The 57,671-nt window shown below is 68.9% G+C and carries 48 protein-coding genes and 1 tRNA gene (1 of these 49 running past the window's edge); 37 read left to right on the forward strand and 12 right to left on the reverse strand.

The features are described 5' to 3' along the window. The first annotated feature begins 531 nt into the window (after nt 1–531). On the forward strand, nt 532–1,899 hold the full coding sequence (locus ACWGSK_RS24205; RefSeq protein WP_452456835.1) for a DUF222 domain-containing protein: 1,368 nt from the start codon (nt 532–534) through the stop codon (nt 1,897–1,899). Nucleotides 1,900–2,773: 874 nt separating this feature from the next. On the opposite strand, the gene ACWGSK_RS24210 is transcribed toward ACWGSK_RS24205, so the two are convergent. Next, nucleotides 2,774–3,964 carry an endonuclease/exonuclease/phosphatase family protein gene (locus ACWGSK_RS24210; protein WP_358510838.1) on the reverse strand — a complete coding sequence of 397 codons (1,191 nt, stop codon included), beginning with the start codon at nt 3,962–3,964 and terminating at the stop codon, nt 2,774–2,776. A 205-nt stretch (nt 3,965–4,169) separates the two neighbouring features. On the opposite strand from ACWGSK_RS24210, the gene ACWGSK_RS24215 reads away from it, so the two are divergent. Then, nucleotides 4,170–5,045: a hypothetical protein gene (locus ACWGSK_RS24215; RefSeq protein WP_452456836.1), complete on the forward strand. Its 876-nt coding sequence runs from the start codon at nt 4,170–4,172 to the stop codon at nt 5,043–5,045. A gap of 262 nt (nt 5,046–5,307) precedes the next feature. Beyond that, entirely contained in the window at nt 5,308–8,871 is a 3,564-nt protein-coding gene (gene dnaE / locus ACWGSK_RS24220) for a DNA polymerase III subunit alpha (RefSeq protein ID WP_452456837.1), read from the forward strand. 63 nt (nt 8,872–8,934) lie between these two features. On the opposite strand, the gene ACWGSK_RS24225 is transcribed toward dnaE, so the two are convergent. Beyond that, nucleotides 8,935–9,471, reverse strand: coding sequence for a DinB family protein (locus ACWGSK_RS24225; RefSeq protein WP_358510819.1), 537 nt, complete (start codon nt 9,469–9,471; stop codon nt 8,935–8,937). 77 nt (nt 9,472–9,548) lie between these two features. On the opposite strand from ACWGSK_RS24225, the gene ACWGSK_RS24230 reads away from it, so the two are divergent. Further along, on the forward strand, nt 9,549–10,169 hold the full coding sequence (locus tag ACWGSK_RS24230; RefSeq protein WP_358510816.1) for a hypothetical protein: 621 nt from the start codon (nt 9,549–9,551) through the stop codon (nt 10,167–10,169). 6 nt (nt 10,170–10,175) lie between these two features. Here the strand turns inward: ACWGSK_RS24230 and ACWGSK_RS24235 are convergent, their stop codons facing one another. From ACWGSK_RS24235 to ACWGSK_RS24250, 4 genes are all read right to left on the reverse strand, one after another. Continuing rightward, nucleotides 10,176–12,044 carry an AMP-dependent synthetase/ligase gene (locus tag ACWGSK_RS24235; RefSeq protein WP_452456838.1) on the reverse strand — a complete coding sequence of 623 codons (1,869 nt, stop codon included), beginning with the start codon at nt 12,042–12,044 and terminating at the stop codon, nt 10,176–10,178. A gap of 110 nt (nt 12,045–12,154) precedes the next feature. Further along, nucleotides 12,155–12,640: a Cys-tRNA(Pro) deacylase gene (gene ybaK / locus ACWGSK_RS24240; RefSeq protein ID WP_358510810.1), complete on the reverse strand. Its 486-nt coding sequence runs from the start codon at nt 12,638–12,640 to the stop codon at nt 12,155–12,157. A gap of 76 nt (nt 12,641–12,716) precedes the next feature. Then, nucleotides 12,717–13,499 (reverse strand): LON peptidase substrate-binding domain-containing protein, encoded by a 783-nt coding sequence (locus ACWGSK_RS24245; RefSeq protein WP_358510807.1) that lies wholly within the window; start codon nt 13,497–13,499, stop codon nt 12,717–12,719. An 85-nt stretch (nt 13,500–13,584) separates the two neighbouring features. Then, a complete protein-coding gene (locus tag ACWGSK_RS24250; RefSeq protein WP_452456839.1) occupies nt 13,585–14,145 on the reverse strand; it encodes a ferritin in 561 nt (186 codons plus the stop codon). A gap of 260 nt (nt 14,146–14,405) precedes the next feature. Between ACWGSK_RS24250 and hisD the strand changes: the two genes are divergently transcribed. From hisD to ACWGSK_RS24305, 11 genes are all read left to right on the forward strand, one after another. Continuing rightward, the gene (hisD, locus tag ACWGSK_RS24255) at nt 14,406–15,713 is read left to right on the forward strand and encodes a histidinol dehydrogenase (protein ID WP_452456840.1); all 1,308 of its coding nucleotides are present in this window, start codon (nt 14,406–14,408) and stop codon (nt 15,711–15,713) included. A 90-nt stretch (nt 15,714–15,803) separates the two neighbouring features. Continuing rightward, on the forward strand, nt 15,804–16,886 hold the full coding sequence (locus ACWGSK_RS24260; RefSeq protein ID WP_452456841.1) for a histidinol-phosphate transaminase: 1,083 nt from the start codon (nt 15,804–15,806) through the stop codon (nt 16,884–16,886). A 41-nt stretch (nt 16,887–16,927) separates the two neighbouring features. Beyond that, a complete protein-coding gene (gene hisB, locus ACWGSK_RS24265) occupies nt 16,928–17,521 on the forward strand; it encodes an imidazoleglycerol-phosphate dehydratase HisB (protein ID WP_358510799.1) in 594 nt (197 codons plus the stop codon). Beyond that, a complete protein-coding gene (locus ACWGSK_RS24270; protein ID WP_358510796.1) occupies nt 17,522–17,683 on the forward strand; it encodes a hypothetical protein in 162 nt (53 codons plus the stop codon). It abuts the gene before it with no gap. Nucleotides 17,684–17,699: 16 nt separating this feature from the next. Continuing rightward, nucleotides 17,700–18,353, forward strand: coding sequence for an imidazole glycerol phosphate synthase subunit HisH (gene hisH, locus ACWGSK_RS24275; protein ID WP_358510793.1), 654 nt, complete (start codon nt 17,700–17,702; stop codon nt 18,351–18,353). 43 nt (nt 18,354–18,396) lie between these two features. After that, nucleotides 18,397–19,155 (forward strand): bifunctional 1-(5-phosphoribosyl)-5-((5-phosphoribosylamino)methylideneamino)imidazole-4-carboxamide isomerase/phosphoribosylanthranilate isomerase PriA, encoded by a 759-nt coding sequence (priA, locus tag ACWGSK_RS24280; RefSeq protein WP_358510832.1) that lies wholly within the window; start codon nt 18,397–18,399, stop codon nt 19,153–19,155. Next, nucleotides 19,152–19,925 (forward strand): imidazole glycerol phosphate synthase subunit HisF, encoded by a 774-nt coding sequence (hisF, locus tag ACWGSK_RS24285; RefSeq protein WP_358510790.1) that lies wholly within the window; start codon nt 19,152–19,154, stop codon nt 19,923–19,925. The genes priA and hisF overlap by 4 nt, the downstream gene beginning before the upstream one ends. Nucleotides 19,926–20,077: 152 nt before the next feature. Beyond that, entirely contained in the window at nt 20,078–20,812 is a 735-nt protein-coding gene (locus ACWGSK_RS24290) for a peptidoglycan-binding protein (RefSeq protein WP_452456842.1), read from the forward strand. Nucleotides 20,813–21,015: 203 nt separating this feature from the next. Further along, nucleotides 21,016–21,765 carry a peptidoglycan-binding protein gene (locus ACWGSK_RS24295; RefSeq protein ID WP_452456843.1) on the forward strand — a complete coding sequence of 250 codons (750 nt, stop codon included), beginning with the start codon at nt 21,016–21,018 and terminating at the stop codon, nt 21,763–21,765. Between the two features lie 269 nt (nt 21,766–22,034). Further along, nucleotides 22,035–24,050: an ABC transporter ATP-binding protein gene (locus tag ACWGSK_RS24300; protein ID WP_358510781.1), complete on the forward strand. Its 2,016-nt coding sequence runs from the start codon at nt 22,035–22,037 to the stop codon at nt 24,048–24,050. Continuing rightward, the gene (locus ACWGSK_RS24305; RefSeq protein ID WP_452456844.1) at nt 24,047–25,897 is read left to right on the forward strand and encodes an ABC transporter ATP-binding protein; all 1,851 of its coding nucleotides are present in this window, start codon (nt 24,047–24,049) and stop codon (nt 25,895–25,897) included. The genes ACWGSK_RS24300 and ACWGSK_RS24305 overlap by 4 nt, the downstream gene beginning before the upstream one ends. Here ACWGSK_RS24305 and ACWGSK_RS24310 read toward each other — a convergent pair. Next, complete coding sequence (locus ACWGSK_RS24310) at nt 25,881–26,882, reverse strand: sugar isomerase (protein ID WP_452456845.1); 1,002 nt, start codon at nt 26,880–26,882, stop codon at nt 25,881–25,883. The genes ACWGSK_RS24305 and ACWGSK_RS24310 overlap by 17 nt on opposite strands. Nucleotides 26,883–27,012: 130 nt before the next feature. Here ACWGSK_RS24310 and hisI point away from each other — a divergent pair, with 130 nt between their 5' ends. From hisI to ACWGSK_RS24375, 13 genes are all read left to right on the forward strand, one after another. Further along, nucleotides 27,013–27,357, forward strand: a complete 345-nt coding sequence (gene hisI, locus ACWGSK_RS24315) for a phosphoribosyl-AMP cyclohydrolase (RefSeq protein WP_452456846.1) — start codon at nt 27,013–27,015, stop codon at nt 27,355–27,357. Nucleotides 27,358–27,416: 59 nt separating this feature from the next. Beyond that, on the forward strand, nt 27,417–28,076 hold the full coding sequence (locus ACWGSK_RS24320) for a Trp biosynthesis-associated membrane protein (RefSeq protein WP_452456925.1): 660 nt from the start codon (nt 27,417–27,419) through the stop codon (nt 28,074–28,076). Next, a complete protein-coding gene (locus ACWGSK_RS24325) occupies nt 28,076–28,363 on the forward strand; it encodes an HGxxPAAW family protein (protein WP_452456847.1) in 288 nt (95 codons plus the stop codon). The genes ACWGSK_RS24320 and ACWGSK_RS24325 overlap by 1 nt, the downstream gene beginning before the upstream one ends. A gap of 276 nt (nt 28,364–28,639) precedes the next feature. Further along, nucleotides 28,640–29,044, forward strand: a complete 405-nt coding sequence (locus tag ACWGSK_RS24330) for a CD225/dispanin family protein (RefSeq protein ID WP_452456848.1) — start codon at nt 28,640–28,642, stop codon at nt 29,042–29,044. Between the two features lie 91 nt (nt 29,045–29,135). Further along, nucleotides 29,136–29,639 carry a DUF2752 domain-containing protein gene (locus ACWGSK_RS24335; RefSeq protein WP_452456849.1) on the forward strand — a complete coding sequence of 168 codons (504 nt, stop codon included), beginning with the start codon at nt 29,136–29,138 and terminating at the stop codon, nt 29,637–29,639. 172 nt (nt 29,640–29,811) lie between these two features. Then, a complete protein-coding gene (trpC, locus tag ACWGSK_RS24340; RefSeq protein ID WP_358510761.1) occupies nt 29,812–30,618 on the forward strand; it encodes an indole-3-glycerol phosphate synthase TrpC in 807 nt (268 codons plus the stop codon). A 248-nt stretch (nt 30,619–30,866) separates the two neighbouring features. After that, nucleotides 30,867–32,084: a tryptophan synthase subunit beta gene (gene trpB / locus ACWGSK_RS24345; RefSeq protein WP_452456850.1), complete on the forward strand. Its 1,218-nt coding sequence runs from the start codon at nt 30,867–30,869 to the stop codon at nt 32,082–32,084. Beyond that, on the forward strand, nt 32,084–32,896 hold the full coding sequence (gene trpA, locus ACWGSK_RS24350; RefSeq protein ID WP_452456851.1) for a tryptophan synthase subunit alpha: 813 nt from the start codon (nt 32,084–32,086) through the stop codon (nt 32,894–32,896). The genes trpB and trpA overlap by 1 nt, the downstream gene beginning before the upstream one ends. Nucleotides 32,897–33,243: 347 nt before the next feature. Then, on the forward strand, nt 33,244–33,747 hold the full coding sequence (locus ACWGSK_RS24355) for a MauE/DoxX family redox-associated membrane protein (RefSeq protein ID WP_452456852.1): 504 nt from the start codon (nt 33,244–33,246) through the stop codon (nt 33,745–33,747). 57 nt (nt 33,748–33,804) lie between these two features. Then, entirely contained in the window at nt 33,805–34,782 is a 978-nt protein-coding gene (locus tag ACWGSK_RS24360) for a DsbA family protein (protein ID WP_452456853.1), read from the forward strand. Nucleotides 34,783–34,837: 55 nt separating this feature from the next. Further along, nucleotides 34,838–35,947, forward strand: coding sequence for a prolipoprotein diacylglyceryl transferase (gene lgt / locus ACWGSK_RS24365; protein WP_452456854.1), 1,110 nt, complete (start codon nt 34,838–34,840; stop codon nt 35,945–35,947). Nucleotides 35,948–36,049: 102 nt separating this feature from the next. Further along, complete coding sequence (locus ACWGSK_RS24370) at nt 36,050–37,222, forward strand: hypothetical protein (protein WP_452456855.1); 1,173 nt, start codon at nt 36,050–36,052, stop codon at nt 37,220–37,222. 176 nt (nt 37,223–37,398) lie between these two features. Then, nucleotides 37,399–38,433: a hypothetical protein gene (locus ACWGSK_RS24375; protein ID WP_452456856.1), complete on the forward strand. Its 1,035-nt coding sequence runs from the start codon at nt 37,399–37,401 to the stop codon at nt 38,431–38,433. 103 nt (nt 38,434–38,536) lie between these two features. Here ACWGSK_RS24375 and ACWGSK_RS24380 read toward each other — a convergent pair whose 3' ends face one another. Beyond that, complete coding sequence (locus tag ACWGSK_RS24380; protein WP_452456857.1) at nt 38,537–40,306, reverse strand: bis-aminopropyl spermidine synthase family protein; 1,770 nt, start codon at nt 40,304–40,306, stop codon at nt 38,537–38,539. Nucleotides 40,307–40,836: 530 nt separating this feature from the next. Between ACWGSK_RS24380 and gltB the strand changes: the two genes are divergently transcribed. From gltB to pyk, 5 genes are all read left to right on the forward strand, one after another. Then, nucleotides 40,837–45,393, forward strand: coding sequence for a glutamate synthase large subunit (gene gltB / locus ACWGSK_RS24385; protein ID WP_452456858.1), 4,557 nt, complete (start codon nt 40,837–40,839; stop codon nt 45,391–45,393). A 29-nt stretch (nt 45,394–45,422) separates the two neighbouring features. Further along, complete coding sequence (locus tag ACWGSK_RS24390; protein ID WP_358510732.1) at nt 45,423–46,877, forward strand: glutamate synthase subunit beta; 1,455 nt, start codon at nt 45,423–45,425, stop codon at nt 46,875–46,877. Between the two features lie 72 nt (nt 46,878–46,949). Continuing rightward, a complete protein-coding gene (locus ACWGSK_RS24395; protein WP_358510729.1) occupies nt 46,950–47,333 on the forward strand; it encodes a DUF2784 domain-containing protein in 384 nt (127 codons plus the stop codon). A gap of 72 nt (nt 47,334–47,405) precedes the next feature. After that, nucleotides 47,406–48,299: a prenyltransferase gene (locus ACWGSK_RS24400; protein ID WP_358510830.1), complete on the forward strand. Its 894-nt coding sequence runs from the start codon at nt 47,406–47,408 to the stop codon at nt 48,297–48,299. 599 nt (nt 48,300–48,898) lie between these two features. Next, on the forward strand, nt 48,899–50,332 hold the full coding sequence (pyk, locus tag ACWGSK_RS24405) for a pyruvate kinase (protein ID WP_358510726.1): 1,434 nt from the start codon (nt 48,899–48,901) through the stop codon (nt 50,330–50,332). 128 nt (nt 50,333–50,460) lie between these two features. Here pyk and ACWGSK_RS24410 read toward each other — a convergent pair whose 3' ends face one another. Both ACWGSK_RS24410 and bla read right to left on the reverse strand, forming a co-directional pair. Continuing rightward, nucleotides 50,461–51,408: a DUF1266 domain-containing protein gene (locus ACWGSK_RS24410; RefSeq protein WP_358510723.1), complete on the reverse strand. Its 948-nt coding sequence runs from the start codon at nt 51,406–51,408 to the stop codon at nt 50,461–50,463. 259 nt (nt 51,409–51,667) lie between these two features. Further along, complete coding sequence (gene bla / locus ACWGSK_RS24415; RefSeq protein ID WP_358510720.1) at nt 51,668–52,600, reverse strand: class A beta-lactamase; 933 nt, start codon at nt 52,598–52,600, stop codon at nt 51,668–51,670. A 139-nt stretch (nt 52,601–52,739) separates the two neighbouring features. Here bla and ACWGSK_RS24420 point away from each other — a divergent pair, with 139 nt between their 5' ends. Then, nucleotides 52,740–53,606, forward strand: coding sequence for a LysR family transcriptional regulator (locus tag ACWGSK_RS24420; protein WP_358510717.1), 867 nt, complete (start codon nt 52,740–52,742; stop codon nt 53,604–53,606). Further along, nucleotides 53,603–54,505 carry a serine hydrolase gene (locus tag ACWGSK_RS24425; RefSeq protein ID WP_358510714.1) on the forward strand — a complete coding sequence of 301 codons (903 nt, stop codon included), beginning with the start codon at nt 53,603–53,605 and terminating at the stop codon, nt 54,503–54,505. The genes ACWGSK_RS24420 and ACWGSK_RS24425 overlap by 4 nt, the downstream gene beginning before the upstream one ends. A 544-nt stretch (nt 54,506–55,049) precedes the next feature. Here the strand turns inward: ACWGSK_RS24425 and ACWGSK_RS24430 are convergent. Both ACWGSK_RS24430 and ACWGSK_RS24435 read right to left on the reverse strand, forming a co-directional pair. After that, a complete protein-coding gene (locus ACWGSK_RS24430; protein WP_358510712.1) occupies nt 55,050–55,859 on the reverse strand; it encodes a transcriptional regulator in 810 nt (269 codons plus the stop codon). 84 nt (nt 55,860–55,943) lie between these two features. Next, nucleotides 55,944–56,019, reverse strand: a tRNA-Leu gene (locus ACWGSK_RS24435). A gap of 159 nt (nt 56,020–56,178) precedes the next feature. On the opposite strand from ACWGSK_RS24435, the gene ACWGSK_RS24440 reads away from it, so the two are divergent. Next, the gene (locus ACWGSK_RS24440; RefSeq protein WP_358510827.1) at nt 56,179–56,748 is read left to right on the forward strand and encodes an ANTAR domain-containing response regulator; all 570 of its coding nucleotides are present in this window, start codon (nt 56,179–56,181) and stop codon (nt 56,746–56,748) included. Between the two features lie 363 nt (nt 56,749–57,111). After that, on the forward strand, nt 57,112–57,671 hold the 5' end (the start) of the coding sequence (locus ACWGSK_RS24445; RefSeq protein WP_358510709.1) for a branched-chain amino acid ABC transporter permease. 1,009 nt of this gene lie beyond the right edge of the window; the window shows 560 of its 1,569 coding nt (coding positions 1–560); its start codon is at nt 57,112–57,114; its stop codon lies beyond the right edge, outside the window.

The raw sequence follows: 57,671 nt of genomic DNA on the forward strand, positions 1-57,671 counted from the left end.
CCTCCTTCCCCGCCGCGTGATTGTTGCCGCCCGCACCGCACGCGTCAAGGCAATGTCGGGTGCTCTGGCAGCGGTGTTGGTGGCCTTGACCCGTGCGGTGCGGGCGGCGGTTTGGCGGCTATCGGGGAAGGGGGGAGAGTGGTTGAGGTTCCAAGGGCCCTGTGGGCCTTCGGCCCACTCCGGCCGCAGCCGGCCGGATGCCTTCCCCTCCCTCTGGTGTCCTCGTGGGGCGCGTCGCCACTACGTGACGGGTCCGGTCACGAAGGGCCCGCTACAGGCCAGGCACGGGGCCGGGCGCGTCCCCGCGGTAGCCGGCTCTGGTCTTCACAGCGATGATCTTGCTCCTAGCGCCCATTTGGGCGCCCAACATGGCGTTACGGACAAGATCAAAAACAGGATCCCATTCGATTCCGGATTATGGATAACCCACAACAGGGACCAATTCATGGTAGGCATGTCGGCTCCAGAATTCGGTTAATAAACTGGAGGGTGGGCCTGTCATTTCCTGGGGTGTTCGCATATAATCAGAGTATGAGCTTTCCTCCCCACACACCGCGCCCGACTGGGAACACCCCGGTCGATAAGGCGATGGCGGGTGCGCGGGAGATGGCGGTGGAGTTCTCCGGCCGGGATATCCCGTTCGGGTGTGAAGCCGATGTGCTCGCACAGTTCGGCCGGCTCAATGGGGAAGTCGACCGGATCCGCTATGGGATGCTGCCCGCCCTGGCCCGCATGGAGGCCACCGGCGCCCTGTTGGAAGAGGGCGGCCAGCGCAGTATCCAGGCGTGGATCACCCACCAGTGGGGGACCTCTCCGGCCGAGGCCAAGAGCCTTGCCACCCTCGCCCGAGCGTTGTACCAGCAGCAGTTGCCCCTGGTGGAAGAAGCCTTCCAGAACGAGGCCCTGTCGCTGGGTGAGGCGTGCGCGATCGCGACCTCCACCGAAAAGGCCACCACCGAGTGGGCGAAGGTCCTGGAAACGGCGGATGAGGAATTCCGTGCCCAGCGTCCTTCGGTGGAGGGGTTTCGGTCCCGGTTGGAATTCGGGCTGATCGGTTTCAAGGCCGAGTGCCCGCAGGCTTCGGTGCGCCAGTTGCGGGACGCGGCGAAATGGTTCGTGGCCCGCCTGGACCCCGATAAGGCCGACCGGGACTATGACGAAACGTTCGAGAACCGGGGCGCCCAATTCTCGCCCACGTTCGAGTCCGGGTTTTTGTTGCGGATGTGGGGGCCGGGGGCCGATAACGAGCTGATCCAGGCCGCTCTGCAGGCTTACACGCAGCCGTATGGGCCGGAGAACGCGGCGATGCCGAAGCATCAGCGCACCTATGACGCGATGATGCGCATCTTCGAGACCGCTCTGACGCATCGGGGTTGCTCCAGTCTGAGCCGCCAACCTCTGGCGACCCTCAACATCACCGTCCCCCTCACACGCTTCCTGGGCGATGAGACGGCTGAACCCGCCGTCACCGAGGACGGTGTGGTCATCCCCGACCAGATGGTGGCCCGTCTGACCCCCGACAGTTGGTTGCGCCGGTTCGTGACCGACGAACAGGGCCGCACCTTGTTGGATGTGGGGCGTAAGCAGCGGTGCGCTCCGGATCCGGTGCGCCAGGCGGCGGGGTTCAAGAAGCCCTACTGCGAGTGGCACGAGGGTTGTGATGTGCCGCGTAGTTGGTCGCAGTACGACCACATCGTCCCCTTCTCCCACGGCGGGGTCACCAGCGCCGAGAACATGCAGGTGTTGTGCTCGACCCATAACCGGCTTAAGCACCGGTTGCAGGCCAAGGTGAATCGGCAGATCTGGGAGCACCACCACGCCCAGAACCGCCAGGAAGCGGGAAAGGAAGCCGGGTCGGGGGATGGGGAGGGGGAGCCGGCCCCAGCCACTGTCCTCTAACCACCACCATCCGCTTCCACGACCATGCGTTTCCGCCAGGTGGAACACCACCCCGCCGCGACCACCCCGAGATCACCCCCGGTTGGGTGTCAGAACCCAAGGGCCCTGTGTCCTGTGGGGATATCGGTATGTCCCCGCCGCGAACCCCCTACCCGGAGTCATATCCCGGGGCCGGAGCGGCTCCCGTTGGGGGTCTCGGCGCCACTGCCACCCCTGGTACCGGCCCACCGGCACCATCAACCCCGTGTTGTCTCTCCATCATGATGATCTTGTCCGTAGCGCCATGTTGGGCGCCGAACATGGCGCTACGAGCAAGATCATCGCCAAAGGGGCGCCGGTGCCGGCCACCGCGGGGACGCGGCTCGCCACCCGTCCCACCTGTAGCGGGCCCTTCGTGACCGGGCCCGTCACGTAGTGGCGACGCGGCCCACGAGGACACCAGAGAGAGGGGAAGGCATCCGGCCGGCCACGGCCGGACCGGGCGAAGCCCGGGGCCGTTGGGACCTCAACCACTCTCCCCCCTTCCCCGATAGCCGCCAAACCGCCGCCCGTGCCGTACGGGTCAAGGCCACCCACCACGCTGATGCGCAACTCAACATCGCCTTGACGCGTGCGGTGCGGGCGGCAACAATCACGCGGCGGGGAAGGAGGGAGAACCCACCCCCACCCCGCCCAACCACCCCAAAGAGCCAGAAAACCGAGGCGCCCCACCAACACACCCCACACCCGCCCCGTGAACCGGAGGACCCACCGCCGGCGCCCCGCGTTTTGTTCCCCGCGCCCCGCGTCTTGCTCCCCGCGCTCCGCTCCGCTCCCGCTTCCCGCGCCCTACCCTCACCTCCCCCCCGCCCACGTACCGACCCGGGCCGGAGAGTCAGCGGACCACGTCCACCCAGACCATGCGGTGGTCCGAGCTCGGGAACGGGTAGTCGCCGGTAAGCCGGAACAGAGGGTCGTCCACGGTCGGCCAGAACACCCCCGACGCGCGGGCCGGCAGCGAACGCGAGGGCAGCACGTAGTCGACCCGCAGGTTGCCCGGACCCGGCTCGTCCACGAAGTCCGCGCTGTCCAGCTCCGGGTCGCCCATCTGGTCGTCGTTCGCGGCGCCCTGCCGCTCGGCCGCGCCGCGTCCGCCCTGGCTGGAGGGGCGCACGTCCACGATGTCCCGGTGCTCCAACAGCTGAGTCATGGCCTCGGGATGCCCGTCGCCGTCGTTGGGGTCGGCGTTGAGGTCTCCGGCGATCACGAACCGGGCCCCCGGCGCCAACCCGCCTCGCACCCCAGCGTCGTCGTAGACGTAGTCGGCGGCGCGGGGACGCACGTAGTCGGCCCAGAATCGGATCTCGTCGTGGTTGCGGGCCACGTTGCGCTTCTCGGGGCCGTCGAAGGTCGGCGGCGTGGGGTGACTGGCCAACAGGTGCACGGGTCGTCCCCGCCCGGTGTCGATGGGGAGATCCCAGTGGCTCTTGGAGGACAGTCGCAGCACTTCCAGGGCCTCCTCCGAGTAGTAGGACTCGCCCGTCTCGGGGTCGGTGGGAAGCAGCGCGTTCGGCATGTCCGCCCAGCGGAAGGTCTGGAAGGTGCGCACCTCCTCGGTGACGATCGGGTACTTGGACAGCACCGCCATGCCGTACTGGCCGGGGAAGACGCCGTACCCGAAGGCGTCCTCGGCGTACTCGGGGGTTCCCGGCTCGGTCACGGCCTCACCGTCGCCGTTGAGGTCCACTCCTGAGGCCACACCGGTGTTCACCGGGGCGTTGTACACGTACGGGTAGTCGATGGGGTCGGCGCCGTTCTGTCCCACGGACAGGTAGTTGTCCTGGAACCGCCGCAGCCCCACGCCCTCCTCGTCGTGGTCGAACTCGTTGACCAACAGCACGTCGGGCCGCGCGTGCTGGATGATCTCGGCGACGTTGCGGGCCTGGTCGCTGTCGGGTGAGGCCAGTTCCTCGGCGAGCATCCCCTCCTCGGGGCGCTCCAGAGCGGTGTTGAAGGTCGCGAAGCGAACCTCGTGCTCACCGGGCGGGGCGGGGATCGACGGCGACTCCGCTCCGGCGGCGGGCATCGCCACCAGGGCGGAGGCCGCCAGAACGAGAGTGGCGGTGGAAGCGATGCGACGGGGCGTCTTGGTCACGGAGATGGTCCTCTCAGCGGGGGTTCGCGCGCCGGAGCGTAACAGGGGATCGTGTCCGAACGGTGTACCACCGTCGTCCGAACGACACCGAAATCCCCTTGGCTAACCCTCCCCACCCTGTTCGAATGGAGTCCCCATGGCACACAAGGAACCCAACCTCCCCTTCCGCTGGAACATCCCCGGGGGAGACCGCACCGGCTCCCTCACCGAAGGCATCGACTACGACCCCACCCACGTCGACGAACTCGCCGAGTGCGCGGCCAAGGTCCTGGCACGCAGCGCGGACGGTGACCTCTACTTCGTCGGACGCTCCCCGGACAGCGTGTACGACCTGCTCACCGGGGTGCTCGCCGATACCTCCCACCACACACGGCTGCACCGCCTGCCGTTGTCCCTCTACGGTCTCGACGGCGAGGACCTGACCCCCGACGAACGCGCCCAGTTGCGCGTCAACCTCGACGCGACCGGGATCAGCCCGCAGACCCTGGCCGCCCGCGACCGCCCCGTGGTCTTCACCGACCTGGTCGCGCGCGGTTCCACCTTCGGCAACCTGCACCACCATCTACGCGACTGGATCGACGACGAACGGGCCGCCTGGAACGTGATCCGCCACAGGGTCCGCTACCTCGGCATCACCTCCCGCGAGAAGACCAGCCCCAATACCTGGCGCTGGCAGCAGCACGCCGAGTGGACGAACGACCTGCCGCCCAGTTCCGTACGCAACGTGTCCATCGGTGGATTTCTCTGGAGTCACCTGGGCAACTCCCAACCCAAGACCGAGGACTCCTTCCGGCGCACCCGCTGGTCCGACCCCGCCGTCACCCGACCCCGCCACGACGAGAGGGCCCGGCAGGGGCTGGCCGACGCGCTGAGCTGCCACGAACACGGACGCACCCGCCGGGTCCGCTCCCTCGTCCACCGCGTCCTGACCGGCGAACCGGCCTTCCGCGACCCCTGGCTACGCACCCTCGCCCACGACCTCCGAGCCTCCAAGGGGACCTCACGACCCTGACCCGCGGCGGGACTCGGGAAGCGGTTCCGGATCGACCCGGGAGACGTGCGCGGAGACCTCTCCAGGGCGGCGCCCCCGAAGGGCCGTCCCCACGCGCACCTGGCGGCCCCGACCCCCGACGCATCGCGAGCTTCCCCGGGCCGGGCCCGGCGCACCGATACGGGCCCGGTTCGTTGTCCACAGGTGTCCCCGAGAGTCACAGGGAAGTCGTAGTCTCAGGAGTCACCACCCGTCCGTCTACCCGCCTGGGGGCACACGCGTCATGGCCGACTCCTTCGCACATCTGCACGTCCACACCGAGTACTCGATGCTCGACGGGGCGGCGAAGTTGAAGCCGTTGTTCAAGGAGGCGGCGCGGCTGGAGATGCCGGCCGTGGCCATGACCGACCACGGCAACATGTTCGGCGCCTACGAGTTCTACCAGCAGTCCAAGGGCACCGGGGTCACCCCCATCATCGGTATCGAGGCCTACGTGGCACCCGAGTCGCGCTTCCACAAGAAGCGGGTGTTCTGGGGGCGCTCCAACAGCTCCGACGACGCCTCGGCCGAGGGCGGCAAGGACATCTCCGGTGGTGGCCGCTACCTGCACATGACGATGCTCGCCGAGAACGAGCAGGGCCTGCGCAACCTGTTCCGGATGTCCTCGCTGGCGTCCATGGAGGGCTACTACATGAAGCCCCGCATGGACCTGGAGCTCATGCAGGAGTACAGCGAGGGCGTCATCGTCTCCACCGGCTGCCCGTCGGGTGGTGTGCAGACCCGGTTGCGGCTGGGCCAGGAGAAGGAGGCCATCGCCTACGCGGCGGGGCTGCAGGACATCTTCGGCAAGGACAACGTGTTCCTGGAGCTGATGGATCACGGGGTGCCGATCGAAAAGGAGGTCCGTGACGGTCTGCTCAGGGTCGGCCGGGAACTGAACATCCCGCCGCTGGTGACCAACGACTCCCACTACGTGTACGAGTCCCAGGCCTCGGCGCACGACGCCCTGCTGGCGGTGGGTGTGGGCAAGAACCTGGACGACCCCACCCGGTTCCGGTTCAACGGCTCGGGTTACTACCTCAAGTCCGGTGACGAGATGCGCGGACTGCTCAACTTCGACGAGTGGGCCCAGGGGTGCAAGAATACCCTGCTCATCGCGGAGCGGGTCGACCCGAGCGCCTACGACAACGTCTTCGCCCACCGTGACCTGATGCCGGTCTACCCCGTCCCCGAAGGCGAGACCCAGGCCTCCTGGCTGGCCAAGGAGGTGGAGCGCCGCATCCCGGTGCGCTACCCGAACGGGGCCACGGACGAGGCGCGTTCCCGCATCCAGTACGAACTGGGCATCATCAACGAGATGGGCTTCCCCGCCTACTTCCTCGTGGTCGCCGACATCTGCGACTACGCCCGGGAGAACGGCATCGCGCTGGGCCCGGGCCGTGGCTCGGCCGCCGGTTCGATGATCGCCTACATGTTGGGCATCACCGACCTGGACCCCTTGGACCACGGTCTGCTGTTCGAGCGGTTCCTCAACCCCGAACGTGTGTCCATGCCCGATGTCGACCTGGACTTCGACGAACGTCGGCGCGGGGAGATGATCGAGTACGTCACCCGCCTGTACGGCGAGGAGCGGGTGGCGCAGATCCTGACCTTCGGCACCATCAAGGCCAAGGCCGCGATCAAGGACTCCACCCGCATCCTGGGCATGCCCTACTCCACGGGCGACCAGATCACCAAGGCGTTCCCGGCTCCGGTGGGCGGCAACGAGATTCCGCTGGACGCGGTGTACAACACCGACCACGAGCGTTACGGCGAGACGACCGAGCTGCGCAACCTGGTCGACAACGACCCGCAGGTCAACAAGGTGATGGAGACCGCTCGGGGTATCGAGGGTCTGACACGTGGCACGGGTGTGCACGCGGCGGGCGTCATCCTGTCCAAGGAACCGTTGCTGGACGTCATCCCGCTGCACAAGCGTGACGCCGACGGCGCCATCATCACGGGCTTTCCCTACCCTCAGTGCGAGGACATGGGTCTGCTCAAGATGGACTTCCTCGGCCTGCGCAACCTGACGATCATGGACGACGCGGTCAAGAGCATCAAGGAGGCCGACGGCGTCGACATCGACCTCGGAAAGCTTCCGCTGGACGACCCGAAGACCTACAAGCTCCTGGCCAGGGGGGACACGCTCGGTGTGTTCCAGCTGGACGGCGGCGCGATGCGCAACCTGCTCAAGCGGATGGAGCCGAAGGCGTTCGGTGACATCACCGCCGTGCTCTCGCTGTACCGACCCGGTCCGATGGCGGCCAACGCCCACAACGACTACGCGGACCGTTCCAACGGCCGGCAGGAAGTCACGGCGATCCACCCCGAGCTCAAGGACGCCCTGGAGGGCATCCTCGGTGAGACGTATCACCTGATCGTCTACCAGGAGCAGATCATGGCGATCGCCCAGCAGTTGGCCGGGTACAGCCTGGGCGGCGCCGACCTGATGCGTCGGGCGATGGGAAAGAAGAAGAAGGAGGCCCTGGAGAAGGAGTTCGAGAAGTTCTCCGCGGGCATGATCGAGAAGGGCTTCTCCCGGGAGTCCATGCAGGCGATCTGGGACGTCATGCTCCCGTTCGCCGGTTACGCGTTCAACAAGTCGCACGCCGCCGGATACGCCCTCGTCGCGTACTGGACCGCCTACCTCAAGGCCAACTACCCCGCCGCGTACATGGCCGCGCTGCTGACCTCGGTCAGCGACGACAAGGACAAGATGGCGGTGTACCTGGCCGAGTGTCGGGCCCAGGGAATCAAGGTGCTGCCGCCCGACGTCAACGAGTCGGGTCTGCGCTTCACCCCGGTGGGCTCCGACATCCGCTTCGGTATGGGCGCGGTCCGCAACGTGGGCGCCAACGTGGTCAACTCCGTGGTCAAGACCCGGACCGAGAAGGGCAAGTACACCTCCTTCACGGATTTCCTGTCCAAGATCGAGCTGGCCGCCTGTAACAAGCGGGTGATCGAGTCGCTGGTCAAGGCCGGTGGGTTCGACTCCCTGGGGCAGCCGCGTAGGGAGCTGTACCGCCACCACGAGATGGCGGTGGACGGCATGATCAGCTCCAAGAAGCAGGAGGCGAACGGCCAGTTCGACCTGTTCGGTGGCGGGGACGACGACGGTGACTCCACCCCCATCGGGTTGAACATCCAGTGGGGCGACGAGGAGTGGGACCGCAAGACCAAGCTGGCCTTCGAGCGGGAGATGTTGGGTCTGTACGTGTCCAGCCACCCGTTGGCCGGGGCCGAGCGGGTGCTGGCCCGCTCTCGGGACACCTCCATCGCGCAGATCGTCGCCGGCGACCTGGGACGGGAACGCGGTGAGGTGCGCATCTCCGGGTTGATCTCCAAGGTGGACAAGCGCACCAACAAGGCCGGTAACCAGTGGGCGATCGCCACGGTGGAGGACCTGGACTCCTCGATGGAGGTGTTGTTCTTCCCCAAGACGTATCCGCTGTACGTGGAGGCGTTGCTGGAGGACACCGCGGTCACGGTCAAGGGCCGGCTCAACGACCGTGACGGTACCTGGTCGATGTTCGCCTCGGAGATGTCGATCCTGGACATCTCGCACATCACCGAGGGGGAGCCCCCGGTCCTGCTCACCTTGGACGAGAAGCGACTCTCCCCGGACCTGGTGGGCGACCTGCGCCAGATCCTGAGCACTCACAAGGGCGAGACCCCGGTGCGGGTCCGCGTGGACAACCCGGTGCGTTCGCGGATCTACGCGCTGGAGAACTACTCGGTGCGGATCTCCCCGGAGTTCAACGGTGAGGTGAAGAGCCTGCTGGGGGCGTACTCGGTCGACTACTGACCAGGCGGAACCCGCCACGCTCCGTGGAGCACCGGCCCTCGTGTGTCACGGCACACGGGGGCCTTATCGGCCGACGGAGCCGTCGGCCAACTCCCGGAGCAGGTCCAGGTGTCCGTTGTGGCGGGCCGTCTCCTCGACCATGTGGTTGAGCACCCAGCGCAGGGTGGTCCGTCCCGGGCCGCCCTGGAGGACGTGGCGGGAGGAGTTGCCCAGCTCCAGATGGGAGGTGATCTCTCGGGAGCGTTCGCACTGGCGTTCGTAGTCGGCCAGTAGTTCGTCCAAGGGAAGCCGGGCGCCGACCCGGAACTCACCGTCGGGGTCCAGGGTCGAGTACGGCGCCACGTCGGGTTGATCGAGCATCACCACCTCGAACCAGAACGCTTCCATCCAGCGCAGATGCGACACGATCCCACCGATCGTGGTCATCGGCGAGGACGGGATCGGAGCGGCCGAGGACAGGGCCGGGTCCAGGCCCGCGCACTTGAGGTGCACGGTGGAGCGGTGCCACTCCAGCCAGGACGACAGCATCGTCCGCTCGTCCGCCGCCATGGGAGGATCGACACGTTTGGGCAGGGCCACGGGACCGCTCTTGTCGTACATGCGGGTATTGTCCTTCGGGTCGTGACCGGGTATCCACTGGTTTTCGGCAGGTCCGGGACACGAAGGGGGCAGACAGGGTGAAGACGGAGGGCGGCCGTTCCGGCGCGTCGAGGGTGGGGCGCGGATTGGCCGTGGCCGCGGCGGTGTTCGGCGCGACGGCGCTGCTCGGGGCGCTCCTGGGCCCGTTGTGGTGGTGGCTCGCCCCCCGCCCGGAGGTGACCGCGCTGGGCGAGGGCGAGGTCTTCGCCGGCGCCACCGAGGAGGTCTTCGCGGGTGAGGGCTACTTCGTCCTCATCACCGCGCTGGCCGGTATCGTCACCGGTTACGCCTGCTACATGATCCAGTTCGGACTGTCCGAGCGGCGTGAGCAGGACCTTCGGCTCCCGCTGCTGTTGGTGGGCTTCCTGGGCGCCGTCGTGGGCAGTGCCCTGGTCTGGCGGATCGGTGTCGCGTTGGACGCCCCGGCCCGGGAGGTGCTCCTGGCGGCCGAACCCGGTGACACCGTCACCGGCGCGCTCCAGCTCCAGGCCCTGGCCTTCCTCATCGTGTGGCCCTTCGTGCACGTGCTGCAGTACGGGCTGCTGGACGGAATCAGCCTGCTGCGCTCCGATCAACCCGGCGTTCCCGAACCGCTCCGTGAGCCCGAACCCGAACCTGACCGCGAACCCGGGCCCGACCGCGAGGGCCGGCTTCCCTGATCGTGCTCACAGGCGCTGGACGGAGCCCTCGTACATCGCGTCGAGCAGTTCGGCGTACTTCTCCTCCACCGCCCGGCGGCGCATCTTCAGACTCGGCGTGATCTCACCGGCCTCCACCGTCAGCGGGCTCGGCAGGATCGTGAACTCCTTGACGGACTCGTGCCGGGGCAGGTTCTCGTTCAACTCGTCGATGGCCTCCCCGACCATGGTCCGAACCTTGGGCTCCCTGGTCAGACCGTCGTAGTCGAGCGCGCCCAGCCCGTTGGCCTCGGCCCACGCGTCGATCGACTCCGGGTCCAGGGCCACCAGGGCCACGCAGTAGGGTCGCCGGTCGCCGTGCACGACCAGGTTGCTCACGTACGGGCACAGTGACTTGAATCGGCTCTCGATGCCCTGCGGCGCCACGAACTTGCCGCCGGAGGTCTTGATCAGTTCCTTCTTGCGGTCGGTGATCCGCAGACGCCCGTTCTCCAGCGCGCCGATGTCACCGGTGGCGAACCAGCCGTCCTCGGTGAGCACGGCCTCGGTGGAACCGGACAGGTTGTGGTATCCGCGCATGACGCCCTGGCCGCGCAGCAGCACCTCGCCGTCCTCGGCGATCCTGACCTCGGTTCCGGGCAACGGCAGCCCCACCGTTCCGAAGCGCACCTCACCGGGCCGGTTGAGGAAGGCGCCCGCGGAGGTCTCGGTCAGCCCATAGCCCTCCAGGATGGTGATCCCCGCGCCGTAGAAGAACCGGCCGATCTCCGGGGCCAACGGCGCGCTGCCGGAGACGAAGAAACGCAGTCGGCCACCGAAACGGGCCCGCAGTCTGGCGAACACCAGACGGTCGGCCACCTTGTGCTGGGCCGCCAGCACCCCGGTGGGTTCCTTGCCCGTTTCACGGAGCCGGGCCACCCGATCGCCCACGCCCACCGCCCACTTGAAGACCCGGTACTTGGCGGCGCCGCCCTCCTTGGCCTGTAGGACGACCTTGTTGTAGACCTTCTCGAAGATGCGGGGGGCCGCCGCCATGAAGGTCGGCCGCACCACGGCGAGGTTGTCGACGATCTTGTCCACGCGTCCGTCCACGGCGGTGCGAAACCCCAGCCGCAACTGGGCGACCTGCATGACCTTGCCGAAGGCGTGGGCCAGGGGCAGCCACAAATACTGCACGTCGTCGATGGTCAGCATCTGCCGACCCCGGGCGCTCATCTCCTGGTCCAGGATCTCCAACGCCTGTGCCTCGTACAGCCAGTTGGAATGGTCCAGGCGCACGCCCTTGGCGCGGCCGGTCGTACCCGAGGTGTAGATCAGGGTGGCGAGGTCCTCGGGTTCGACGGCGGCGACGAGTTCGTCGAAGAGTTCGGGCCGCTCCGCGTGGAGTTGGGCGCCGTGCTCGGCCAACTCGGCCAGGCCCATGACCCAGTCGTCGTCGCCTCCCGCGTCACCCTCGAACGCGATCACCTTGGACAGCCCGGGCATGGCGGCGCGCTGCTCCCGGAGCTTGGCGACCTGTTCGTCGTCCTCGGCGAAGGCCACCAGGCTGCCGGAGTCGGAGACGATGTAGGCGCAGTCCGGCGGGGTGGAGCCGGGATAGATGGTGGTGGAGGCGCCGCCGGCGCACAGGATCGCCAGGTCGGCCAGGATCCACTCGATCCGGGTGCTGGAGACGATCGCGCAGCGCGCCTGTGAGGTCAGGCCGAGGGAGTGCAGGCCCAGGGCCAGGTCGCGCACACGGTCGCGGGTCTGGTTCCAGGTGAGGCTCTTCCAGGTTTCGGGACCACCACCGGGGGAGGGGACGGGGTGGCTGAACGCCTCCCGGTCGCCGGATCGGGCGACGCGGGAGGCGAACATGTCGGGGACGGACCTGTAGGGGGATGAGAGGTTGCCCATTTCACAAAGCTACCGCCGGGTAGGGGGGTGGGCAACAGCCTGTGGCCGAATGTGCCGGGGTCCATGGACCTCTGTGTCACAGCGGAATCCGCTGTGTGCGGCACCTCACCTCAGTCCGATGAGATGGGTGCGGTGATCGCCTCGGTCAATCGGATCAGATCGGCCGGGGCCAACTCCATTTGCAGGCCACGCCGCCCCGCCGACACGTACACCGCGGCCAGGGCGGTGATCGAGGAGTCGATCACCGTGCGCAGCCGTTTGCGCTGCCCCAGCGGGCTGATGCCGCCTCGCACGTACCCGGTGATCTTCTCGGCTCTGGCCGGTTCGGCCATGGTCGCCCTCTTACCGCCGACCGCCATGGCCAACGCCTTGAGGTCCAGCGAACCGCTCACCGGGACCACCCCGACGGTGAACACCCCGTCCACCTCGGCCACCAGGGTCTTGAACACCTGATGGTGCGGCACCCCGATCGCGTCCGCCGCGTAGGCCCCGTAGGAGTGGCCGTCGCCATCTCCGTCGACCTCGTAGGGGTGCAGGGTGTAGGTGGTCTTGGTCCGTCCCGCCGCCACGGTCGCGGGCGTGGCTTTTCCACTCATCGGCTACCTGGGCTTTCCACTGGTCTATGGCTTGCGGGCAGGCTAGCGCAACACGTGCCCGGATTCGACGGGCACACTAATTGAAGGAGACCCCGTTGTTGAGGAAGGGGCCCGCCGGCAGGTTCGGCAGGGTGGGGGCGGCCACGATCCGGTTCTCCCGACGCAGGAAACGCGCGGCCACGGCCAACCGGGTCGCGCCGTCCTCGGCCTCCAACAGGCGCTGCTTCTCCGCCGGGTCCAGCACGATCGAGGCGGCCACCGCGTGGGACAGCGCGATGGGGTCGCGTGGCAGGTCGCGGGAGGTCTCCGGGGCCATGCCGATCTCGGACAACCGCCCCCGGTAGACCTCGTACAGGTCCAGCACCCGATCGGCGTGTTCCTTGGCGTCCGGCCCCAGGGCCTCGGGGAGCAACGACACCGATGCGGTGGAGTAGTCGTCGGTCCCGAAGGTGTCGACCTCCGACAGGTCGATGACGCGGAACCGGGTGCCGCCCTCGACCACCAGGTCGTAGCGGCCGTCCTCGTAGGTGCGTACGTCGCGCACCACCGCGGTGCATCCCACGGCGCTCACCACCGGAAGCGAGGGCGAACGCGTGTGCTCGACGGTGTGCGGCACCCCGGTGTCGGCACCGCCGGCGCCCTGACCGGACTCGCTCGCCACCTCGTGGCCCAGCTCGATCCACACGACACCGAAACGGGCCGGTCCGCGTTCACGGCCACCGGCCTCACCCCCGGCCATCGTGGGTCCGAGCAGTTCCGAGACCAGCTTCCGGTACCGCTTCTCGAAGACGTGCAGGGGGATCGTCATCCCCGGGAACAGCACGGTGTTCAGTGGGAAGATCGGCAGAGCCTCAGGCATGTCCCCAGTATGCCCCCGACGGGCCACATGGCGACGCCCCGCCCGGGGCCCGGGCGGGGCGTGTGTTCACGCCGGGCGTCGTGGGTCAGGACACCGTGGGGCCGGCGGTACCGGGCGCGCCCTGGCTGCCGTTGTCCTCACTGGGCATGTCGCGGGCCACGAAGGTCTCCACGTCGAACAGGTTGCCGTTGGAACGGTCCACGACGTTGAGGAGGGTCGACATCTTGGCGACCTCCTCGACCTGCTCCTGGATGAACCACTGCAGGAACTGTTCGCCCGTGTAGTCCTCTTCGTCACGGGCCACCTTGGCCAGGTATTGGAACTGGTCGCTCACCTCTCGCTCCTGACGCAGGGCCAAGGCGACAAGGTCGCGGGAGACGGCGAAATCCGTCTCGATCGCGTCGACACCCGGTAGGGCGAACGTCACGTCGTTGTCGAGTAGGTACCGCACGAGCATCATCGCGTGGTCGCGTTCCTCAAGGGACTGCTCGTAGAAGACCCGGGCCAACTGGGGCAGGTCCTGGTCGTCGAACCAGGCGGCGATCGCCACGTACTGGTGCGAGGCGGTGAACTCGTGCCGGACCTGGTCGACCAGGAGTCGGTGGAACTTGGAAAGGCCGCTATCGCCGGAAGAGTTGGAATTCATGGTTCTACGATAACGCATTAGAATGCATTTTGTGAAACACGAGAAACGGTTCGGGTGTTTGTTAGGCAAGCCTTTCAAAAGATTAATCAGGTAAGGTTGTCCAAAGTTAGGTGACGCTTATCAGGGGATTGTTCGGCGGTTTTATGCGGCCTTGGGTCGTGAAGTCCGCCCGGCCGGGTTCATGCCGGTCGGGCGGGTGTGGTGTCCATCATTCGGACACCACCGCCCACCGGTCGGGTCGGGCCCCCTAGACTGGAGTGGTGATCAGTCGAATCGACCTCCGAGGTTCCACAGGCGACCCGCGCGACGCACTTCCGCGCGCCGAAATGGATGTGGCCGACGCCACCGAACGCGTCCGCCCCATCGTCGAAGACGTACGCCATCGTGGAACCGAAGCGCTGATCGAACTCACCGAACGCTTCGACGGCGTCCGGCTCACCGATGTCCGCGTCCCCAAGGACGTCATCGAGAGCGCCCTGGTCGACCTCGACCCCGCCGTGCGCGCCGCGCTGGAGGAGTCCATCCGTCGCGCACGCAAGGTCCACGCCGCCCAGCGCCGCACCGACCACACCACCCAGGTCGTCCCCGGCGGCACCGTCACCGAGAAGTGGATGCCCGTCGAGCGGGTCGGCCTCTACGTCCCGGGCGGCCGCGCCGTCTACCCCTCCAGCGTCATCATGAACGTGGTCCCCGCCCAGGAGGCGGGGGTGTCCTCCCTCGCGGTCACCTCACCGCCCCAGAAGGACTTCGGCGGGCTGCCCCACCCGACCATCCTCGCCGCCTGCGCCCTGCTCGGCGTCGACGAGGTCTACGCGGTCGGCGGCGCCCAGGCCGTGGCGATGTTCGCCCACGGAACCGAGGACTGCCGCCGCACCGACATGGTCACCGGCCCGGGCAACATCTGGGTCGCCGCCGCCAAACGCCTGCTCAAGGGCGTCATCGGCATCGACGCCGAGGCCGGACCCACCGAGATCGCGATCCTTGCCGACCACACCGCCGACCCCGACTACGTCGCCGCCGACCTCATCAGCCAGGCCGAACACGACGTCGTCGCCGCCTCCGTCCTGGTGACCCCGGACGAGGCCCTGGCCGAGAAGGTCACCGAACGCCTCGCCGAACGCGTGGCCGCCACCCGGCACGGCGAACGCGTCCGGGAGGCCCTCTCGGGTCCGCAGTCCGGCATCGTCCTGGTCGACGACCTCGACCACGGGCTGGCCGTCGTGGACGCCTACGCCGCCGAGCACCTGGAGATCATGACCGCCGACGCCCCGGCCCTGGCCGACCGGGTGCGCAACGCCGGCGCCATCTTCGTGGGCGACCACAGCCCGGTCTCCCTGGGCGACTACGCGGCCGGCTCCAACCACGTGCTGCCCACCGGCGGCTGCGCCTGCCACACCGGTGGCCTGAGCGTGCAGACCTTCCTGCGCGGGGTGCACGTGGTCCACTACGACCGTGACGCGCTGGCCGACGTCGCCCACCACGTCATCACCCTGGCCGAGGCCGAGGACCTGCCCGCGCACGGCGAAGCCGTCGCCGCCCGCATGGACCACGACCCGAACCGGGACTGAGAACACCGACGCACCCGACGGAAGGACGTGCGGAGCCGGTCACACCGAAACCGCCCGCCCCTCCCACGACCCACCACGAGCGTGAAACCAGTGAGCTTCACCCTGAACGACCTGCCGTTGCGCGACGACCTGCGCGGGCGCTCGCCCTACGGTGCCCCGCAGTTGGACGTGCCGGTGGTCCTCAACACCAACGAGAACCCGCACGCGCCCTCATCGGCCCTGGCCAAGGCGCTGGCCGACGCCGTCGCCGGCACCGCCCTGGGTCTGAACCGCTACCCCGACCGGGACGCGGTCCGACTACGCGAGGGCCTGGCCGCCTACCTCGGCCACGGACTGACCTCGGACCATGTCTGGGCGGCCAACGGATCCAACGAGATCCTCCAGCAACTACTCCAGGCCTTCGGCGGCCCCGGCCGCACAGCCATGGGCTTCGAGCCGTCCTACTCGATGCACCCGATCATCTCCCGGGGCACCGGGACCGGATGGGTCTCGGTGCCGCGCGACGCCGACTTCCGGGTCGACGTCGACGCCGCCCTGGCCGCGATCGCCGAACACGCGCCCAGCGTCATCTTCCTGACCTCACCGAACAACCCCACCGGAACCGCTCTGGAAACGGACGCCATCGAGCGCATCGCCCAGGCGGCCCCCGGCGTGGTGGTCGTGGACGAGGCCTACGCCGAGTTCCGCCGCGAGGGCACCCCCAGCGCCCTCACCCTCCTGGCGGAAAACCCCCGGATCATCGTCTCGCGCACCATGTCCAAGGCCTTCGCCCTGGCCGGCGCGCGGGTGGGCTACCTCGCCGCGCACCCCGCGGTGGTCGACGCCCTCCAACTGGTCCGCCTGCCCTACCACCTGTCGGCCGTCACCCAGGCGGTCGCCGTCACCGCCCTGGAGTACGCCGACGAACTCCTCGGCGCCGTCGCCGACCTGCGCGCCGAACGCGACGCCCTCGTCGCCTGGCTGCGCGAACACGGCTTCCGGGTCGCCGACTCCGACGCCAACTTCGTCCTGTTCGGGGAGTTCGAGGACCGCACGCGCGTGTGGCAGGACATGCTCGACCGCCGGGTCCTCATCCGCGAGGTCGGACCCCCCGGGTGGCTTCGCGTCACGGTCGGCACCTCGAAGGAGATGGCCGTCTTCCGCGAGACCCTCCTACAGGTCACCGACCGCTGACCTCGCCCCGACTTCCCACCGCACCACCGAAGAGAGTGACCATGAGCCGCACCGGACGCATCGAACGCGCAACCAAGGAAACCAAGGTCCTGGTCGAGGTCGACCTGGACGGCACCGGCGTCGCCGACATCTCCACCGGTGTCGGCTTCTTCGACCACATGCTCGACCAGCTCGCCAAGCACGGCCTGTTCGACCTGACCGTGCGCACCGAGGGCGACCTGCACATCGACTCGCACCACACCATGGAGGACACCGCCCTGGCCCTGGGCGCCGCCTTCCGCGAGGCCCTCGGCGATCGTGCCGGCATCCGCCGCTTCGCCGACGCCAAGGTGCCCCTCGACGAGGCGCTGGCCGAGGTCACCGTCGACGTGTCCGGCCGCCCCTACCTGGTGCACAGCGAACCCGAGGGCATGGCCCCGACCATCGGCCGCGACTACGACACCACCATGACCCGGCACATCTTCGAGTCCTTCGTCGCCCAGGCCCGCGTGGCCCTGCACATCCACGTGCCCTACGGCCGCAACGCCCACCACATCGTCGAGGCCCAGTTCAAGGCGTTCGCCCGGGCGCTGCGCTTCGCCACCGAGGACGACCCGCGCGTGAACTGGGTGCCCTCCACCAAGGGCGTCCTGTAGATGGACACCGACCTTTGGGGGCTGCTCCTGATCATCCTGGGCGGGTTCCTCGCCGGTGGCGTCTACGCGATGTGGCACAGGAGCCGCTCGGTCGCCATCGGCCTGGCCGTCTGCGTCGTGCTCGCGATCGCCTTCGGCGCGTTGCGGCTCGGCTACCTCTAAGAAAGGCACACACCCGATGTCCTCACGTGTGGTCGTCCTCGACTACGGGTCGGGCAACCTGCGCTCGGCCCAACGCGCCATGGAACGAACCGGAGCCGACGTCACCGTCACCTCCGACCCCCATGTCGCGCTGGAGGCCGACGGGCTGGTCGTGCCCGGAGTCGGGGCCTTCAGCGCCTGCATGGCCAGCCTGAGGGCCGCCGGTGGGGACCGCGTCATCGACCGCCGTGTCGCCGGTGGACGCCCGGTCCTGGGCATCTGCGTGGGCATGCAGGTCCTCTTCGACCGAGGGATCGAACAGGCCGACGTCAACGCCGCGGACAGCGCCACCGAGGGCTGCGGGGAGTGGCCCGGCACCGTCGAACGCATCAAGGCGCCCGTGGTGCCCCACATGGGGTGGAACACGGTCACCCCACCGGAGGGCACGCGCCTGTTCGCCGGGATCGACCCCGAGGAACGCTTCTACTTCGTGCACTCCTACGGGGTGCGCAACTGGGAGTTCGTCGCGGCCAGTGACCGCATCCCGGCGCCACTGGTGACCTGGTCCGAACACGGGGAGCCGTTCGTGGCCGCCGTGGAGAACGGGCCGCTGAGCGCCACCCAGTTCCACCCGGAGAAGTCCGGTGACGCCGGCGCCCGGGTCCTGGCCAACTGGGTCGAAGGACTCTGAGCAGACATATTTCGTGAACAGAACCGAGAACGAGAAGGCGAGTATGACCGGCGAGCAGATCACGTCCACCCCCGCACTCGAACTGCTGCCGGCGGTGGACGTCTCCGGCGGGCAGGCCGTCCAGCTCGTCCAGGGCAAGGCCGACACCGGCGGTAAGTACGGCGACCCCTACGAGGCCGCCATGGCCTGGCAGAACGCCGGCGCCGAGTGGATCCACCTGGTGGACCTGGACGCGGCCTTCGGGCGTGGGCACAACCGCGACCTGTTGGGCGACATCGTCGGCCGCCTCGACGTCAAGGTCGAGATGTCCGGCGGCATCCGTGACGACGAGTCGTTGGCCGCCGCCCTGGCCACCGGCTGCACCCGGGTGAACATCGGCACCGCCGCCCTGGAACACCCCGAGTGGTGCGCCAGGATCATCGCCGAGCACGGGGACAAGATCGCCATCGGCCTGGACGTGCGCGGCACCACCCTGGCCGCCCGCGGCTGGACCCGCGACGGCGGTGACCTCTTCGCGACCCTGGAGCGGCTGGAGACCGAGGGCTGCGCCCGCTACGTCGTCACCGACGTCAACAAGGACGGCATGCTCAAGGGCCCCAACCTGGACCTGCTGCGCACCGTGTGCGAGCGCACCGAGAAGCCGGTGGTGGCCAGCGGGGGCGTGTCCAGTCTCGCCGACCTGGAGGCCATCGCCGGCCTGGTTCCCGAGGGTGTCGAGGGCGCCATCATGGGCACCGCCCTGTACGAGGGCGCCTTCACCTTGGAGGACGCCCTGGCCCTGGTCGGGGGTGGGCGCCGATGAGCCTGGCGGTACGGGTCATCCCCTGCCTGGACGTGGACGCCGGGCGGGTGGTCAAGGGCGTCAACTTCGAGAACCTGCGCGACGCCGGCGACCCCGTGGAACTGGCGGGGACCTATGACGCGGGCGGTGCCGACGAGCTCACGTTCCTGGACGTGACCGCCTCCAGCGGCAACCGGGAGACCACCTACGACATGGTGCGCCGCACCGCCGACCAGGTGTTCATCCCGCTCACCGTCGGGGGAGGGGTGCGCGCCACCGAGGACGTGGACCGTCTGCTGCGCGCCGGCGCGGACAAGGTGGGGGTCAACACCGCCGCCATCACGCGCCCGGAACTGATCGGGGAGATCGCCGAACGCTTCGGCCGTCAGGTGCTGGTGCTCTCCGCCGACGTGCGCCGCGTCCGGGCCGGTGACGCCCCCACGACCAGCGGGTTCGAGGTCACCACGCACGGTGGGCGCAAGGGCACCGGGATCGATGCCCTGGAGTGGTGCGAGCGCGCCGCCGACCTGGGGGCGGGGGAGATCCTGCTCAACTCGATGGACGCCGACGGCACCAAGGCCGGGTTCGACCTGGAGCTGATCCGGGCGGTGCGCGCCCGTGTGGGCGTCCCGCTGATCGCCTCGGGCGGTGCCGGCGCGGTGGAACACTTCGTGCCCGCCGTCGCCGCGGGCGCGGACGCGGTGTTGGCCGCGACGGTGTTCCACTTCGGAGAGTTCACCATCGCGGACGTGAAGAAGAGCCTGCGGGAGGCCGGTTACCCGGTCCGCTAGCACGTGGGTCCCGGGCCGGTCGGTGGATCGTCCCGGGGCCCGACAAGAAAAAATTACCAATCGTGGTCAAGGCGTGGCGCTAAGTTAACTCAGTTGTGATTCGTGTGAGCATGAGGCCGTCCCAAGCACACGACACGGGAGTTCGCACCATCATGTCCGATCACTTCAGCGGCGGAGTCATCCGTCGAATCGCGACCCTGGCGACCGCCGGGTTCGTCGCCCTGAGCGGGGCGGCCCTCTTCGCCCCCTCCGCGTCCGCCGACGACCTGGAGCGCACCCCCCGCGAGGTCATCGAGCAGATCGAGGCCCAGAGCTGGCCCAACTACTCGATCGAGAACCCCGGCCCCAGCGTCGACATCCGGTTCGCCCTCTCCTTCCTGAACGACCTCGGGTTCATCACCCCCGACCCCGGTGACGAGTTCACCGAGGACGTCGAGGCGACGATCTCCGAGTTCGACGGTCACTACGACCTCAACGACGACTCCACCCTGGAGTCGCAGACCTGGATCAAGATCCGCAACCTGCACTTCCCGAGTGAGGCCGACGCCTACGAGGTCGGTGACCGCGGCTGGGCCGTCATCGGCATCAAGGCGATCCTCAACGAGAAGTTCGGCGCGGACCTGGACGAGACCAGCGGTCTGTACGACGAGGACACCGCCGCCGCGGTCGAGGCCGCCCAGGAGGAGCTCGGCATCGGCGTCGACGGTGCCTTCGGGTGGCTGAGTTACAAGGGTGTGGTCACCTACGAGGGTGAGGCGGCGGCCGACGCCTCCAGCGATGACGTCGCCGCTGAGGAGGCCCCGGCCGAGGATGCCGAGGGCGCGGAGGGCGCCGAGGCCGGTGTCCTGACCGAGGGTGTCGAGGAGGCCGAGCGCGACCACCACTAGTTCGGCGACTGTTCCTCGCCGTTGCCGCGCCACACGGGCCCGGACACCCCAGGAGGGGCGTCCGGGCCCCTTTGCTTTCCCGGACACCGCTTGAAACCGGAAAATCTTAATCGTTATTGAAGCGTGGCGCTGCATTGCCTTTTTCGTTATGAGTGTGAGCATGTCCACGTCTCAACCGCACGACAGGGGAGATCACACCCATCATGTCCGAGTACCTCAACAGCGACTTCGCTCGTCGCGTCGTCTCGTTGGCCACCGCCGGCTTCATCGCCTTCGGTGGTGTCGTCATGGTCGCTCCGACCGCTTCCGCCGACGACTACGAGCGCACCCCCGACGAGGTGATCGAGCAGATCGAGGCCCGCTCCTGGCCCGTCTACTCGGTGGACCAGCCCGGCCCGAGCGAGGACATCCGAGCCGTCCAGTACTTCCTGGCCGCCCTCGGGCACAACATCCCGGAAGAGCCGGGGGACGAGTTCGACGAGGAAGTGGAAGCGCTGATCCTCGCGTTCGAGGAGGAAGCGGGGACCATCGAGGAGAACGGGGTCCTGGAGTCCCAGACCTGGGTCAAGCTCAGGAACACGCTCTTCCCCTCTGAGGCCGACGCCTACCAGGTCGGGGACCAGGGCCCGGCCGTCGTCGCCATCAAGATCCTGCTCAACGCCAAGTTCGGCGCCGACCTCGACGAGACCGACGACGTCTACAACGAGGACACCGCGGCGGCCGTCGAGGCGGCCCAGGAGGAATCCGGAATCGGCGTGGACGGCGCCTACGGTCGTATGACCTTCAAGTGCTCCATCACCAAGCCCGAGGCGGGGGCGCCCGGGGAGAAGTGCGTCGACGAAGGGGCCTCGGCCGACGAGGAGTCGGTCGTCGACGAGGAGCTGGAGCCCGTCGAGGAGCCCGTCGAGGAGTCCGACGACGAGAAGACGCCGGCCGGCCACGGCTACCACTAGTACGTCACCGGCGGTTCCCTGACACCGACTCGCCACACGGGCCCGGACACCCTCGAAGGGGATGTCCGGGCCTTCCTCGTGGCAGGCGAACAGAAGTTCGTTTGGACGGAATAGCCCGGATGCGTCCGGCGCTGAAACAATCCGGTGGAGGCTTGTCGGTGCCGCTGGATAGGTTGTGCGGACACCCCACGACCGCACCCGGACACAACCGGGCCCGTCGGGGTGCGAACACACCGGTTCACCGGTCCGGGAACAGAAAGCGGGGGCGCATGGCGCAGGGCACGACTACGGTGGGGCCGGAGGAACGGGAGGACACCCCCGGATCCGATTCCGGGTCCACGTCCACCGGTGACACCTCCGGGCGGGCCCAGTACAAACGGGTCTTCACCCGCGGTCTGCGGGTCCTGTGGGTCGCGGCCCGCACCGAACCCTGGATCTTCCTCCTCGCCGTCGGCGGCGCCATGACGCACGCCGCGGTCACGGTCGCCTCCGCCTCGGTCCTGGGCCACATCACCGACCACACCATCCTGCCCGCCTTCGCCGCGGGCGAGGCCACCCTGGCCGTGCTCACCGGGGCCGCCGGCCTTCTCCTGGCCGTAGGACTCGGCAAGGCCATCGGCCTGGCCATCCGACGCCTGCTCGCCGGCTTCATGCAGTTCCGCATGCAGGCCCGTTACCGACGCTCCGTGGCCCGCAAGTACCTCGAACTACCGCTCTCCTGGCACCACCGTCACCCCACCGGACAGCTGCTCTCCAACGCCAACGCCGACGTCGAGGCCACCTGGCAGCCGCTCGCACCCCTACCGATGGCCGTGGGCAGCGTGTTCATGCTGATCATCGCCGCCGTCGCCATGGTCGTCACCGACCCGGTCCTCGCCCTGGTCGCCTTCGTCGTCTTCCCGGCCCTGGCCATCGCCAACGTCATCTTCCAACGCCGTGTCTCCCCGATGGCCTCCCGCGCCCAGTCGCTGCGTGCCGAGGTCAGCGGGGTCGCCCACGAGTCCTTCGACGGGGCCCTGGTCGTCAAGACCCTCGGCCGTGAGGACACCGAGACCGAACGCTTCGCCGACGCCGCCCACCGCCTGCGCGACGCCCTCATCCAGGTCGGCCGGCTGCGCTCCATGTTCGATCCGTTCATGGAGTCCCTGCCCAACCTCGGCGTCCTCGCCGTCCTGCTCCTGGGCATGTGGCGCCTGTCCACCGGCGCCATCGACCCCGGCGAACTCGTCCAGATCGCCTTCCTGTTCACCCTGCTGGCCCAACCCATCCGCTCCTTCGGTTGGCTCCTGGGCGACCTGCCCCGCAGCGTCGTGGGCTGGGACCGTGTCCAGTCCGTCCTGCGAGCCGGCGGATCCATGGTCTACGGCGACCGGACCCTGGAATCCTCGCCCCGCGGCCTGGCCCTGAGCGCACGCGACGTCACCTTCTCCTACGCCGACTCCTACGACGCCGACGGCGGCGGACGCGACCTCATGGACGACCCCGACGTCCACGAACGCCGCACCATGGTCCTCAACGGTGTCGACCTCGACATCGCCCCCGGGCGCACCGTCGCCATCGTCGGCCCCACCGGATCGGGTAAATCCACCCTCACCACGGTCCTGATGCGCCTGGTCGACCCCGACACCGGAACCGTCGCCTACGACGGCGTCGACCTGCGCGAACTGGCCCGCGACCAGGTACCCCACACCGCCGCGCTCGTCCCACAGAGCACCTTCGTGTTCGAGGACACCGTCCGCGACAACATCACCCTGGGCATCGACGCCGACGACGAACAGGTCTGGGCCGCCCTGCGCCTGGCCCGCGCCGACGGATTCATCGGCGCGCTCGACGGTGGACTCGACGCCGAACTCGGCGAGAAGGGCACCACCCTGTCCGGCGGCCAACGCCAACGCCTGGCCCTGGCCCGCGCCATCGTGCGCCGGCCGCGCCTGCTCATCATGGACGACGCCACCTCGGCGGTCGACCCGCAGATCGAGGCGCAGATCCTCGCCGGCCTGCGCGAACGCGACGACGCCGCCACCGTCGTCCTGGTCGCCTACCGACGCGCCACCATCGAACTCGCCGACGAGGTCCTCTACATGGAGGGCGGTCGCATCCTGGCACGCGGTACCCACGACGAACTCCTCACCACGTCGTCCGGATACAACCGTCTGGTCACCGCCTACGAGCGCGCCTCCGCCGAGAACGAGGCGGAACGCACCCCGATCCCCGAGGAACCGGGACCGGCCGAACCCCACCTTCGAGGACCAGGCACCGACTCCAAGGAGGAGAGCACCCGATGAGCGCACCCACACGGGCCCGTACCGACGACAGGTCGGCCCGGGACACCGAGGGGCCGCGCCCCACGGGTGACCAGGCCCCCGCACTGCACCGCAGCGACGACGGCGCGTTCGGCACGATCAAGCGCGGCCTGCGACTCTCCCCGGAGTTCGCCAAGGGACTGTGGCTCACCCTCGTCTTCGCCGTGGTCGCCACCGCCGGCAAGGTCATCGTGCCCATCGCCGTGCAGCAGATCATCGACAACGGTCTCACCGCCGAGGGCGGCCCCGACCTGGCCTTCGTCACCCGCATGGTCACCGGCTGCGCAGCGCTGCTGGTCGTCACCATGTTCTGCTCCTACCTGATGAACCTGCGCCTGTACCGGGCCACCGAGTCCGGGCTGGCCACCCTGCGCCGCAAGGCCTTCCGACACGTCCACGACCTGTCCGTCCTGACCCAGAACAGCGAACGCAAGGGCGCTCTGGTCTCCCGAGTCACCGGCGACGTCGACCAGATCAGCCACTTCATGCAGTGGGGCGGGCTCCTCCTGCTGGTCAGCACCGGCCAACTCCTGGTCGCCACCACCCTCATGGCGATCTACTCCTGGCAGCTCACCATCGTGGTGTGGCTCTGCTTCCTGCCGCTGCTGTTCGGGGTCCGTTGGCTCCAAAAGCTCCTGTCCAAGGCCTACCTGAAGGTCCGGGAACGCACCGGTGACATGCTCGGCGCCATCGGCGAGACCGTCATGGGCGCCGCCGTCATCCGCGCCCACGGCACCGAGGAGCGCACCGCCGGCCGCATCGACACCACCGTCCTGGCGACCCGCAAGGCCCAGGTCAGGGCCCAACAGCTCTCCATGGCGGTGTCGCCCTTCGCCGAGATCGTCTCCGCGATCGCCAACGCCGCCGTCGTTATGGTCGGTGTGTGGCTGGGCGTGGGCGGCGACCTCACCGCCGGGCAGCTCATCGCCTTCCTGTTCCTGATGACGCTGTTCGTGCAGCCCATGATGATGGCCACCGAGATCTTCAACGAGGCACAGAACGCCATCGCCGGCTGGCGGCGCGTCCTGGGCGTCCTGGACACCGTCCCCGACATCGCCGACCCCGGCGAGGCCGGCCGCGTCCTTCCCCGCGGCGCCGTCCAGGTCGACTTCGACCACGTCACCTACGCCTACCCCGAGGGTCCCGTCGTCCTGGACGACATCGGCGTGCGCATCACACCGGGCAGCCGGGTGGCGGTCGTCGGCGAGACCGGCTCCGGCAAGACCACCTTCGTCAAGCTGCTCACCCGGCTCATGGACCCCGACGACGGCACCGTCCTCGTGGACGGGGTGGACCTGCGCGAGGTCGCCTTCTCCTCGCTGCGCAGCCGCGTGGTGATGGTGCCGCAGGAGGGCTTCCTGTTCGACAGCTCCCTGGGCGACAACATCCGCTTCGCCCGACCCGAGAGCACCGACGTCGAACTGGAGGCCGCCGTCACCGAACTCGGTCTCGCCGACTGGCTGGGCAGCCTCGCCCACGGCCTGGACACACCGGTCGGCCAGCGAGGCGAGTCCCTGTCGGCGGGGGAGCGCCAACTCGTCGCCCTCGTGCGCGCCTACGTCGCCGACCCCGACCTCCTCGTGCTCGACGAGGCCACCTCGGCCGTGGACCCGCACACCGAGACGCGCATCCAGCGCGCCCTGGACCGGCTCACCCGAGGCCGCACCTCCGTGGCCATCGCCCACCGACTGTCCACCGCCGAGGCCGCCGACCGGGTTCTGGTCTTCGACGACGGCCGCATCGTCCAGAGCGGATCCCACGACGAACTCGTGGCCCGCCCGGGCGTGTACGCGGACCTGCACGCCTCCTGGGTCAGCTCTTCGGCCTGAGGCCCCACCAGTGGGCGGCCAGCAGTTCGGCCACCACCGGTTCGGTCAACAGGCGCACGTCCGGGTCGCCGTCACCCGGATAGCGCAGGGTCAGCGCCGCCCCCGGCACGCGTTCGCGGTCGGGGGTGGCGCCCACCGCCACGAACGCGCCCCGCAACTGCACCAGGTGCTCGGCGAACCTCTGGTCGTACAGGGAGCCGGCGAACAACAGCGCCCGGTAGTCCGTCACCGCCGCGAGGTGCCGATCGGTGTGCGACCACTCCCCGGTCTCCGCCTCGTACGCCGGGCGGACCGGACCCCGGCGCAACACCTGGACCCCCTGCCCGGCCGAAGCGATCCGCTCCGCCGGCGCCACCAGGTGCACACCCGTGGGGGAGTCCAGCACCTCCGCGACCTCGGGCACCCAGTCGGGGGCCTTGTCCAGCAACGTCCCCACCGCGTTGGCCACCCGGAGCAACAGGCCGGGGAAGTTCCCGCTGCCGCCCACGGGAGCGCCCAACCGATGCCCCAACAACAGCAACAAGGCCAGGGCGTGCTGATAGGCGCGACATCCCAGCCCCGACGCCTCCGTTCCGGCGTGCAACGGCACCAGAAGGTCCGCGTAGCGCGCCACCACCGTGTCGGAGTCCGGCGCCAGCACCACCACGGGAGAGCGCCCCACGTAGCGGTCCAGGACCGTGCTCAGCTCCCGCTGACCATCGCCCAGGGTCACCGCCACCACGAGGGTCTCCGCGCCCGCGGGTGGTTCCTCCACCGAGGTCGACGGGTCGGCGCTCGCCCCGATCCCCGCCCGGCGCAGCCGCGCCGCGGCCACCTCGCACGCCCGCCGCGCCGGACCCAACGCCAGGAACCGCACCGAGGCGGGTTCGTCGTCCAACAGGGCCGGCAGCGCGGAGTAGGGGTCCCAACGGGGGAACCTGCGGGCCAGCGCGGCCAGCGCGTCAGGCTTGCCCGCCAGATCGGCGGCCAGGGACTCGGCGGTCAAAGTGGGAACCCTCCAGGTCGTCGAGGCGAGGGGCGCCGTCGCGCACGATCGCACTCTAGAACGTGTGAGCCCGCACCCGTTGGCCGGTACCCGGTGAACATCGCCGGCTGAGCGCCCATAACCTGGTGGCATGAGCGTCACCAACCTCGACCCGGACATCGCCGCGCGCCTGAAGCGGAACCCGGACGGACTCGTCCCCGCCATCGTGCAGCAGCACGACACCGGGGAGGTCCTCATGCTCGCCTGGATGGACGACGAGGCCCTGCACCGCACCCTCACCACCCACGAGGGCACCTACTGGTCCCGCAGCCGGGGCGAGTACTGGGTCAAGGGCGCGACCTCCGGCCATACCCAGCGTGTGGTGTCGGTCGCACTCGACTGCGACGGCGACACCCTCCTGGTCCGAGTCGACCAGACCGGTGCGGCCTGCCACACCGGAGACCACACCTGCTTCGACGCGGGACGGCTGCTGTGACCTCCACATCCACCCGGTCCACGGGCACCGGACGCGAGTACGGGATCGTCACACTCGCCATGGCCGCCGGCGCCGCCCTCATGCTCGCCGCGTCCGGCCGCGTGTGGGTGACCGGCATGCTCGGCTCACCCGGCCCCGTCGCCTCGGTTCCCGTCGAGGTCACCGGCGGCGACCTCACCGGGGCCCTCAGCGGCCTGGGCTGGGCCGGACTCGCCGGCATCGCCGGACTCTACGCGGCCCGCTCCTGGCCCCGACGCGTGGTGGGCGCCCTCATCGCCGCCTGCGGCGCGTTCGCGCTCACCGCCCTGTGGTCGGCGACCCGGCCCGGCACGCTCACCTCGGCCATCGCCGAGTTCGCCACCGACACCGCGGGCACCGGCGAGGTCGTCGGCGCCCCCGAGATCCACGCCCTGGGCCCCGTGATGGGAGCGGCCGGCGCGGTCCTGCTGATTCTCAGCGGTCTCCTCGCCGTTGTGCGCGCCCCCTCCTGGCCCGGTATGGGAAACCGGTACGATCGGGACGCCGCACCGCGCCCGCAGAAGGCGGAGACGCCCGCCGACCTGTGGAAATCCTTGGACGCCGGTGACGACCCCACACTCGACTCCCCGGGCGACGGCACGCCCGCCCAAGACCCACGGGCGGACCGAGCCGAACCCGGTGACGACACAGAACCCGTAAAGCCGTCCGACCGGCCGGCCGAACCGAAGGAGAACCACTGATGGCCGACGCGCACCTCGAAGAACACGACGACCACGGCAACACCGTCTCCGCCTGGTTCCTCACCCTCTCCTGGATCGTGGCCTGGACCGTGGCCGCGGTCATCATCATCATGGGCGGCTCCCTGGTCACGTGGACCGTCATCGCCCTGGTCGCCAGCGTCGTGCTCGCCGTGATCGCCGGTGTGATGAAGAAGGCCGGCCTGGGCCGCAAGACACCGCGTCCGGTGCCGCCCACGCGCGAGGAGTGGGAAACGGGTCGTGAGTCCGCGGCCACGAGCGGCAACTAGCCACAGCGCGGGACGGGTCCGAGAAAGCGCAGCTCACAACGGATGAGTAACGTAAAATGGACGTAGGTCCCACCGGGAAGGTACATTTTCAGCACCGGCCCTTCCCGCCGTTTTCGAAGACGGTCGGCGCTGTCTCGCCGATCTGTCATGATTCGAATTCGCCGGCCTGCCGAGTCTGGTGATTTCCAACCTTGTCCCTCGTTGGGAACCACGTGTGCCCAGGCCGCATCACACCAGACAGAACCCCTTGTCCTCTTCCGGAAAGACACTCCACTCATGAGCTATGGTCCCCCGCCTCCCGGCAACCCCGGCCCGCCTCCCGGTGGCTACGGCACCGGTGGGTACGGTCCGCCTCCCGGCGGCTACGGTCCGCCCAGTGGGGGCCAGCCCGGTTTCGGGGGTCAGCCCCCCGTCGGTGCCGAGCCGCCCAAGACGTACCTGTGGATGAACATCGTCGGCATCTTCACCTGCACCGTGGCCGGCATCATCGGCCTCATCTTCGCCCTCCAGGTGAACAGCAAGTGGCAGATGGGCGACTACGCGGGCGCCGAGTCCTCGTCCAACACCGCCAAGATCACCGGCATCATCAGCCTGGTCGGCCTTGGTCTGTGGATCGCCTACTTCATCTTCTGGATCATCATGGTGATCATCGCCATGAGCACCACGCCGTCGTACTACTAGTCGACCACGCGGCATCCTCCACTCCGCCCCCGGCATCGCCGGGGGCGCAGTCGTTCCACCGGTCCCTCGGGGCCTCGATAGGCTGGGTCCCGTGCAGCACGACGACACCCCCACGACGACTCCCGCCCGTCCCTCCCTGGCCGACCGGGTCGGGGCCCTCGGCGCGCGCGTCCACCCCGGCACCTGGCCGATCGCCCTGGGCGTCCTCGGCCTGGTCGGAGCGGCGATCCTGCACACCCTCGACCCCAACGACCCCGGCAACGGCTATCCCGGTTGCCCCTGGCTGGCGCTCACCGGCACCTTCTGCCCGGGCTGTGGCACCACCCGGGCCCTGGCCGCCCTCACCCACCTGGACGTGGTCGGCGCCGCGAGCATGAACCTCCTGCTCATGCTGTGCCTGCCCTACATCGCCTACGCCTACGTGACCTGGCTGACCCGTTCCCTGCGCTCCGACCCCGGGCCCAGACGCGTCGTCGTGGTCAGACCCTGGCTCGCCTGGGCCATCCTGGGCGCCTTCGTCGCCTTCTGGGTGCTGCGCAACCTGCCCTGGTTCTCCTTCCTCGCGCCGGGCACCCCGCTCCTACCCACTTGGTGACCACGAATCCTCCGACCTGCAGGGGGGCGGCGACCCCCACGCGGACCGGGATGGATACCATGACCACCACACGGTGTGACGGCGACGCGTCCCAAAGCCCGCCGAGCCGACCCGCGCCCCAGGAGCCGGATCGGTCACCGTGAACCGATACTTCACGAGGGAGCAAGAACTGGTGAGCGTGCTCGACGAGATCCTCGAGGGAGTACGCGCGGACCTGGCGCAGCGGCAGGAGGCCCTTCCGCTGGACCGCCTCAAGGCCAAGGCCGAGACGGTGCCCGTCCCCGCGGACGCCGAAGCCGCCCTGCGCCGCCCCGGCGTCCACGTGATCGCCGAGGTCAAGCGTGCCAGCCCCTCCAAGGGGCCGCTCGCGACCATCGACGACCCCGCCGACCTGGCCCGCGACTACGAGGCCGGTGGCGCCACGTGGATCAGCGTGCTCACCGAGAAGCGTCGCTTCAACGGCAGCCTTGAGGACCTCCAGAACGTCCGCGCCGCGGTCGACACCCCCTTGCTGCGCAAGGACTTCGTGGTCAGCTCCTACCAGCTGTGGGAGGCCCGCGTCTTCGGCGCCTCGGCCATCCTGCTCATCGTCGCCGCCCTGCCCCAGGAAGCCCTGGTCTCCCTGGTCGAACGGGCCCGCTCCCTGGGCCTGACCCCCCTCGTCGAAGTCCACGACGAGGCGGAGGTCGCCCGCGCCCTCGACGCCGGCGCCACCGTCATCGGCGTCAACGCGCGCAACCTCAAGACCCTGGAGGTCGACCGGGACACCTTCGCCCGGTTGGCCCCGCTCATCCCCGCGGACCGCGTCAGAATCGCCGAGTCCGGGGTTCGAGGCCCGCATGACCTGCTGGCCTACGCCGGAGCCGGAGCCGGAGCGGTCCTGGTCGGAGAGAGCCTGGTGCGCGGACGCAATCCGCGCGAGGCCGTCGCCGACCTGGTCACCGCGGGAGCCCACCCCGCTCTGCGCGACCGGAACTGACAGGGAACCACGACCGATGGGAACGACGACCACGCACGCGGAGCGGCACACGCACACGCTCCCGCGCAGATGGCGATGGCTCTAGGGAGCCCGTGGACACACCTGTCCGCGGGTTCCCGCCGCCGCGTTGACCCCTGACCATCCCGCCGCCGGAGCCGGCGGCGCACACCGGTCGACGCGCGGCACCTCCGCGGCGCGGACGCCGGCGGGGGAACGCCGCGGTCGGCCTCCTTCCAGGAGAACTTCCCATGAGCCACGCTCTACCGGTGCCCGACGACGGCGGACACTACGGCCGTTTCGGTGGCCGTTTCGCGCCCGAGTCCCTCATCGCGGCCCTCGACGAGGTCGAGGCCCAGTGGGCCAAGGTCAAGGACGACGCCGACTTCCAGGCCGAACTCGACCACCTGCTCAAGTCCTACGCCGGACGACCCAGCCTGCTCACCGAGGCGCACAACTTCTCCGAGCACGCCGGCGGCGCCCGCATCCTGCTCAAGCGCGAGGACCTCAACCACACCGGCTCGCACAAGATCAACAACGTGCTCGGCCAGGCCCTGCTCGCCAAGCGCATGGGCAAGACCCGCATCATCGCCGAGACCGGGGCCGGACAGCACGGCGTGGCCACCGCCACCGCCTGCGCCCTGCTGGGTCTGGACTGCCGCATCTACATGGGCGAGCAGGACACCGAACGCCAGGCGCTCAACGTCGCCCGCATGAACATGCTCGGCGCCGAGGTCGTCCCCGTCACCATCGGCAGTCGCACCCTCAAGGACGCCATCAACGAGACGTTCCGCGACTGGGTCGCCAACGTCGACCACACGCACTACCTGTTCGGCACGGCCGCCGGCCCGCACCCCTTCCCGAAACTGGTGCGGGACCTGCACTTCGTCGTGGGCGCCGAGGCCCGTGAACAGGTCCTCGAACTCGTCGGGAGGCTGCCCGACGCCGTCGCCGCCTGCGTGGGCGGTGGATCCAACGCCATCGCGATCTTCGCCGCGTTCATCCCCGACGAGAGCGTCGCGCTGTACGGCTTCGAGGCCGGGGGAGAGGGCGTCGACACCGACCGGACCGCCGCCTCCATCACAGCGGGCAGCCCCGGCGTCTTCCACGGCGCCCGAACCTTCGTCTTGCAGGACGAGTACGGCCAGACCCTGCCCAGCCACTCCATCTCCGCCGGACTCGACTACCCGGCCGTGGGCCCCGAACACGCCCACCTGGCCGCGACCGGTCGCGCCAAGTACGAGCCGGTCACCGACGCCGAGGCCATGGAGGCCTTCCGGCTTCTGTGCCGCACCGAGGGCATCATCCCCGCCATCGAGAGCGCCCACGCCCTGGCCGGCGCGCTGCGCCTGGGCAAGGAACTGGGCCCCGACTCCGTCATCCTGGTGAACCTCTCCGGGCGCGGGGACAAGGACGTCAACACCGCCGCCGACTACTTCGGCCTCGTCGACTCGGAGGGACAGGCGTGATGCCGACCACCACACTGCAGAGCAAGCTGGCCCAGGCCCGAGAGGCCGACCGCGCCGCGCTCATCGGCTACCTGCCCGCCGGGTTCCCCGACGTGGAGTCCTCCATCCGGGTGGTCCAGGCCATGGTCGAGGGCGGCTGCGACGTCGTCGAGGTCGGTCTGCCCTACTCCGACCCCATGATGGACGGCCCCACCATCCAGCGCGCCGCCGGCCGGGCCCTGGACGCCGGCACCACCACCGACGACGTGTTCCGGGTCGTGGAGGCCACCGCGGCCACCGGCGCCGCCGCCCTGGTCATGTCCTACTGGAACCCGATCGAACGCTACGGCGTGGAGCGCTTCGCCACCGAACTGGCCAAGGTCGGGGGAGCCGGGGTCATCACCCCCGACCTCATCCCCGAGGAGGCCGACGAGTGGATCGCCGCCTCCGACAAGGCCGGGATCGACCGCGTCTTCCTGGTCGCGCCCTCCTCCTCGGACCGTCGTCTGGCGCTGACCACCGAGGCCTGCGGCGGCTTCGTGTACGCGGCGTCCCTCATGGGCGTCACCGGTACCCGCACCCAGGTCTCCGACACCGCCGAGGTCCTGGTCCGCCGCACCCGCGAGGTCACCCGTGATTCGGGACTGCCGATCTGCGTGGGACTGGGCATCTCCAACGGGGCCCAGGCCGCGGAGGTCGCCGCCTACGCGGACGGGGTCATCGTGGGTGCCGGGTTCTGCCAGCGGATCCTGGACGCACCCGACCTGGAGACCGGTCTGGTCGCCGTCCGCTCCTTCGCCGAGGAACTGGCCGAGGGCGTTCGGTCCCGTTAGGAGGGCCCTTCCGAGGTCATCCAGGGACCCGGGTCCCTTGTGATGGGCCGCACCGTCATGGTGCGGCCCGTCTTTTTTCTCGCCTGGTCAAGGCCCGGGTTAAGAGGGTGAGAATCGGGTGAGAAGAGGCCCCGAAAGCACGTGAACCCGCCCCATGGCGGCGGATTCGATGGTGGGATGACGGGAGCCCGAGTATCCGAGAGCGCCCTTCTGGCACCCGGATGCCACAGCCCTGTGTCACGCGTGAACTACAGACAGTAGGATCTGTTTCGACGTGAAGAGCGGCCGGACGCGGAACCCGCGCCAGGCTCGCGGTAGACCGACCCCCTCCCTTCCGAAGGCGCCAGATGACGGACACACTCGACGACACCCCGAAGGCACCCACGCGGTGGGAGAACATCCAGCCCTGGGTCAGCCTCGCCTGCCGCCTCGGCCTGGCCGCCGTCCTCATCACCGCCGCCGTCACCAAGTACCCACCGGCCCTGTCGATCCAGGCCGTGGAGGCCTACGACCTCTTCCCGACCGAGGTGGCCCGACTCATCGGCTACACCCTCCCGCTCTTCGAACTCGCGCTGGCGCTGCTGCTCCTGCTCGGCCTGGCCACCCGCTACGCCGGGGCGATCGGCGCGATCCTCATGGTCGCCTTCATCGCCGGGATCGTCTCCGCCATGGCCAGGGGCCTGTCCATCGACTGCGGCTGCTTCGGCGGTGGCGGCCAGGTCGACCCGGGGGAGACCACCTACGGGCTCTCCATCGCCCGCGACATCGCCTTCGGCTCCATGGGGGCCTTCATCGCGATCTGGCCCCGTTCACCCTTCGCCCTCGACCGCGTCCTCGGCCTGTACCGGTGACCCCGACGAGCACCGAGACGACGATCGACCACCCGAAAGTCAGAAACAGAGGAAAGCATGGGGAGTGAAGCGCGCAAGCGCTCCCGCGAGAAGCTCAAGGAACAGCGGGAGAAGGAGAAGCGGGCGGCCCGACGCAAGAAGAACCTCCTCGTCGTCGGTATCGCCGCCGCCGTGGTCCTGCTCATCGTGGGGATCGGCTACGCCGTCATGACCTCGGGCGAGGACGAGGGCTACGACGGCGAACTGGCCGCCCAGGTCCTCCAGGAGGACGGCAGTGTCGTCATGGCGAACGAGGGCGTCTCCGCGCCCGTCGTCGAGGTCTACGCCGACTACCAGTGCCCCGCCTGCCGCCAGTTCGAACTCCTCAACGGAGACCTCCTCAAGGAACGCGCCGCGAGCGGCGAGGCCATCGTCCACTTCCGGCCGGTCAGTATCTTCGCCCAACAGCCGACCCCCATCAGCAGCAACTCGCTGCGTGGTGGTGTCGCCGCTCGGGCCGCGGCCGACCACGGAGTCTTCGTCGAGTACAACGACCTGCTCTTCGAGAACCAGCCGGCCGAGGGCCGCGAGGGCTTCACCGTCGACGAACTCAAGGAATGGTTCCGCGAGACCGACGCCGACGAGGCCCAGGCGAGCGAGTTCGACGAACGCGTCGACGCCGAGGCCGAGGTCGTCACCGAGTTCACCGAGGAGTTCCTGCCGGCCCTGACCGCGGACGCCACCGAACAGATCGGTGAGGAGACCCTTGGAACCATGGTCCTGACCGACCTGCTCGCCTGGGGAGCCGACAACGGACACGACCCCGCCTTCCTCGACGGGACGTACACGGGCGAGATCATCGACGCCACCGGAACGGCTTACACTCGCTACAGCGGAGACAACATGTTCCGCGGCACCCCTGCCGTCTACATCAATGGCGAGTTGCTCGACAACAACTCCGCCATGACGGCACGCGGTCTCTCCGAGGCGATCGCCTCCGCCGGCGCGGGCGAAGTCGAGACCGAGCCGGCGGGCGATGGGGGTGACACGGAGTAGAACCCCTGAACAGACTCCCCGCACGCGGGGCGGATCCGAGAGCAGAGCAGTGACATTGTCGTCGACAGCTTCGGAGGGCGCGGCCGAGTATGGCCGCGCCCTCGCGGCCATTCCCAGCCCTCAGGTCAACTCGATCCCGATCGGGCCCCTGGAGATCCACTTCTACGCCCTGTGCATCCTCGCCGGTGTCATCGTCGCCGTCTTCTGGAGCGAGCGCCGCTGGAAGGCCATGGGCGGTGAGCCCGGCACCATCATGGACATGGCGGTCTGGGCGGTCGTCCTCGGGCTCATCGGTGGCCGTCTCTACCACGTGATCAGCGACGCGCAGCTGTACTTCGGTCCGGGCAAGGAACCCATCCGAGCCCTCTTCATCTGGGAGGGCGGGCTCGGTATCTGGGGAGCCGTTCCCCTCGGCGCGGTCGGTGTTTGGCTGGTCGCCCGCAAGCGCGGACTGTCGATGTCCAAGCTCTCCTTCGCCATCGCCCCCACCATCCCCCTCGCCCAGGCCATCGGCCGCTGGGGCAACTACTTCAACCAGGAGCTGTTCGGTCGCCCCACCGACCTGCCCTGGGCCGTGGAGATCAACCTCACCCCCGAGGGTTACCTGCGCGCCGGCATGGAACCCGGCGTGACCACCTACCACCCCACCTTCCTGTACGAATCCCTGTGGTGCCTGGGTCTGGCCGTCCTCCTGGCCTACCTGGGCCGACGCTTCGAGAGCTCCCTCCAGGGCGGGCGCCTGTTCGCCCTCTACGTCATGGGCTACTGCGCGGGCCGCTTCTGGATCGAGTACCTGCGCGTGGACCCGGCCAACGACTTCTTCGGTCTGCGCCTGAACAACTGGACCTCCATCGTCGTGTTCCTGGGCGCCCTGGTCTTCTTCGTGTGGGCCGGTACCCGTATCGACCGCTTCTCCACCGCCGTGGTTCCGCACGGCCAGGACGCGGGCACCCAGGTCTTCGGTGACACCGGCGCCAGGACCGAGGAGGAGGGCACCGTCTACAGCGCGGTCGACACCGAGGGATCTGCGTTCGACCAGGACAGTGGCGTGTCCAACGAAGCCGGTACGGAATACCACCCGAGCCCTGAGCGATCTAGTAGCGAGGGCTCGACGGAGGACGACGCCAAGGGCGCGGGAGACGACTCCGGGTCGAAGCCCGAGTAACGCGGGACGCCGAATTTCGGCGCCGCGGCCCGTGGCCGCAGGCGCCGCGGGCCATTTCCGCACCAGTCGAGCAGACCACGGGTTGATGATTTGAGAAAGACCGTGAGCAGAGCCGAGTCCGGTTTCGGACGCAAGAAGCGGCGCGGCGGTTCCCGTCGCGCCGCCGGCACCCACACCGAAGAGCACGCCGACTACGGGCGTGACGACGACGGGTACGACCAGGGTTACGACCCGGAGGAAGACTTCTCCGCCGAGTACGGACACACCCAGGACCGGTCGGGTGACCAGGACTCCTACGAGGAGTACGACTACGACGACGCCGACTACGACGACCGCGACGGGGACGACCCCCAGGCGGACGGAGCGGTGGGAGGTCGTCGGGGTGGACGACGCAGGAGCAAGGAGAAGCGCGGCGTGGGCCGCGTCTCCGCCTTCTCCGCGTCCGCGATCAAGAAGGTGTCGGTCCTGGGGGACCGGCCCAACCAGATCGTCTACACCCTGGCCGAACAGAGCAAACGCAAGCGTGGCACCGCCGTGCTGGGCATGCTCCTGGGCGCCTTCGGTATCGCCTTGGTCGCACTCCTGGGGGTGCTGGCCTACCAGCTCGTCAGCGGGGGCGGCGGAACCAGCGGAGGCGACCAGAGCGTGGTCGCCCCACCCGATGGCCACAGCACCCTCACCCCGGAGCAGTACCGCTTCCAGGAGAACGACCCGGAGGTGTTCGGTCCCATCGACGAACGTCCCGCCGAGGCCGAGCCCATGACGGAGGAGGCGGTCTTCGGTTCCGTGGGCGAACTGGAACTCGGGGACATGCAGCTGGAGCTGCGCGACTCCGCCGTCACCGACTCCTGCACCTCCATGGTGTGGGGCGACGAGCTCGGACAGAGCCTGATCGACGGTGACTGCGTCAACGCGGCCTCCGGCGTCTACACCGACTCCGACAACGAGTACGTCGCCCAGGTGACGCTGTTCGACCTGGCCGACAGCGAGGCCGCCACCGACGCCGCGGCGGCCCTGGACCCGACCAACTCCGAGACCGACCTCGGCTTCCTGCTGAGCCAGACCGGCGGGGACATCGAAGGGTTGCAGGAGGGCTACAGCCAGGCCAGCACCCAGGTCATGGGCCACTACCTGGCCGTGTTCTGGACGGCCAAGGCCGACGGCTCCGAACCCGGAGACGACTCGGACCTGGCGACCCTGGACGTGGCCTCCATGAGCGCGTTCTCCTTCGTCTACGACGAGGTCGTCGCCTACCGGGGCGAGGAGGGCGAGTAGCGCGAGCCGAACCTCGGGCCTGTCCGGCCCTGTCGGACGTCCCGATAGGATCTCGGACAGATCGACCCGCCCGCCGGGGTCGTGTCCGAGGTGGAAGCTCCCTCCTCTCGTAACCCGAGCGCAAGCGGGCCGGTCACCACAGGTGACCGGCCCGAACCCACGGAAAGGTCCTTTGGGTGTCCTCTTCTGAACCCTCGACGCCTGGCAGGCCGGGCCGCCGGAGGAAGAACAACGAACCCGACGAACAGCAGACCCCCGCCCCCTCCCAGGAGGGTGGGCGTCGACGAAGCGGTGGACGACGCAAGAAGGAACCCCGACGCTTCGGTCGGACGCTGGTCATCCTCGTCGGGACGCTGGTCGTCGCCCTCATCGCCTTGGGCGTGGTCCTGTTCTTCCAGCTGTCGGGGGACGAGGGGAGCGACGCGGCCGCCCCGCAGACCCGCCCGGCCGACTACAAGGTCCGCGACGCCGGGAACATGAACGAGGTCCTGGCCTCCCGCGAGATCGACGGCCGTGTCCTCAACGAGGGTGAGCTGTTCGAACGCCGCAACGCCGAGATCTCCAGCCAGAGCATCGACTTCACCCTGGAGGAGTCGGAGCTGACCGACGACTGCTCCAGCGCGGTGTGGGGCGAGCAGGCCACCCAGGCCCTCGCCGACGCCGACTGCAGCCAGGCCGGACGCGCCGCCTACCTCTCCGACAACTACTTCGGTGTGGCCACCGTGTTCAACCTGGCCGACGTCGAGGGCAGCCGCGCGGTGGCCGAGGCCCTGAACCTGCCCGAACCCGAGGGAGGCGATCCCGAGGAGGAGGTCGTCGACCCCGGGTTCGTGCTGCCGCCCTCCGGCGCCGAGCCCTTCGATCGCCTCGGTTCGGGCTACAGCGCCGCCGACGCCATCGTCAGCGGCCACTACCTGGTCGTGGTCTGGGTCCAGCCCACCGACTCCGACTCGGTCGACGAACGCGTCACCCTGTCCACCCCGCTGGTGGCCCTGGCCAATTTCCGTGACCCGCTCTTCCGTCGCATGATCGAGTACGACGACGATGAGAGCACGGGAACCGAGGGCGCCGAAGGCACCGAGGAGACCGGCGGCGAGCCCGGAACGGAACCCGGTACCGAGCCAGGCACCGAAGAGGTCCCCGGCGAGGTCCCCGGTCAACAGGAGGGGCTGCCCGGCGAGGGTGAGGTCCCGGTGGCGCCCGGGGAGTAGGACCGGGGTCACACACCCACCGAACGTGCGGCGGGCCCACGGAGAGTCGTTCTCCGTGGGCCCGCCGTCCTACTCGGGAGCCGTCCTGCTCGGGAGGGGGACGTCAGCCGGCCCTGACCTCCTCCACCCTGGCCAACAGCTCGGAGGACAGGACCCGCAGATCCGAGAACCGGTGCTCGGGCAGGTCCAACAGGGTGTGCCCGGGCAACCACGCCGGGGCCGAGGCCACCGCCTGCCGGGCCGTGCGCTTGTTCACCGGCCGCCCGCCCCAGGCCGTCACCTCCATCAGACCGGTCCGCAGCGTCGTGGTGAGCGACCCGTGCGCACGCCCCTGGACATGGGCCAACAACCGGCCCGAACTCCCACCCGGTTCGGGGTCGCGCTCCAACCGGATCGCCGTCAGGTCCGAGGCACCGAACCCGCGCAGGAACCGCACCCGCATCCCCGGCTCCACCATCGACCGGAACGCCCCCTGCCCGGCCTCGTCGCGCACCCACTTGGACGACGACGGCACCAGGACGTAGGCGTTGTCCGCGGTCGTGGCCAACGCCACCCGCGCCGCGATCCGGTCCCAACCACCGGTCAGGTCGATCACCGCGCACGGGCCCACCGCGGTGGGGGAATCCATCCAGGTGGACAGACGTACCCGGACCTCCTTGCACACCTCGCGAGGCCAGTCGCCCACCAACGCCGGAGAGCTCCCGAGCTCCTCGTGACCCCGCCCGGCGCTGTCCTCGGTGACCCGATCCAGCACCGCTCGGGCCCGCTCCACGTCCGTTCCGCCCCGCGCCTCCTTGGCGTTGACGCCCTGGCTGTACACCCGGGCGCTTTCACCGGCGGGGGCGGGCAACGTCTTCGACAACGGCCGGAGCACGTACAGGTCGCTGGCGGCACCGATCGACTCCCCGCCCAGGTAACGATTGAAGTCCGGCAACACCGCCTCCATGAGCAGCCCCATCCGCACCAACCGCGTCTGGACGGCGGCCGCCAGCTTCGGGGTGGTCTCACTGGCCCCGTAGGCCACCAACACCCGGCCCTTGCGCGGGTCAGCCAACCCCTCCACGCCCCGGCGCACGAACAACTCCACGCCGTCCGGGGTGTAGGGCGGGTCGGTGAAGACCACGTCGGCGCGCTCGCGCAACCTCTCGGGCAGCCCCAACCGCAGGTCGGCGCTGTGCGTGTGGATGGTCACACCCAGGCGCTCGGCCACCGTGTCGATGTGCTCCAGGACCCGCTCGTCCAGGTCCACGACCCCCACCTTCGCCCCGGGCAGTACCAGCGCCAAGGCCAGCGACGTCAGGTCGTGGTCGCCCACGCACAACAGGGTGCGCCGGGTCAGGTCGAAACGGGTGGTCAGGAACAGGGCGCGGCGCAGGGCCGTCTCCGCCGTCGCCGCCACGTGGTCCAGGTTCAGGTCGGAGGCCGGTCCCTCGGCCACCGCCCGCACCAGCTCCGTGGCGGCCCGCGGGTGCTCGGGCAACATGTGCGCCACCGGGTCGGCGAGCATCGGCGCCGTCGCACCCTGGTAGTGGGAGGGACGCAGCAACCGGTAGCGGTCTCCGTCCCTGGCCACCTCGTCGGCCTCGTCGAGGACCCGCAGTAGCGAACGCACCACGGAGTGGGCGATGCCACCGGCCCGCACCAGGTCGTTGGCGCTCCACCAACGTCCGTCGGAGAGCAACGCCAGGATGAGGCGCGGGCGTGGGGCGTCGATCCCGTACTCGGTGAGGAACGTCTCCGCCACTTCGGGCAGAGGAGGGCCCGAACCGGCGCCGGGCGCCGCCAGACCGTCCAGGACCGGGGTACCCGGTGCACGTTCGGGGTCGATTGAGGTCCCGGAATCCGGGCCGGGGGAAGTCGGGTGTCCTGCCATTCGGCGATCCTCCCACGGTGTGCGGACCACACCGGTGACGCAGGTCAGGGTGGTTCGTCACCGATGAGGGAGATATCACTCCCTGGTCATGTTCATCCCCCCTTGGGAAACGCGTTAACAGCGACATAACCTGGGATCACGCCGGTGGGCGCCGCCCCGCCACGGTGAAAATCGGACCATGGTCCGGTCTTCACCGCGCCCGGGAAGGTTTAGCGGGGTTCGCGCGTGGAACAACGGGCAAGGCCGGCCGTCATCGGAAAAAGCGCGATCGCGCGGACCCGAGAGGGACACGAGCGGGAAACGCCGGACACACGACGATTCGCATCGTCACCGGGCCGGCGTGTATAAGAGAACCTGCCCGAAACCGGGCGACCCGAACACCACCGGCGTCACGAGGACGTGAACGCGACACGGCGGGTGCCCCGGGGCGCCCACAACGGCGGGCCACAACTCCATCACGTACGCAGCAGGGCCAATGTCGTCCCGAATGCGCTTTTCACAAAGCCGACTTCAAGACGACAGGAGGGTAGATGCCTGCTGGAAACGTGCGGCGTTCGTCCGTCCGAACGAACCCCGAAGCCACACCCCAGGGCCTGTACGACCCCGCCCACGAACACGACGCCTGTGGTGTCGGGTTCGTGGCCGACCTCACCGGCCGCCGCAGCCACGACATCGTGGACAAGGCGCTGACCGTCCTTCGCAACCTCGACCACCGAGGCGCCTCCGGGGCCGACCCCGACGACGGCGACGGCGCGGGCATCCTGACCCAGGTCCCCCACGAGCTCTACGCCGAGGTCTGCGACTTCGACCTTCCCGAGGCGGGCGCCTACGCCACCGGCATCGGTTTCCTCCCCGCCGACGCGGCCGCACGAGCCGCCGCCGTGGAGCGGATCGACGCCATCGTCGCCGAAGAGGGCCTCACCCTCCTCGGCTGGCGCGAGGTCCCCTTCGAGCCCCGCTACAGCGGTCCCGCCGCCCGCGAGGTCATGCCCTACTTCGGGCAACTGTTCATCACCGGCCGCGAGGGCGGCCCCACCGAGGGCCTGACCGGTATCGACCTGGAGCGCCACGCCTACTGCGTCCGCAAGCGCGCCGAACACGAGACCGACGTCTACTTCCCGAGCCTGTCCCCGCGCACCATCGCCTACAAGGGCATGCTCACCACACCCCAACTGGAGCCGTTCTTCCCGGACCTGTCCGACCGGCGTTACACCTCCGGCCTGGCCCTGGTCCACTCCCGGTTCTCCACCAACACCTTCCCGTCCTGGCCGCTGGCCCACCCGTTCCGCTACGTCGCCCACAACGGTGAGATCAACACCGTCAAGGGCAACCGGAACATGATGCGCTCACGCGAGGCCAAGCTCGCCACCGACCTCATCCCCGGTGACCTGGACCGCGTCTTCCCCATCGTCGACCCCGACGACTCCGACACCGCGTCCTTCGACGACGCCCTGGAACTCATCCACCTCGGCGGTCGCTCCCTGCCGCACGCCGTCCTGATGATGATCCCGGAGCCCTGGGAGAACCACACCGAGATGGACCCGGCCGTCCGGGCCTTCTACGAGTACCACTCGACCCTCATGGAGCCCTGGGACGGACCGGCCTCGGTGTCCTTCACCGACGGCACCCTCGTCGGCTCCGTACTGGACCGCAACGGTCTGCGCCCCGGGCGCTACTGGGTCACCGAGGACGGCCTCGTCGTCCTGGCCTCCGAAGCCGGCGTCCTGGACATCGACCCCGCCACCGTCGTGCGCAAGGGCCGCCTACAGCCGGGCCGTATCTTCGTGGTCGACACCGCCCAAGGGCGCATCATCGAGGACGAGGAGATCAAGGCCGACCTCGCCGCCGAACACCCCTACCAGGAGTGGATCGACGCCGGAGTCCTGCGCCTGAACGACCTCCCCGCAGCCGAACCCACCCCGGTCACCGAACCGGACCTCGCCCAGAGGGTGTTCGGCTACACCGAGGAGGAACTGCGGATCATCCTCACCCCGATGGCCCGCACCGGCGCCGAACCCATCGGCTCCATGGGCACCGACACCCCGGTGGCGGCCCTGTCCGACCGCCCGCGCCAACTCTTCGACTACTTCTCACAGAACTTCGCGCAGGTCACCAACCCGCCACTGGACGCCATCCGCGAGGAGATGGTCACCAGCCTGTCCACGCTCCTGGGCGCCGAACACAACATCCTGGGCGCCGGCCCCGGCGACAACCGGCGCCTCGTCCTGCCCACCCCGGTCGTCGACGAAGCCGAACTGGCCGCCATCGTCGCCGCGGGACAGACCGACCCCGCGCTGAAGACCTTCACCGTCGACGGCACCTACCCCGTCGACGGCGGCGGTGACGCCCTCTCCGCCCGCCTGGCCGAGATCGAAACCGAGGTCTCCGCGGCCATCGCCGACGGCGCCCACATCCTGGTCCTCAGCGACCGCCGCGCCGACGCCACCCGCGCACCCATCCCGTCACTGCTGCTGACCGGGTCCGTCCACCACCACCTGATCTGCGAGAAGACCCGTACCGAGGTCGGACTCGTCATCGAGGCCGGCGACGTCCGCGAATGCCACCACGTCGCCCTCCTGCTGGGCTACGGCGCCTCCGCGGTCAACCCGTACCTGGCCCTGGAGACCGTCCGCGACCTGGTCCGGCGCGGCACCCTCGCCGACGTCGACGCCGACACCGCCGTGCGCAACACCCTCAAGGCCTACGCCAAGGGTGTCCTCAAGGTCATGTCCAAGATCGGTGTCTCCACCGTCAGCTCCTACACCGGCGCCCAGATCTTCGAGGCCCTGGGCCTGGGCCAGGAGGTCATCGACCGCTGCTTCACCGGCACCACCTCCCGTCTGGGCGGCGTCGGATTCGACGTCCTCGCCGAAGAGGTCGCCATCCGTCACCGCCGCGCCCACACCGCCAACCCCAACGCCCACCGGCGCCTGGAGGTGGGCGGTGAGTACCAGTGGCGCCGCGAGGGCGAACCCCACCTGTTCAACCCCGAGACGGTCTTCAAGCTCCAGCACTCCACCCGGAGCCGCAAGTACGAGATCTTCAAGGAGTACACGAACAGGATCGACGACCAGGCCGAGAAGCTCATGACCCTGCGTGGGCTCTTCCGACTCAAGGAAGGCGTGCGCGAACCCATCTCCATCGACGAGGTCGAACCCGTCTCGGAGATCGTCAAGCGCTTCTCCACCGGAGCCATGTCCTACGGCTCCATCTCCGCGGAGGCACACCAGACCCTCGCCATCGCGATGAACCGCCTCGGTGGCAAGTCCAACACCGGAGAGGGCGGCGAGGACCCCGACCGCTTCACCCGCGACCCCAACGGGGACCTGCGACGCAGCGCCATCAAGCAGGTCGCCTCCGGTCGCTTCGGCGTCACCTCGCACTACCTCAGCAACGCCGACGACATCCAGATCAAGATGGCCCAGGGTGCCAAGCCCGGCGAGGGCGGACAACTGCCCGGCCACAAGGTCTACCCGTGGGTGGCCGACACCAGGCACTCCACCCCCGGCGTCGGCCTCATCTCGCCGCCGCCCCACCACGACATCTACTCCATCGAGGACCTCGCCCAGCTCATCCACGACCTCAAGAACGCGAACCCGTCCGCACGGGTCCACGTCAAACTGGTCTCCGAAGCGGGAGTGGGCACCGTCGCCACCGGCGTGTCCAAGGCGCACGCCGACGTCGTCCTCATCTCCGGCCACGACGGAGGAACCGGCGCCTCGCCGCTGACCTCCCTCAAGCACGCCGGTACCCCCTGGGAGCTCGGCCTCGCCGAAACCCAGCAGACCCTGCTGCTCAACGGACTGCGCGACCGCATCGTCGTCCAGGCCGACGGCCAGATGAAGACCGGCCGCGACGTCGTCATCGCCGCCCTGCTCGGCGCCGAGGAGTACGGCTTCGCCACCGCACCCCTGGTCGTCTCCGGCTGCGTCATGATGCGCGTGTGCCACCTCGACACCTGCCCGGTCGGCGTCGCCACCCAGAACCCGCTCCTGCGGGAACGGTTCTCCGGCAAGGCCGAGTACGTGGTGAACTTCTTCGAGTTCATCGCCCAAGAGGTCCGCGAATACCTCGCCCGGCTCGGCTTCCGCAGCCTCGACGAGGCCATCGGCTCCGTCGACCTGCTCGACACCGCCGACGCCGTCGACCACTGGAAGGCACAAGGCCTGGACCTGTCGCCCATCCTGCACGAGGTCGAACCCATCGCCGGCGACCACCGCTCCCGGCGGCGCGACCAGGACCACGGCCTGGAAAAGGCCCTGGACAACACCCTCGTCCAACTCAGCGAGGGCGCCCTGGACTTCGGCCGGCCCGTCGCGCTCCAACTGCCGGTCCGCAACGTCAACCGCACCGTCGGCACCATGCTCGGCCACGAGGTCACCAAGCGCTACGGGGCCGAGGGCCTGCCCACCGACACCATCGACGTCACCTTCACCGGATCCGCCGGACAGTCCTTCGGTGCCTTCATCCCCAAGGGCGTGACCCTGCGCCTCCAAGGCGACGCCAACGACTACGTCGGCAAGGGTCTCTCCGGCGGACGCGTCATCGTCCGCCCCGACGAGAACTCACGCCTGGTGGCCGAGGACCACATCATCGCCGGCAACGTCATCGCCTACGGCGCCACCTCCGGCGAGATCCACCTGCGCGGCATCGTCGGCGAACGCTTCTGCGTCCGCAACTCCGGAGCCACCGCCGTCGTCGAGGGCGTCGGCGACCACGGCTGCGAGTACATGACCGGCGGTCGCGCCGTCGTCCTGGGCCGCACCGGCCGCAACTTCGCCGCCGGCATGTCCGGAGGCGTCGCCTACGTCCTCGACCTGGACCCCGAACGCGTCAACGGAGAAATGGTCGAGATCGAGGAACTCACCGACGACGACCGCGACTTCCTCACCGGAGTCCTCGCCCGACACCACGCCGAGACCGGATCCACCGTCGCCGAACGCCTCCTGGTCGCCGGACACCAGGGCCTGGACCGCATCGCCAAGGTCATGCCGCGCGACTACAAGCGAGTCCTGCTCGCCAAGGCCGAGGCCGAACGCGAAGGACGCGACGTCGACGAGGCCGTCATGGCCTCCGCGCAGTCCTGAAAACCCGGTCCACGAAAGGAGGAAGAACCATGGCAGACCCCAAGGGTTTCCTGAAGATCACCGAGCGAGAGCTCCCCGCGCACCGGCCCGTCGACGTGCGCATCCAGGACTGGCGCGAGGTCCACGAGGACTTCGACCGAGGAACCGTCACCAAGCAGGCCTCACGCTGCATGGACTGCGGCATCCCCTTCTGCCACAACGGATGCCCGCTCGGAAACCTCATCCCCGAGTGGAACAACCTCGTCCACACCCACGACTGGGCCGAGGCGATCGAACGACTCCACGCCACCAACAACTTCCCCGAGTTCACCGGCCGCCTCTGCCCCGCACCCTGTGAATCGGCCTGCGTGCTCGGTATCGACCAGCCCGCCGTCACCATCAAGAACGTCGAGGTCTCCATCATCGACCGTGCGTGGGAGGAAGGCTGGGTCAAGCCCCTGCCGCCCACCCACCGCACCGGCAAGAAGGTCGCCATCGTCGGCTCCGGCCCCGCTGGCCTGGCCGCCGCACAGCAACTCACCCGCGCCGGACACGACGTCACCGTCTACGAACGGGCCGACCGCATCGGCGGCCTGCTCCGCTACGGCATCCCCGAGTTCAAGATGGAGAAGCGGCACATCGACCGCCGCATCGCCCAGATGACCGCCGAAGGCACCACCTTCCGCACCGGCGTGAACATCGGCGTCGACCTCACCGTCGAACGACTCAAGAGCGACAACGACGCCGTCGTCCTCACCGGCGGCGCCACCCGGTGGCGCGACCTGCCCGCCACCGGCCGCGAACTCGACGGTATCCACCAGGCCATGGAGTACCTGCCCCTGGCCAACAAGGTGCAGGAGGGCGACCTCGACCGCGCACCCATCCACGCCCAGGGCAAACACGTCATCGTCATCGGCGGCGGTGACACCGGCGCGGACTGCGTCGGCACCGCACACCGCCAGGGCGCCGCGTCGGTCACCCAGCTGGAGATCATGCCCAAGCCCCCGACCACGCGCCCCGACCACCAGCCCTGGCCCACCATGCCCATGCTGTACAAGGTCACCAGCGCGCACGAAGAGGGCGGCAAGCGGATCTACTCCGTCAACACCCTGGAGTTCCTCGGCGACGAGAACGGGCACGTCCGCGCCCTGAGACTCGTCGACGTCGAACGCGGCCCGAACGGCTTCGAACCCGTCGAGGGCACCGAACGCGAGATCCCCGCGGACCTGGTCACCCTCGCCATGGGCTTCGTCGGCCCCGAGACCAAGGGCATGATCGAGGACCTGGGGGTCGAACTCGACGGCCGCGGCAACGTCGTCCGCGACAGCGACTACAGGACCACCGTCGACGGCGTCTTCTGCGCCGGCGACATGGGCCGTGGACAATCCCTCATCGTGTGGGCCATCGCCGAGGGCCGCTCCGCAGCCGCCGCCGTGGACCACCACCTCACCGAGGACGGGACCCTGCCGGTCGCCATCGCGCCCACCGAGCGCCCGCTCGTCTGACCGAGAGGCCCCAGAATCCGCCCGGGCGCGGGGGCTACCCCTCGCGCCCGGCACGTCTCTAGGCTCAAGGACATGATCTACCGACTGATCGGTGAAGGCGCGATGGCCCTGCACATGGCCTTCCTCGTCTACGTCGCCGTCGGCGGATTCCTCGCCTGGAAGTGGCCACGCGCCTTCTGGCCCCACCTGGCCTGCGCCCTCTACGGTCTCGGCATCACCTTCATCGGATGGGACTGTCCCCTGACCCACGTCGAGAACTGGGGACGAGAACGAGCCGGGCAGGAGGGCCTCTCGGACACGGGGTTCGTCGACCACTACCTCACCGGGGTCGTCTATCCCGCCGAACACCTGACCGGCATCCGACTCCTCACCGCCCTCATCGTCGCGGTCTCCTGGGCCGGGCTCCTCGTCATCCACCTACGTCGTCGACGAAGACCATCCTCGGACACGGCGTAAAGATCGCGAATGGATCCCGCGCACGTCCTTCACCCGCAGGTCACACGGGTCTACGGTCGAGACATGACCGTTATGACCTGGGACTCGTACCGCGCAGCCGACCACTTCATCATGCGCAGCGCCCGGCTCATCGACCGGCACCGCTTCGCCTTCCACTTCCAGTCAGCGTCCGCACAACCCGTATACGCGTCACTGGCCGCCCACCGAAACCTCGACGGCGGCTACGGCAACAGCCTCGACCCCGACCTTCGGGGGCACGGCAGCCAACCCGTCGCCACCGAGACCGCCCTGCGCTACCTCGACGAACTCGGAGCCATCCCCGAGGACGTCGGACAGGGCATCTGCCTCTTCCTCGCCGGCAACGCCAACGACGACGGCGGAGTACCCGCCGTGCTGCCCACCGTCCGCCACACCGAAGCCGCGCCCTGGTACCGGGAGACCCGCGACTTCTCCAGCCGCCTCGACGTCACCGCGATGATCATCGGGCTGCTCCACAAGAACAACGTCGCCCACCCGTGGCGTGACCGGGCCACGGCCTACTGCTGGAAGACCATCAACGGGCTCCACTGGACCGACCCGCACGAGGCCATCGGCATCTGCACCTTCCTGCAGTACGTGCCCGACCGGCCCCGAGCCGTGGCCACCATGAACCACCTGGCCACCATGATCCGCGCCGTCATCGACGTCCGACCGAGGGCCACCGGCCACGTGCACACGCCACTCGACCTGGCCTGCCACCCCGCCCACATCGCCCGACCGCTCTTCACCGACGCCGAGATCACCCGCAACCTCGAAGCCTTCGAGGAGGAGCAACGCCCCGACGGTGGTTGGGACGCCTGCTGGGAGCACTGGGACACCACCGCCACCCTCGAACGCCAAGGCATGCGCACCATCCAACGCATGCGCATCCTGCGCGCCTACGGTCGCCTGGTACCCGACCTGCCCCGCCCACGCCGGTCCCTCTGACGGCCCGCGCACCTGGCGCCCCGTACCGCACGCGGGGCGCCACACGATGACGTGGCCTCACCCCAACGCCAGGACCCGCACCCCCGCGCCCGACCCGCGCTGAAGCGCCGTCGACCCGGGTCCGGTTCACCTCCGGCGAGAAACGCACTCGCGGCGAGTAATACCCGGCCGCCGGCACCAGAGCGGCGGCCGGATCCGCCGTGCCCCCGTCCAGGGCCACCGATACCTGGTGCAACGAGCCCACCGTGTGCACCGACAACGCCGTCACGTCCCACGGCACGCACCGTGTCGCCTTCACCACATCCGACTCCGACAATCCCAGCAGCACCTCCTCCAAGGCCGCCACCTCGTCCACCAGAGCCGCCATCACCACGCCACGCCCGAACAACCACGCCCACCCTTCACCGACGGCGAAACGCCCACACGACAACGACCCGGAGAAACCCGCGCCGGCCCACCGACCCCACCCTCGACCACCCGATCACCCCACGAAAACGGTCACCGAGGGTGACCGAATTCGCTCCCACTCCACCTCGCATACGTCCGTTCGCAACCTGGTTTAGACCACTCCATCCCCCAGACGCTCTAAAGTGATACATGTGACACGTCGAGCAAAGATCGTTGCGACCCTTGGCCCCGCCACCTCGAGCCCGGAGACCCTCCGGCAACTCGTGGATGCGGGCTTGGACGTCGCCCGCCTCAATCTCAGCCACGGAACCCATGACGACCACTACGCGAGCCTGACCAACCTCCGGCAGGCCGCACAGGACGCCAACCGCGCGGTCGGCGTCCTCGCCGACCTCCAAGGGCCCAAGATCCGCGTCGGAACCTTCCCCGACGGGCCCATCGAACTCGAAGCCGGTGACGAGTTCACCGTCACTATCGAGGACGTCCCCGGCGACCGGAACAGGGTCTCCACCACCTACAAGGGACTCCCCGGCGACGTTCGCCCCGGCGACCGCGTCCTCATCGACGACGGCCGCGTCGTGCTGGAATGCACCAAGACCACCAGCACCGACGTACAGACCCGCGTCATCTTCGGCGGCACCGTCTCCAACCACAAGGGACTCAACCTCCCCGGAGTCTCCGTCAGCGTCCCCGCCCTCACCCAGAAGGACGAGGACGACCTGCGCTGGGCCCTGCGACACAACGTCGACATGGTCGCCCTCTCCTTCGTCCGCAGCCCCGCGGACGCCGAGGAGTGCCACCGCATCATGGACGAAGAGGGCCTCACCGTCCCCCTCATCGCCAAGATCGAGAAGCCACAGGCGGTCGAGCGCCTCCAGGACATCATCGAGGTCTTCGACGGAGTCATGGTCGCCCGCGGCGACCTCGGCGTCGAACTGCCCCTTGAGAACGTCCCCATGGTGCAAAAGCGCGCCGTGGAACGCTGTCGCGACAAGGCCAAGCCGGTCATCGTCGCCACACAGATGCTCGAATCCATGATCAGCGCGCCCCGGCCCACCCGCGCCGAGGCCTCCGACGTCGCCAACGCCGTCCTCGACGGGGCCGACGCCGTCATGCTCTCCGGTGAGACCAGCGTCGGCCAGTACCCCATCGAGACCGTCGAGACCATGGCGCGCATCGTGGGGGCGGCCGAGCAGGAGTCCCTGCGCGCCTCGCACATCCTCAACCGGGTGCCCGAGACCACGGGTGGCGCCATCGCCCGTGCCGCCGCCGAGATCGGCGCGACCGTCGGCGCCAAGGCCCTGGTCGCCTTCACCATGTCCGGTGAGACCGCCCGGCGCCTGGCCCGCTACCGCTCGCCCATCCCGCTGCTGGCCTTCACCACCGAGGAGAGCACACGCGGCCACCTCTCCCTCACCTGGGGAGTCGAGAGCAACCTGGTGCCCTGGGTCGACAACACCGACGACATGGTCCGCCAGGTCGAGAGTGAGCTCCTGGGACTCGGCGACTACCACAAGGGCGACAAGGTCGTCATCGTCGCCGGTAGCCCGCCCGGAACCACCGGTTCCACCAACTTCCTGCGCGTGCACCGAATCGGTGACGCCGTCGCCTTGAACAACAACTGACGCGGGGCGCCCACGGCGCCCGCACCCACGGGCCGCATCAGGTCCGGCCCGGAGCCCGGCGGAATGAGTCACGCCGGAGCGTTCCGGGCCGACCGGTGCGGCGGGGGAGTGGACGGGCCGGCCTCGGCTCAGTCCTGGTTCGAGGAAGCGCCTTCGAACGGAACCCGCTCCAACGGCATGTCCCACGGCAACAGGTTCCACGGGCTGCCCGAGTCGTCGTCCAACAGACCCAGCGCCACCCACAGCCGGTCCTCGTCCCCGTGGTCGCCGCCCACGCCCTTGTCGGGCCACAGCAGATAGCCCGCGTGGAAGGCCGACGACAGCTGTCCCCACGACGAGTACCGCCGCTGTAGGTCCGAGGCCACCCGCCGCAGGAGGGTCTGCGTCTCCACCGGGCTCAACCAGTCCAGCGACGCCCCACCGCACACCAGTCGGATGACGTGCACCGACTTCCACCACTGGTAGGCGCCGATCATCACCGTCTCGTCGCCCTCGGCGACCCCGGTGACCGACCGCAACCGCGTCACCTGTTCGTCGGACAACCGCACCATCGCGCCGGTGTCCTCACCGCCGTCGGGCAGGCGCGAACGCGCGATCCCCGACCGCAGGTCCACCGCCAGGTCCAGACTCGGGCCGGAGTGCAGCTCCTCCAGCAGACGCTCGACCGCGGCCAACAAGGACTCGCGGTCCACCACCGACCACTGCTGCTCCAGCATCCTTCGGTAGCGGCGTCGCAGACTGGGCCGGGCCACCACGTCCCAGGGTTCGGCCAACGCGACCCGGAACGGGGCCGCGACCGCCGCGGCCCATCGTTCGGTGCTCAACGGGGCGTCAGGCGACTTGGTCCGGATCGTCGGTTGTTCACGCGAGCCCACCACCAATTCGGCGAAGGAACCGGTGGCCAGCGCGAGCGTCGGCACGAACGACCAGCCGGGAAGATCCAGGGCCACCAGCACGACCGCGAGCAACGCCACCGGAGTCCACAGCCACGGCTGGCGACGGCGGGATCCCCAGGCCACCACGACCCAGGCCCCGATCACCAGCGCGCCGATCACCCCGGCCAACGCGGTCAACACCCGATGCCCCTCTCCTCGCGCCAAGCCCGTTCGGGCAGGGCTACACGACATCAAGGATCAGGGACGGCGGAGCTCCACCGCGACCGAACCCACGGGTTGTGCTCAGGTTGTGGCCGTGATGTGACCGGTTCAGCGTGCCTGTGCCCCCAGAAAGTGACAAAAGACCTATTTGGGGTCTAAATGGTCGGGTAGTTACGGAGGTTCTGGCCAGTCTGTCCCACAAAGGCCAGAACCCCCGAAAAACCACCCGGGACGCAGGTCAGCCCAGTGCGTCCACCACTACTTCGGAGGCCTGCGCGATCAACGCGTCGTCGTGCTCGGCGCCCTCGACATCCATGCTCGACATCACCGCCAGCACGATCGGCTCACCCTCCTCGGGCCACAGCACCGCGATGTCGTTCCGGGTCCCGTAACCACCGTTGCCGGTCTTGTCACCCACGACCCAGCCCTCCGGCACACCCGCCCGGATCAGGTCGTCCCCCGTCACGTTGCGAACCATCATGTCCGTCAGAACCTCACGGCGGTCGTCCGGCAGGACGTCCCCCAGAATGAACGCCTCCAGGCTCCCCGCCATCGCCTTCGGAGTACTCGTGTCCCGCACCTCACCCGGGACCGCGTCACTCATCTCCACCTCGTACCGCTCCAACACCGTCACATCGTCACCGGTCAGCTCACCCAGCGACTCCGTGAACCCCGCCGGACCCCCGATCTCGTCCAGCAACAGGTTCGCCGCCGCGTTGTCACTGAACCGCGTCGTCGCGTCACACAATTCCAGCAACGACATCCCCGAATCCAGGTTCTCCTCCACCACCGGCGAATGCGGCTGCAGCACCCCCTCGTCGAAGGTCACCACCCGCTCCATCTCCTCCAACGAGTTCTCCGACAACACCACCCCCGCCAGCAGCGCCTTGAACGTCGAAGCGAACGCGAACCGGTCGTCCGCCTGGAACGCCACCTCCTCACCCGACCCCGTGTCCAAGGCGTACACACCCAGCCGCGCGTCGAACTCCTCCTCCAACGCCTCGAATTCCGCCGCGTAGTCCACCACCGCGGCCGACTCCGTCGCCGACAGTGAAGACGCCCCCGAAGGACCCCCCGCGCCCTCCGAGGCCCCACAACCCACCAACGGCACCAACAACGCCGCCGCCACGAACCCGCGCACCCCGAAACCCCACACCCTGGACCCCGACATCACGACCCCCATCGAAAACTCCCGACACTCGACGAACACGAACCAGGACCGGCCCGCTCCCGCAGTCTCGCCGGCCCCCACCCATGCTGTCCAAGACGAAAACGACCAATCCCATGCCAGAAGCGCATAACCTCAGGTCATGGACCTCGTAGGAGCCTGCAACGCCTTCGTCCACGTCAGCGACAGAGGCAGCTTCACCCACGGAGCCGCAGCCGCACACATCCCCCAACCCGTCGCCAGCCGACGCATCGCCGCCCTCGAAAAACACCTCGGCGCACCCCTCCTCGACCGCACCGGACGCCACCCCACCCTCACCCAGTTCGGCCACGCCGTCCTCCCCACCGCCCGACGCCTCGTCGACCTCGCCCACACCCTCGAACACGACGCCGCCACCGCCCGCCTCACCCCACTCCGCATCGCCGTCCCCACCACCTGCACCACCCACGACCTCGCCCACCTCACCGCCCGAGCCCGCCACCACGACCTCAACCTCGACCCCCACCCCGCACCACCCGCACAGCGCACCCACCTCCTCCACACCCACCAGGTCCGCGCCGCCCTCACCGCCGTCGCACCCGACCAGGCCACCTGGACCGCACCCCTGGGCCTGGCCACCCACCACCCGCCCACCGCGCACACCCACTACCTCGAAACCCTCAGGGCCGGACGCGCCCCCACCACCCCACGCCGACGCGTCTGGATCCAACCCGAGGACGACACACCCCACATCCGCGACCCCCTCACCCGTACCGGCCACGCCCTGGGACTCCACCCCACCCAGATCACCGTCGCCACCAGCCTCACCACCGCCACCGCCGAAGTCCTCACCACCCACGACCTCCTCCTCTGCACCCCGCACCAGGCCGAACGACTCGACCTCCACTGGCGTCCCATCGGAGAAATCCACCCCACCCGCGACCACACCGCCACAGGAGAACAAGCCGAAACCCTCCGCACCCACCTGCACGCACACATCGCCCGCTGCCTCGGAGCCACCCACCCGTGATCACCCACCGCCTGCGCGCCGAACTCCACGAAGCCGGACTCCACGGCTCCTTCCTCGTCCGCGACCTCCACACCGGTCACGAGATCGGCATCGAACCCGACACCGAATACGCCACCGCGTCCCTGGTCAAAGTCCCCCTCGCCCTGGCCACCCTCCACCGCATCCACCAAGGCGAACTCGACGGCGCCACCCCCATCCACCTCACCCCCACCCACATCGACGCCGGACCACCCGGCACCGGCCCCTTCGGCATCAGCAAGTTCCGCCACCCCGTCACCATCGCCATCGACGACCTCCTCCACCTCAGCACCTGCCTCAGCGACAACATCGCCGCCGACGCCCTCTTCGACCTCACCCCGCCCACCCACGTCAACCGACTCCTCCACGAGCACCGGATCCAGGGCCTCACCGTCCGCCACGGCATCGGCACCCTCAACGCCACCCCCGCGGAACGGCTGGCCCCCGACGAGACCCACCTCGCCCACACCCTCGCCATCCAGGCCGGCACCGACGGACGCGGCCACCACATCCCCCAACTCGACGTCACCATCGCCAACTCCGGCTCCGCCCGCGCCCACGTCGACCTGCTCCACGCCCTCTGGCGGCCCACCCACATCCACCCCGACGTCGCCCACGGCGTCCGCGCGCTCATGGCCGACAACATGATCCGCCACCGTCTCGCCCCCGACTTCACCAGCGACGCCGCCACCTGGGCGTCCAAGACCGGCACCGTCCTCAACCACCGCCACGAGATCGGCGTCGTCGAACACACCAACGGTGAGGCCTACGCCATCGCGGCCCTCACCGCGTCACAGGTCCCCGCCCGCCACCAACCCGAGGCCGAAGCCCTCATGGGCCGCGTCGCCCGCGCCCTCCGTGACCACCTGCGCTCCACCTGAACGCATCACAAGTCGGGGCGTTCCGGGCGGTTACCGGCGCCGATTCAAAACCCGCATCGCACAGAATCCCTGTTTCCCCCACACGAGGGCCTCCGATCCCATAAGAATGTTGGTGAAGGAACCCCCTCATCTCCTCCTGAGGGTGGCTCCTGGACCGAGCCCACGGGATCCCCTCCCCGAGGCTCGGTCACACGTGGCGCGGAACTCGACCCCATCGCGATTCGCGCCGCCACAGGGCCGTCCCGGCCGGTGCCCCCACCGGGACGGCCCCTTCCGTTGCTCGTGCCGGGACCGACGAAAGTCCTTCGGGATTCTGGTTCTGCTCACATGAGCGCCCTGTATCCGCTAGAAATGGCGGTGAAGGAACCCCCGCCCCTCCTCCTACGGGGGTTTCTGAGTCGGTCGTGCCCGGATATCCCCCTTTCCGGGGTCCGGCCGTGTGTGCCTGACGCGAAGTCCCCACACGCTTCGGGCGCCACTCGCCCTTCGGGGCTCCGGGGCCGTTCCGGTGAGCACGTTTCGTCCACCGGAACGGCCCCGCACATCAGTGCTTGGGCCCCACGAAGGCGTCCAACCTGGCCACGGCCTCCCTCCGGGAGACCGAGACGACGTGCGTGTCCCTGCGCCGTGGTTCGGACGGCTTCCTCACCTGTGCCTTCCAAGCCACATCCAGATGGTCGAGGGTGGTGGTGAGCAGCCCGACGATGTCCGTCGAGACGTTGGTGAATTGGTAGCGGGGGTATTCGTAGGACTTCACCTCGCCGTCCGGACGCTTCTTGCGTATCCGGTTGATGAGCCGGCACCCGTCGGAGTGGATCAACCCGCGAACGAAGGCCTTCGGTTCCGCGTCCACGATCTCCTGCTGCCACCTCTCCAAGAGGATGCGCCGGTCATGCTTCTTACCGGGGCCGTGCTGGGGGAAGACGCACGGCCAGTGCTTCCAATCGCCGTGCACCTCGGTACAGCCCTGGGAGGGAACCCGGGACACCTTGTGGTGGGGGCGGATCGAGGACAGGGCCAGGACACACTCGTCGATGAGCCCCGGCCAGTCGTCGCCGCACATGATGCGGAGCCGCCACACGCCCTTGGTCGGGTCACCTGCCGGGGTGATGCAGCCGTCGCCGAGATAGAGACCCAGGAGATAGGCGTAGGAACGCCCATCGGTGGGCGGTCGGGGGATGGGTTCGCAGCGCGGACAGAGGTCGGTGTCCTCGTACTTGTCCACCAGGGATCGGTCGGTCATCCAAGTACGAAGAGTGGACCGGTTGATCCCGGTGCGCTGAGCGACCTCCGAGTAGGAGATCCCCGAGTCGAGAAGGGAGGTGGCTTGACGCCTGACATGCGGTGAGTACATGCAGTGCATGTTCGCTCACGCTTCGGACATTCTCGGGTCGCGTGGTCCTGGGCAGCAAGAAAGCCACCCGATTGGATGGCTTTTTGGTGTCCTGGGTGGGATTCGAACCCACACTGGATGGTGTTTGAGACCATTGCCTCTGCCGTTGGGCTACCAGGACGGGTTCACTTTGTCAAGTGATTTTCCGGGGCCTTCAATAGTCGGTTAGGCGATGCTCGGTCAACAGTGGTGTCACGATTGACCGGCATTGCCGGGGCCAACGCACAGCATACTAGCGGATCTCTGTAACCTCGTGTACGTGACGAGGACGCAGAGCCGTGTGGTGATCGCGGAAGACGAGGCCCTGATCCGCCTGGATCTCAAGGAGATGCTGGAGGAGGACGGCTATGCCGTCGTGGGTGAGGCCGGTGACGGCGAAGCCGCCATCAGGCTCGCCCGCGAGCTCAAGCCGGATCTGGTGATCACCGACATCAAGATGCCCGTGCTCGACGGCCTCACGGCCGCCGAGCGTATCGCGGGGGAGCGCATCGCCCCCGTGGTGATCCTGACCGCCTTCTCTCAGCGAGAGTTGGTCGAACGGGCCCGGGAGGCCGGGGCCATGGCCTACCTGGTCAAACCCTTCAGCAAGTCGGATCTGGTGCCGGCGATCGAGATGGCGACCTCCCGGTACGCCGAGCTGTCGGCGTTGGAGGCGGAGGTCGGTGACCTCCAGGACCGGTTGGAGACGCGCAAGCTGGTGGAGCAGGCCAAGGGGCTGTTGCAGAGCCGGCACGGCATGAGTGAGCCGGAGGCGTTCCGCTGGATCCAGAAGAACTCGATGGATCGCCGTTTGACCATGCGCAAGGTCGCCGAGACCGTGGTCGAGACCCTCGGTGGACAGCAGGGCTGATCTTTCCCGCTTAGGAGAACTGAACAATCGACGTAAGGGGCCGCGCCCAAGGGGGCGGCCCCTTTGTCGTGTCTGGAATCGGGTCTCAAGTGTGGTCATCCGGTCACTACAGGTAGGACCAAGTGACAGATCGGCTGGGGTGTGGGCGGAAAACCTGGACGCCTGTACAGATTCAACTCGCATCTCATACCGGTTTGATCTCGGTTGCGCACAATGGGGTGACGGTTGTGTCACGTGGCTTTAGCTGTGCTGAATGACCACCATAAACCGGGCTAAACTCGGCGCACCGAACAGCTAAAGGACAGTGGTGCCCGAATGCTCACATCCGGGTGTCACGTGACCTCAGATGCGCAAGGAGCGCGCGTGCGCACACGTCTCGTGACCGTGTTGCTCGCCCTGATCACCGCATTCCTGGTGATCCCCGGGGCGGCGGCGACGGCAGACGAACAGGGCGGTGAGGCGCTGCACGGTCAGATCACTCAGCCCGATGATCGGGATCTCGGTGTGGAAGGCATCGAGATCACGGTCTTCGAGGGTGACGACGAGATCGAAGCGGCGGCGACCGACTCTGATGGAAATTGGGAAGTGGTGTTGCCCGGACCGGGCGACTACCGCGCAGTGGTGGATCAGGAGTCCATCCCCAGCGAGTACGAGGTCCGCGAGACGGTTCTCCTCGTCGGTGGTGAGGCCGAGGTCACGGTCGAGGCCGATGAGCGGCGACCGCTGATCGTCGCCTTGGACGAGGCCGGTACGGCCGCGGAGGAGCCGGAGGAATCGGAGAGCCCCGCGGAGGGTGACGGCGCCGCGGAGGAGGACGAGGAGGCCGCCGCCGACGACGAGGCCCTGGAGGTCGAGGGGGTCAGTGGTGGCTTCGGTGATCGCTTCGCCCAGCTGACCGCGGCCGGTCTTCTCTTCGGCCTGGT

The organism is Nocardiopsis sp. NPDC055551, from assembly GCF_053619415.1.

What these genes read in the sequence shown, in the direction of transcription:
- ACWGSK_RS24225 (WP_358510819.1), bottom strand. Translation starts at nt 9,471, where the DNA reads ATGTACGACAAGAGCGGTCCCGTGGCCCTGCCCAAACGTGTCGATCCT.
- trpB (WP_452456850.1), top strand. Translation starts at nt 30,867, where the DNA reads ATGAGCCACGCTCTACCGGTGCCCGACGACGGCGGACACTACGGCCGT.
- ACWGSK_RS24320 (WP_452456925.1), top strand. Translation starts at nt 27,417, where the DNA reads ATGGCCGCCGGCGCCGCCCTCATGCTCGCCGCGTCCGGCCGCGTGTGG.
- ybaK (WP_358510810.1), bottom strand. Translation starts at nt 12,640, where the DNA reads ATGAGTGGAAAAGCCACGCCCGCGACCGTGGCGGCGGGACGGACCAAG.
- ACWGSK_RS24380 (WP_452456857.1), bottom strand. Translation starts at nt 40,306, where the DNA reads ATGGCAGGACACCCGACTTCCCCCGGCCCGGATTCCGGGACCTCAATC.
- ACWGSK_RS24270 (WP_358510796.1), top strand. Translation starts at nt 17,522, where the DNA reads ATGGACACCGACCTTTGGGGGCTGCTCCTGATCATCCTGGGCGGGTTC.
- ACWGSK_RS24355 (WP_452456852.1), top strand. Translation starts at nt 33,244, where the DNA reads ATGACGGACACACTCGACGACACCCCGAAGGCACCCACGCGGTGGGAG.
- ACWGSK_RS24305 (WP_452456844.1), top strand. Translation starts at nt 24,047, where the DNA reads ATGAGCGCACCCACACGGGCCCGTACCGACGACAGGTCGGCCCGGGAC.
- trpA (WP_452456851.1), top strand. Translation starts at nt 32,084, where the DNA reads ATGCCGACCACCACACTGCAGAGCAAGCTGGCCCAGGCCCGAGAGGCC.
- ACWGSK_RS24330 (WP_452456848.1), top strand. Translation starts at nt 28,640, where the DNA reads ATGAGCTATGGTCCCCCGCCTCCCGGCAACCCCGGCCCGCCTCCCGGT.
- ACWGSK_RS24400 (WP_358510830.1), top strand. Translation starts at nt 47,406, where the DNA reads ATGACCTGGGACTCGTACCGCGCAGCCGACCACTTCATCATGCGCAGC.
- ACWGSK_RS24390 (WP_358510732.1), top strand. Translation starts at nt 45,423, where the DNA reads ATGGCAGACCCCAAGGGTTTCCTGAAGATCACCGAGCGAGAGCTCCCC.
- ACWGSK_RS24295 (WP_452456843.1), top strand. Translation starts at nt 21,016, where the DNA reads ATGTCCGAGTACCTCAACAGCGACTTCGCTCGTCGCGTCGTCTCGTTG.
- bla (WP_358510720.1), bottom strand. Translation starts at nt 52,600, where the DNA reads ATGTCGGGGTCCAGGGTGTGGGGTTTCGGGGTGCGCGGGTTCGTGGCG.
- ACWGSK_RS24290 (WP_452456842.1), top strand. Translation starts at nt 20,078, where the DNA reads ATGTCCGATCACTTCAGCGGCGGAGTCATCCGTCGAATCGCGACCCTG.
- ACWGSK_RS24235 (WP_452456838.1), bottom strand. Translation starts at nt 12,044, where the DNA reads ATGGGCAACCTCTCATCCCCCTACAGGTCCGTCCCCGACATGTTCGCC.
- hisB (WP_358510799.1), top strand. Translation starts at nt 16,928, where the DNA reads ATGAGCCGCACCGGACGCATCGAACGCGCAACCAAGGAAACCAAGGTC.
- hisF (WP_358510790.1), top strand. Translation starts at nt 19,152, where the DNA reads ATGAGCCTGGCGGTACGGGTCATCCCCTGCCTGGACGTGGACGCCGGG.
- hisI (WP_452456846.1), top strand. Translation starts at nt 27,013, where the DNA reads ATGAGCGTCACCAACCTCGACCCGGACATCGCCGCGCGCCTGAAGCGG.
- ACWGSK_RS24430 (WP_358510712.1), bottom strand. Translation starts at nt 55,859, where the DNA reads ATGTACTCACCGCATGTCAGGCGTCAAGCCACCTCCCTTCTCGACTCG.
- ACWGSK_RS24325 (WP_452456847.1), top strand. Translation starts at nt 28,076, where the DNA reads ATGGCCGACGCGCACCTCGAAGAACACGACGACCACGGCAACACCGTC.
- ACWGSK_RS24205 (WP_452456835.1), top strand. Translation starts at nt 532, where the DNA reads ATGAGCTTTCCTCCCCACACACCGCGCCCGACTGGGAACACCCCGGTC.
- ACWGSK_RS24210 (WP_358510838.1), bottom strand. Translation starts at nt 3,964, where the DNA reads ATGCCCGCCGCCGGAGCGGAGTCGCCGTCGATCCCCGCCCCGCCCGGT.
- gltB (WP_452456858.1), top strand. Translation starts at nt 40,837, where the DNA reads ATGCCTGCTGGAAACGTGCGGCGTTCGTCCGTCCGAACGAACCCCGAA.
- ACWGSK_RS24215 (WP_452456836.1), top strand. Translation starts at nt 4,170, where the DNA reads ATGGCACACAAGGAACCCAACCTCCCCTTCCGCTGGAACATCCCCGGG.
- hisH (WP_358510793.1), top strand. Translation starts at nt 17,700, where the DNA reads ATGTCCTCACGTGTGGTCGTCCTCGACTACGGGTCGGGCAACCTGCGC.
- ACWGSK_RS24300 (WP_358510781.1), top strand. Translation starts at nt 22,035, where the DNA reads ATGGCGCAGGGCACGACTACGGTGGGGCCGGAGGAACGGGAGGACACC.
- dnaE (WP_452456837.1), top strand. Translation starts at nt 5,308, where the DNA reads ATGGCCGACTCCTTCGCACATCTGCACGTCCACACCGAGTACTCGATG.
- ACWGSK_RS24250 (WP_452456839.1), bottom strand. Translation starts at nt 14,145, where the DNA reads ATGAATTCCAACTCTTCCGGCGATAGCGGCCTTTCCAAGTTCCACCGA.
- ACWGSK_RS24420 (WP_358510717.1), top strand. Translation starts at nt 52,740, where the DNA reads ATGGACCTCGTAGGAGCCTGCAACGCCTTCGTCCACGTCAGCGACAGA.
- ACWGSK_RS24245 (WP_358510807.1), bottom strand. Translation starts at nt 13,499, where the DNA reads ATGCCTGAGGCTCTGCCGATCTTCCCACTGAACACCGTGCTGTTCCCG.
- ACWGSK_RS24395 (WP_358510729.1), top strand. Translation starts at nt 46,950, where the DNA reads ATGATCTACCGACTGATCGGTGAAGGCGCGATGGCCCTGCACATGGCC.
- ACWGSK_RS24360 (WP_452456853.1), top strand. Translation starts at nt 33,805, where the DNA reads ATGGGGAGTGAAGCGCGCAAGCGCTCCCGCGAGAAGCTCAAGGAACAG.
- priA (WP_358510832.1), top strand. Translation starts at nt 18,397, where the DNA reads ATGACCGGCGAGCAGATCACGTCCACCCCCGCACTCGAACTGCTGCCG.